Annotated in this window: 50 protein-coding genes and 1 pseudogene; 26 read left to right on the forward strand and 25 right to left on the reverse strand. The window is 53.2% G+C overall.

What is annotated here, in order from left to right:
- Positions 1-4: 4 nt before the first annotated feature.
- From ACR0C6_RS16665 to ACR0C6_RS16680, 4 genes are all read right to left on the reverse strand, one after another.
- Complete coding sequence (locus tag ACR0C6_RS16665) at positions 5-1942, reverse strand: DUF3604 domain-containing protein (RefSeq protein WP_480620274.1); 1938 nt, start codon at positions 1940-1942, stop codon at positions 5-7.
- Between the two features lie 165 nt (positions 1943-2107).
- Positions 2108-2785 carry a GntR family transcriptional regulator gene (locus ACR0C6_RS16670; RefSeq protein WP_480620276.1) on the reverse strand — a complete coding sequence of 226 codons (678 nt, stop codon included), beginning with the start codon at positions 2783-2785 and terminating at the stop codon, positions 2108-2110.
- Positions 2782-3813 (reverse strand): Gfo/Idh/MocA family protein, encoded by a 1032-nt coding sequence (locus ACR0C6_RS16675; protein WP_480620278.1) that lies wholly within the window; start codon positions 3811-3813, stop codon positions 2782-2784. The genes ACR0C6_RS16670 and ACR0C6_RS16675 overlap by 4 nt, the downstream gene beginning before the upstream one ends.
- Complete coding sequence (locus tag ACR0C6_RS16680; RefSeq protein WP_480447289.1) at positions 3810-4898, reverse strand: isocitrate/isopropylmalate dehydrogenase family protein; 1089 nt, start codon at positions 4896-4898, stop codon at positions 3810-3812. Before ACR0C6_RS16680 ends, ACR0C6_RS16675 begins: the two co-directional genes overlap by 4 nt.
- A 136-nt stretch (positions 4899-5034) precedes the next feature.
- Between ACR0C6_RS16680 and ACR0C6_RS16685 the strand changes: the two genes are divergently transcribed.
- The 8 genes from ACR0C6_RS16685 to ACR0C6_RS16720 all read left to right on the forward strand — a co-directional run bounded on the left by ACR0C6_RS16685 (position 5035) and on the right by ACR0C6_RS16720 (position 13058).
- Positions 5035-6042 (forward strand): Bug family tripartite tricarboxylate transporter substrate binding protein, encoded by a 1008-nt coding sequence (locus ACR0C6_RS16685; RefSeq protein WP_171364195.1) that lies wholly within the window; start codon positions 5035-5037, stop codon positions 6040-6042.
- A 57-nt stretch (positions 6043-6099) separates the two neighbouring features.
- Complete coding sequence (locus tag ACR0C6_RS16690; protein WP_480447290.1) at positions 6100-6849, forward strand: hypothetical protein; 750 nt, start codon at positions 6100-6102, stop codon at positions 6847-6849.
- Positions 6850-6853: 4 nt separating this feature from the next.
- Positions 6854-8365 carry a tripartite tricarboxylate transporter permease gene (locus ACR0C6_RS16695; RefSeq protein WP_480620280.1) on the forward strand — a complete coding sequence of 504 codons (1512 nt, stop codon included), beginning with the start codon at positions 6854-6856 and terminating at the stop codon, positions 8363-8365.
- Entirely contained in the window at positions 8365-8652 is a 288-nt protein-coding gene (locus ACR0C6_RS16700) for a putative quinol monooxygenase (RefSeq protein ID WP_152456632.1), read from the forward strand. Before ACR0C6_RS16695 ends, ACR0C6_RS16700 begins: the two co-directional genes overlap by 1 nt.
- Entirely contained in the window at positions 8649-9446 is a 798-nt protein-coding gene (locus ACR0C6_RS16705) for an N-acyl homoserine lactonase family protein (RefSeq protein ID WP_480620283.1), read from the forward strand. The genes ACR0C6_RS16700 and ACR0C6_RS16705 overlap by 4 nt, the downstream gene beginning before the upstream one ends.
- Positions 9443-10720 (forward strand): 3-oxo-tetronate kinase, encoded by a 1278-nt coding sequence (gene otnK, locus ACR0C6_RS16710; protein WP_480620285.1) that lies wholly within the window; start codon positions 9443-9445, stop codon positions 10718-10720. The genes ACR0C6_RS16705 and otnK overlap by 4 nt, the downstream gene beginning before the upstream one ends.
- Positions 10717-11358 carry a 3-oxo-tetronate 4-phosphate decarboxylase gene (gene otnC / locus ACR0C6_RS16715; RefSeq protein ID WP_480447296.1) on the forward strand — a complete coding sequence of 214 codons (642 nt, stop codon included), beginning with the start codon at positions 10717-10719 and terminating at the stop codon, positions 11356-11358. Before otnK ends, otnC begins: the two co-directional genes overlap by 4 nt.
- Positions 11359-12083: 725 nt before the next feature.
- The gene (locus tag ACR0C6_RS16720; protein WP_171641865.1) at positions 12084-13058 is read left to right on the forward strand and encodes an adenylate/guanylate cyclase domain-containing protein; all 975 of its coding nucleotides are present in this window, start codon (positions 12084-12086) and stop codon (positions 13056-13058) included.
- A 239-nt stretch (positions 13059-13297) separates the two neighbouring features.
- Here the strand turns inward: ACR0C6_RS16720 and ACR0C6_RS16725 are convergent, their stop codons facing one another.
- On the reverse strand, positions 13298-13468 hold the full coding sequence (locus tag ACR0C6_RS16725; RefSeq protein WP_170791963.1) for a hypothetical protein: 171 nt from the start codon (positions 13466-13468) through the stop codon (positions 13298-13300).
- Between the two features lie 259 nt (positions 13469-13727).
- On the opposite strand from ACR0C6_RS16725, the gene ACR0C6_RS16730 reads away from it, so the two are divergent.
- The 5 genes from ACR0C6_RS16730 (at position 13728) to ACR0C6_RS16750 (ending at position 16916) form a co-directional block, all read left to right on the forward strand.
- Positions 13728-14228 carry a Dps family protein gene (locus ACR0C6_RS16730; protein ID WP_171171700.1) on the forward strand — a complete coding sequence of 167 codons (501 nt, stop codon included), beginning with the start codon at positions 13728-13730 and terminating at the stop codon, positions 14226-14228.
- Positions 14229-14278: 50 nt separating this feature from the next.
- On the forward strand, positions 14279-14563 hold the full coding sequence (locus ACR0C6_RS16735) for a sll1863 family stress response protein (protein WP_152456639.1): 285 nt from the start codon (positions 14279-14281) through the stop codon (positions 14561-14563).
- 44 nt (positions 14564-14607) lie between these two features.
- The gene (locus tag ACR0C6_RS16740; RefSeq protein WP_480620288.1) at positions 14608-15873 is read left to right on the forward strand and encodes a DUF2254 domain-containing protein; all 1266 of its coding nucleotides are present in this window, start codon (positions 14608-14610) and stop codon (positions 15871-15873) included.
- A gap of 74 nt (positions 15874-15947) precedes the next feature.
- Positions 15948-16085 (forward strand): hypothetical protein, encoded by a 138-nt coding sequence (locus tag ACR0C6_RS16745; RefSeq protein ID WP_171364184.1) that lies wholly within the window; start codon positions 15948-15950, stop codon positions 16083-16085.
- Positions 16086-16187: 102 nt separating this feature from the next.
- A complete protein-coding gene (locus ACR0C6_RS16750) occupies positions 16188-16916 on the forward strand; it encodes an SDR family NAD(P)-dependent oxidoreductase (protein WP_480620290.1) in 729 nt (242 codons plus the stop codon).
- A gap of 49 nt (positions 16917-16965) precedes the next feature.
- Here the strand turns inward: ACR0C6_RS16750 and ACR0C6_RS16755 are convergent, their stop codons facing one another.
- A complete protein-coding gene (locus ACR0C6_RS16755; RefSeq protein WP_480620292.1) occupies positions 16966-17721 on the reverse strand; it encodes an N-acyl homoserine lactonase family protein in 756 nt (251 codons plus the stop codon).
- Between the two features lie 41 nt (positions 17722-17762).
- Here ACR0C6_RS16755 and ACR0C6_RS16760 point away from each other — a divergent pair, with 41 nt between their 5' ends.
- The 3 genes from ACR0C6_RS16760 (at position 17763) to ACR0C6_RS16770 (ending at position 20870) form a co-directional block, all read left to right on the forward strand.
- The gene (locus ACR0C6_RS16760; protein WP_480620294.1) at positions 17763-18887 is read left to right on the forward strand and encodes a pyridoxal phosphate-dependent aminotransferase; all 1125 of its coding nucleotides are present in this window, start codon (positions 17763-17765) and stop codon (positions 18885-18887) included.
- Positions 18888-19070: 183 nt separating this feature from the next.
- The gene (locus ACR0C6_RS16765; RefSeq protein WP_171641851.1) at positions 19071-19544 is read left to right on the forward strand and encodes a DUF427 domain-containing protein; all 474 of its coding nucleotides are present in this window, start codon (positions 19071-19073) and stop codon (positions 19542-19544) included.
- A gap of 297 nt (positions 19545-19841) precedes the next feature.
- Positions 19842-20870: an ABC1 kinase family protein gene (locus tag ACR0C6_RS16770; RefSeq protein WP_480620332.1), complete on the forward strand. Its 1029-nt coding sequence runs from the start codon at positions 19842-19844 to the stop codon at positions 20868-20870.
- Positions 20871-21045: 175 nt separating this feature from the next.
- On the opposite strand, the gene ACR0C6_RS16775 is transcribed toward ACR0C6_RS16770, so the two are convergent.
- Positions 21046-21585, reverse strand: coding sequence for a thiol-disulfide oxidoreductase DCC family protein (locus ACR0C6_RS16775; RefSeq protein ID WP_480447302.1), 540 nt, complete (start codon positions 21583-21585; stop codon positions 21046-21048).
- Positions 21586-22216: 631 nt separating this feature from the next.
- Here ACR0C6_RS16775 and ACR0C6_RS16780 point away from each other — a divergent pair.
- The 5 genes and pseudogenes from ACR0C6_RS16780 to ACR0C6_RS16800 form a co-directional block, all read left to right on the forward strand.
- Positions 22217-22573 (forward strand): annotated as a pseudogene (locus ACR0C6_RS16780) (deoxyribodipyrimidine photo-lyase); the annotation flags it as partial.
- Positions 22574-22945: 372 nt separating this feature from the next.
- Complete coding sequence (locus tag ACR0C6_RS16785; RefSeq protein WP_480620334.1) at positions 22946-23758, forward strand: FAD-binding domain-containing protein; 813 nt, start codon at positions 22946-22948, stop codon at positions 23756-23758.
- A gap of 5 nt (positions 23759-23763) precedes the next feature.
- Positions 23764-23895 carry a DUF2256 domain-containing protein gene (locus ACR0C6_RS16790; RefSeq protein ID WP_371419754.1) on the forward strand — a complete coding sequence of 44 codons (132 nt, stop codon included), beginning with the start codon at positions 23764-23766 and terminating at the stop codon, positions 23893-23895.
- Entirely contained in the window at positions 23877-25136 is a 1260-nt protein-coding gene (locus ACR0C6_RS16795; protein ID WP_480620296.1) for an FAD-binding domain-containing protein, read from the forward strand. Before ACR0C6_RS16790 ends, ACR0C6_RS16795 begins: the two co-directional genes overlap by 19 nt.
- Positions 25137-25139: 3 nt before the next feature.
- Positions 25140-26633, forward strand: a complete 1494-nt coding sequence (locus tag ACR0C6_RS16800) for a cryptochrome/photolyase family protein (protein WP_480620298.1) — start codon at positions 25140-25142, stop codon at positions 26631-26633.
- A 166-nt stretch (positions 26634-26799) separates the two neighbouring features.
- Here ACR0C6_RS16800 and ACR0C6_RS16805 read toward each other — a convergent pair whose 3' ends face one another.
- Positions 26800-27732, reverse strand: coding sequence for an SdiA-regulated domain-containing protein (locus ACR0C6_RS16805; RefSeq protein WP_480620300.1), 933 nt, complete (start codon positions 27730-27732; stop codon positions 26800-26802).
- A 217-nt stretch (positions 27733-27949) separates the two neighbouring features.
- Here ACR0C6_RS16805 and ACR0C6_RS16810 point away from each other — a divergent pair, with 217 nt between their 5' ends.
- Positions 27950-28672, forward strand: a complete 723-nt coding sequence (locus ACR0C6_RS16810; protein WP_480620302.1) for a DUF4956 domain-containing protein — start codon at positions 27950-27952, stop codon at positions 28670-28672.
- Here the strand turns inward: ACR0C6_RS16810 and ACR0C6_RS16815 are convergent, their stop codons facing one another.
- The 8 genes from ACR0C6_RS16815 to ACR0C6_RS16850 form a co-directional block, all read right to left on the reverse strand.
- Positions 28673-29614 (reverse strand): metallophosphoesterase family protein, encoded by a 942-nt coding sequence (locus ACR0C6_RS16815; RefSeq protein ID WP_480620304.1) that lies wholly within the window; start codon positions 29612-29614, stop codon positions 28673-28675. It abuts the gene before it with no gap.
- Positions 29604-31037, reverse strand: a complete 1434-nt coding sequence (locus ACR0C6_RS16820) for a hypothetical protein (RefSeq protein ID WP_480620306.1) — start codon at positions 31035-31037, stop codon at positions 29604-29606. Before ACR0C6_RS16820 ends, ACR0C6_RS16815 begins: the two co-directional genes overlap by 11 nt.
- 19 nt (positions 31038-31056) lie before the next feature.
- Positions 31057-31701: a protein-tyrosine phosphatase family protein gene (locus ACR0C6_RS16825; RefSeq protein WP_480620308.1), complete on the reverse strand. Its 645-nt coding sequence runs from the start codon at positions 31699-31701 to the stop codon at positions 31057-31059.
- Positions 31702-31818: 117 nt separating this feature from the next.
- Complete coding sequence (locus ACR0C6_RS16830) at positions 31819-31992, reverse strand: hypothetical protein (RefSeq protein WP_170755412.1); 174 nt, start codon at positions 31990-31992, stop codon at positions 31819-31821.
- Between the two features lie 41 nt (positions 31993-32033).
- Positions 32034-32339, reverse strand: coding sequence for a hypothetical protein (locus tag ACR0C6_RS16835; protein WP_480620310.1), 306 nt, complete (start codon positions 32337-32339; stop codon positions 32034-32036).
- 53 nt (positions 32340-32392) lie between these two features.
- Positions 32393-33007 (reverse strand): hypothetical protein, encoded by a 615-nt coding sequence (locus ACR0C6_RS16840; RefSeq protein ID WP_480620312.1) that lies wholly within the window; start codon positions 33005-33007, stop codon positions 32393-32395.
- A 55-nt stretch (positions 33008-33062) separates the two neighbouring features.
- Positions 33063-33362 (reverse strand): hypothetical protein, encoded by a 300-nt coding sequence (locus ACR0C6_RS16845; RefSeq protein WP_480620314.1) that lies wholly within the window; start codon positions 33360-33362, stop codon positions 33063-33065.
- 364 nt (positions 33363-33726) lie between these two features.
- Complete coding sequence (locus ACR0C6_RS16850; protein WP_152456658.1) at positions 33727-34026, reverse strand: hypothetical protein; 300 nt, start codon at positions 34024-34026, stop codon at positions 33727-33729.
- 556 nt (positions 34027-34582) lie between these two features.
- Between ACR0C6_RS16850 and ACR0C6_RS16855 the strand changes: the two genes are divergently transcribed.
- The 3 genes from ACR0C6_RS16855 to ACR0C6_RS16865 all read left to right on the forward strand — a co-directional run bounded on the left by ACR0C6_RS16855 (position 34583) and on the right by ACR0C6_RS16865 (position 36464).
- Positions 34583-35098: a DUF805 domain-containing protein gene (locus tag ACR0C6_RS16855; RefSeq protein WP_480620316.1), complete on the forward strand. Its 516-nt coding sequence runs from the start codon at positions 34583-34585 to the stop codon at positions 35096-35098.
- 75 nt (positions 35099-35173) lie between these two features.
- The gene (locus ACR0C6_RS16860; RefSeq protein WP_480447317.1) at positions 35174-35944 is read left to right on the forward strand and encodes a hypothetical protein; all 771 of its coding nucleotides are present in this window, start codon (positions 35174-35176) and stop codon (positions 35942-35944) included.
- Positions 35928-36464, forward strand: a complete 537-nt coding sequence (locus ACR0C6_RS16865) for a hypothetical protein (RefSeq protein ID WP_480447318.1) — start codon at positions 35928-35930, stop codon at positions 36462-36464. The genes ACR0C6_RS16860 and ACR0C6_RS16865 overlap by 17 nt, the downstream gene beginning before the upstream one ends.
- A gap of 804 nt (positions 36465-37268) precedes the next feature.
- On the opposite strand, the gene ACR0C6_RS16870 is transcribed toward ACR0C6_RS16865, so the two are convergent.
- The 5 genes from ACR0C6_RS16870 to ACR0C6_RS16890 all read right to left on the reverse strand — a co-directional run bounded on the left by ACR0C6_RS16870 (position 37269) and on the right by ACR0C6_RS16890 (position 41581).
- A complete protein-coding gene (locus ACR0C6_RS16870; RefSeq protein ID WP_480447319.1) occupies positions 37269-38228 on the reverse strand; it encodes an ion transporter in 960 nt (319 codons plus the stop codon).
- Positions 38221-39411, reverse strand: a complete 1191-nt coding sequence (locus tag ACR0C6_RS16875; protein WP_480620318.1) for a low temperature requirement protein A — start codon at positions 39409-39411, stop codon at positions 38221-38223. Before ACR0C6_RS16875 ends, ACR0C6_RS16870 begins: the two co-directional genes overlap by 8 nt.
- Before the next feature lie 198 nt (positions 39412-39609).
- A complete protein-coding gene (locus tag ACR0C6_RS16880; RefSeq protein WP_480620320.1) occupies positions 39610-40263 on the reverse strand; it encodes a DsbA family oxidoreductase in 654 nt (217 codons plus the stop codon).
- A 3-nt stretch (positions 40264-40266) separates the two neighbouring features.
- Complete coding sequence (locus tag ACR0C6_RS16885; protein WP_480620322.1) at positions 40267-40986, reverse strand: glutathione S-transferase family protein; 720 nt, start codon at positions 40984-40986, stop codon at positions 40267-40269.
- Positions 40973-41581 carry an NAD(P)H-dependent oxidoreductase gene (locus tag ACR0C6_RS16890; RefSeq protein ID WP_480620324.1) on the reverse strand — a complete coding sequence of 203 codons (609 nt, stop codon included), beginning with the start codon at positions 41579-41581 and terminating at the stop codon, positions 40973-40975. Before ACR0C6_RS16890 ends, ACR0C6_RS16885 begins: the two co-directional genes overlap by 14 nt.
- A 213-nt stretch (positions 41582-41794) precedes the next feature.
- Here ACR0C6_RS16890 and ACR0C6_RS16895 point away from each other — a divergent pair, with 213 nt between their 5' ends.
- The gene (locus ACR0C6_RS16895) at positions 41795-42073 is read left to right on the forward strand and encodes a winged helix-turn-helix transcriptional regulator (RefSeq protein ID WP_480620326.1); all 279 of its coding nucleotides are present in this window, start codon (positions 41795-41797) and stop codon (positions 42071-42073) included.
- Positions 42074-42713: 640 nt separating this feature from the next.
- Here the strand turns inward: ACR0C6_RS16895 and ACR0C6_RS16900 are convergent.
- The 4 genes from ACR0C6_RS16900 to ACR0C6_RS16915 all read right to left on the reverse strand — a co-directional run bounded on the left by ACR0C6_RS16900 (position 42714) and on the right by ACR0C6_RS16915 (position 48529).
- Positions 42714-44627: a DUF3604 domain-containing protein gene (locus tag ACR0C6_RS16900; protein WP_480447326.1), complete on the reverse strand. Its 1914-nt coding sequence runs from the start codon at positions 44625-44627 to the stop codon at positions 42714-42716.
- Between the two features lie 738 nt (positions 44628-45365).
- A complete protein-coding gene (locus tag ACR0C6_RS16905) occupies positions 45366-46025 on the reverse strand; it encodes an FMN-dependent NADH-azoreductase (protein ID WP_480620328.1) in 660 nt (219 codons plus the stop codon).
- Between the two features lie 286 nt (positions 46026-46311).
- Positions 46312-47238: a transcriptional regulator GcvA gene (gene gcvA / locus ACR0C6_RS16910; RefSeq protein WP_480447328.1), complete on the reverse strand. Its 927-nt coding sequence runs from the start codon at positions 47236-47238 to the stop codon at positions 46312-46314.
- Between the two features lie 391 nt (positions 47239-47629).
- Entirely contained in the window at positions 47630-48529 is a 900-nt protein-coding gene (locus tag ACR0C6_RS16915; protein WP_480620330.1) for an alpha/beta fold hydrolase, read from the reverse strand.
- Between the last annotated feature and the right edge of the window lie 308 nt (positions 48530-48837).

Raw genomic sequence — 48837 nt, forward strand, 5'->3', positions numbered from 1 at the left:
CGGACTATTGGTCAGGTGCGTACCAAATTGGCGAAGTGTATGCGCGTTCCTGCGCTGTCAATGGGACATTGTCTGGCATTTGAATTCCAAACTTAACGGCATCATACGCCGTCCAGCGGGGTGTCGGAATTTCGATAACTCGGGCGTAGTAAAATGCGCTTTCTGACGGATCAAAGTCGGGATCCTGCCACACGGTTCCTAACTCAGAAGCACCTATCGTGTTGGTCCACGAGGGGATTGAAAGGTTAACTGTGGTGCCTACGGATGGCAGCTTACCAGCGGCATCTGGTTCGCGGGAACCGGACCAGGCCACATCGTAGACTTTTTCCCGTTGCTCTCCATCTGCATCTAACCAACCCTTTATGATCTGGATTCGATCCAAGTTTGCTCCCATCGGATCACGAAGCGCGTATACCAGAAAAGTAGGAGAGCCTTCCCCAGGGCCAAGATCGCCACCCATCGGCACACCTTTGGTGTATCCCACAAGCGCCAAGTCCCGCCGCAAGGCATCCTCTTCGGTAAAAGTATATCCACCGAACATACGGACGCGCATTCGGGGACCTGTTGTTGCGTAAGTTTCACGCCGATGCATCGCATCCCAGATGGCTGTGCGGGAATTCTCCTCGGCCCATACTGCTGTCAGACCGCCGGTAATATATTGCGACGACCGCAGCGCAACAGTCCCGTCAGCATACGTCTTGCTGACATGTTGGCTCCGTTCTTCGCTGGGCTCGTAGCCGGTAAATTTTCCGAAGAAATTGTCGTTGTCAGGGGCGGTCAAACCTGTGTGCGTGTCACTGGCCCCACCCAAACCAAACTTGAAAGGGTTCACCCCAAGAAATTTTTGAAGCGACAGGCCGCGAAGCAACCCGGATCGGGCATATTCGCCGGGCAACATATCCGCCTCTTTTCGAACCGAAGCGTCAAGGTTACCGAAGTCCCACGTTTCGAAGTCAGCAAATTCATCGTCAGGTGAAAGGAACGGATGGGCCTCACCGTCCCCCTTTATCTGGGTTGATTCATATAGCCTTTCCCATTTGTTTCGCGCTTCTGCATATGCGGGATCTAACGGCACCCCGTCTGCGAAATCGTCAACGAGCGGGAACATCCAGCCGTTCGATAAGTTTCCATTGTGCGGAATAGCAAGCACACGCCCGCCGGTTGTTTGCTCATAGTTTTCCAACCACTTCCAAAGATCACGAGGGTTTGGTGAACCTACCGGGGGCGTCGTTGTATAAGGCAGTATCTGCCTTGTGAGCTCAGGGCCGTCGCGAAATATCACGTTTCGGTGCAAATTGTTCCCTGCAACCAGAGATGTCCATTCATAGGCTATGAAGGTGCTGAACACGCCGGGGTCATTGTACTCCTCCGCGGCATCAATAATGTCGTCCCAAACACGGGCGTAAGCGGGATTGCCGGGTTGATAGTTCAGCGCAGGGGAAACCTGTCCTTGAGCAAATGCCGCGGTAAGCTCAAGCGCAGCTGCCAAGGCGGCTTCCCCACCTTTGTTGAATTCCTCGTGGAAATATCTGCCTTGCTCATCCGCCAGGATGTTGGGTGCACCCCCAATGATGTCGGTGATTGCTCCCATCGCATCCGAATGGTCTGTAATCATGAAGAAATCGAGAGGTATCGAAAGTTTTACTGGTTGACCCGTGTTAGAAATCACCTCTTCGCCACGCGCAAACCGATAAGCATCTCGCGGCATGAGGCGTGTCCCGCCGCCGCCAGCGTCCCCGGAAAGTCCAGTATGAACGTGGGTGTCTCCAAAATAGACTTGAGTTGGATACGCGCGCTCAGCGTAAGGTGAATAAGGGCGACCAGAAGGTCCAGAAAGCCCAGACGGGTTTATTGCATCCTGAGCAAGGATTGGGTTCCCCAAAATGAGAGCGAGGGGTAAAACATAGCGAAACAACTTTTCCTCCATAATTGGAGGCATCATAACACAACTCCGGTACGGAGTATTTCCGGCCGAGAATAAATGTCTTCTGCACTTGAGGAGTAGACCCTCGGTGAACTTCACCAAATGGCTGCAACGAGCCGGGCGCAGCAAATTATCCCGTGGTCCTAGCGGTTTAATGAACTTTCGAAGAGCCGTCCAAGTGGTTCAAAGGCTGTTGAGCCGATGCTTCTCGAGTATCCCACAAAGCATAGTCTTGGCTTGGAGCCTGTGTTCTCGATGGCGTTCACGCGCCACATCCGGCCGACCTTCACTTATCGCTTGGAAAACAACACGATGATCCTCATTGGATTTGACTGGTAGCGGCCTGATAAACAGTGTCGTTGCGCGTGCGCGACGAACCTGGTCGCTCATCATGGCCACAATCGCTTCGACCCGCTTGTTGCCACCTAAACGCACGAGTTCCTGATGAAACAGCTCATCGGCCTCGGCCCAGGCTTCAAGGTCTTCGGCGTCGATGGCTTGGTCCATCTTTGCAATTGATCCGGCGAGTTCCGCCAATTCATCTTCCGAGTAACCCGCTTCGGCGGCGCGCTGTGCTGCGAGACTCTCGAGTTCCGTCAATATGTCGTAAATTTCACGCATATCATCTGACGAAACAGGCAGTATCCGCACGCCCTTCCGGGGCCGCATTTCCAGCAAACCCTTACTTTCCAACATCAGCGCAGCTTCCCGTATCGGGGTGCGGGACATGCCAAGGGTCTCGGCGAGTTCCGATTCCAGATGGTCAGTTCCGGCAGCAAGTTCGCCGGACAGGATCATCCGTCGCAAATCCCTTACAGCGCGTTGTGTATTGGAAAGAGTTTTTGCGTCCTGATCCTTCACGGCGTCTCCAGGTTGATCTTTCGTCCCTCCGCAGCCGAGAGATAGATTTTCTCTTCTATGCGGATCACATCCAAATATTCTCGGGCCGTGTTTTCCAGCGGCGTGCCCCGTAGAAGGCCCGAAATGACGTGACTTTGCAAGGCGTGGACGCAGTCTCCTCCAAATCCATCGTGATCGCTCGGAGGCAGAATCTGCTTTCGCTCCTGTCTTCCAAAAGCGCGGAGTTCAACTGAACCGTCGCCGTTAAGAACCAGCGATCCTTTCGTTCCTTCAATAAGCGCTTCGCCCATGGTTTGACGCAGGTTTTCGGCACTGTGATCAAGGCACCTGTTCCCGTCGAACAGAGCTTTCAAGCCGTTGGGGTGATCAAACAAGATGTAACCTGCGTCCTCGCCCGCGATAACGGGGTTCACTCGACGCAGGTCGGCATAAACCGCGCTGGGCGCCCCGAACAAAAAACGAAACGTGTCTACCCAGTGAACCGCTGTTTCATGAACGAGGAAACGCGGCATGTCCTGAAAGTAGGGCTGCCGGTCCAGATAGGCGCGTGGTCCCTGTCCGTCACCGGGCCGAAGCCGGAAAGTCGCTTGTAGAGGCGTTCCAATTCGACCTTCAGCCATCGCTTCCTTGATTGCGCGGTACCAAGGCTGGAAGCGGAAGTTCTCGTGTACAACAATAGTTGCGCCAACCTCTTCTGCTTCGGAAACAACCTCCTCCGCTTCACCCAGAGACAAGCAGAATGGCTTTTGGCAGATCAGCCACTTGATACCAAACCGCAGTGCCGTGCGGATGGCCTCGGCCTGCGCCACAGGTGGAAGGATGATGTCCACGAGGTCCGGTTCTTCTGCCTCCAACATTTTCGACAGATCATCATAAGCCGCCAGCCCTGTTTCCCTCGCTTTTTTGATATCACGGTTGCAGGATGCAACTGGAACAGCGCCGGGCATTCTTGACCAGCTTTCGTAGTGGAACTTGCTGAAGTATCCCGCACCTACACACGCGACCCGAATGGCTTCTTTAGTATTCATTCCGGCAATGCTTCCAATACTGCTGAGGCCGCTTCCTGAGTTCCAGCTTTGCCGCCCAAGTCTCGCGTCAGGTTTTGACCGTTCGCCACCACCTTTTCTACGGCCTCGCGCAATCGAGCGCCGTCGCTGGACAGTTCCGGGTGATCATGGGTCAAACCCAACCATTCAAGCATCATTGCCGCGGACAGGAACATTGCAAAAGGGTTGGCAACACCCTGTCCCGCAATGTCCGGAGCGGAGCCGTGACAGGGTTGGAACACGGCGTGGTTCAATCCGATATCTGCTGAAGGAGCCAGTCCAAGACCGCCCATAAGACCTGCACCAAGGTCAGAGAGGATATCTCCGAACATATTCTCAGTTACCAAAACATCGAATTCCCAAGGCTTCTGGACCATCCAGAGGGCGGTCGCATCAACATAAGCATGGTCTGCTTGTAAATCGGGATGGCGTGCAGCCTCGGCGTCAAAGATTGATCTGAAGAATGCAAAGGCGCGGAATACATTGGCTTTGTCGACACAGGTTACTCGTCCCGGGCCGCGACCGGACGCCTTGCGGTTGTTGGCGAGGTCAAACGCGAAACGGAATAGCTTTTCGGATACCTCGCGGGTGATCAGCAGGGTTTCACGCGCCTCATCTTCCGTGACTTCGCCCGTTCCTTGGGTGAAGAACAACCCTTCGGTGCTTTCACGAATCAAAACAAAGTCGATCTCTTTTCCGGGAGGCAACTCCAAGGGTGTCATTTGTCCGCTGCTTACCTTTACCGGACGCACGCCAGCAAAAAGGCCAAGCTGCTTTCGCAGGTCTATCTGTGGAGAAATCTCGGTTCCGTCAGGATATCGAACATCCGGTAAACCCATTGCTGACAGCAGAATCGCGTCGGCCATGCGTGCAGTTTCGAGTGATCCTGATGGGAAAGATTCTCCAGTTTTGGCGTAGTGGCCTGCGCCTGCTGGTGCGTCTGTAAACGCCAACTCGTAGGTCGGATTGCCGCGCGAGAGATGGCGCAAAATTTCAAGCGTAGGCGCCATAATTTCCGGGCCGATCCCGTCCCCGTGGAAAACCGCGATATCGTAAGTCTTTTTCATTTTGGCCCGCTTCCTTCCCGTTTTGCATTCATAGCGCGATAGCAGCTTCCACTACAGTCCGTTGACAATGCATTCTTTAATGTATACGCAAATAAATGCAACAATAAACGCGAAGTTGTTTTGGGAGGACTTGGAAATGAAACTAAAGCTAGGGCGGTTAGCGGCCGCAGCCGTGATGGCGACCGGGATCGCAGGGGCAACTGCCGCGCAGGATTATCCCTATCGTGATATCACCACAGCTGTGGTCTGGGGGGCCGGTGGCGGCACGGACACGATTAACCGAATGATCATGGCTGAGATGGAAAAACACCTTCCGGTCTCGATCAACGTGATCAATCAAACTGGCGGGGTCGCAGGCTCCAACGGCATGGTCTATGTTATGAACCAACCAGACGATGGTTATACATTGGTCGGGCTGTCAGAATCGAATGTCACGGCCGCTGTGCAGGGGGGGTGGGACAAGAAATTTGATTTTTGGTATCCGTTTATTGTCGGCGGATCGCCTGATCTGATCTCGGTTCCAGCGGACAGCCCTTACAATACGCTGGAAGAACTGGTCGACGCTGCCAAAGCTGCTCCGGGTACTATTCCAGCAGCGGCGTCCGGTGCAGGTTCGATCCACCACTTGAACCTTCTGGCCATCGAAAAAGGGTCCGGTGCAGAATTCAAATTTGTTCCATACAAAGGCTCAGCACCCGGGCAGGAAGCGGCGATAGCGGGTGAAGTTGCGTTGGTTGTGACTTCACTGGCTGAACAGGCTCCGTTGATTGAGGGCGGTCAACTTAAACCGCTCGCAATGTTGACGCCCGAAGATGCGCAGATTGCAGGCACAACAGTGCCATCTGCCTTTGGCATCTATGACGGGCTCGACCAGTATCTGCCGCTCAAACAGGCCATCGGGTTTGCAGTTCACAGTTCAGCCGGAGATGACGTAAAGGCCGCACTTGGTGATGCCTTCGAGCAGGCGATTGCGTCCGACACCGTCGCTGAATGGGCTGCGGCAAACAAATACGATGTCGGCGGTCAGCACGGCGAAGAAGCTCAAGAATTGTTTGCGAACCTTGAGGCTACCTTTGCCTATACCTTGCAGGACCTTGGTGCTGCCACTGTCGATCCGGCCTCGCTGGGTATCGAGAAGCCCTAATCCGATCAATTTTGAAAGGGCGCGTTCGATCGCGCCCCTTCCTGAAGGAGGCAGGCCATGGACAAACCTGACGAAACACTGATCCTGCGGACGCGCGATTTTTGGGCATCGATTGTTCTTATCACAGTGTCCCTCTTTTTCCTTTGGAAGACATTGGACATTCCACTTTGGGGTGAAAACCGCGCCGGTGTAAGTGGATCTGATTGGTACAACTCGGCTGCAATTGTACCGTTATTCATCTTCGGCGGGTTACTTGTCCTTTCCTTCGTTTTGCTGGCTATTTCGGTCCGTTCGGGCGGAGCTCAAAACGCGTTCAGTGCCTTGGGGATTGGATGGGATAAGTGCGAAGCCTACCGTGCTTCGACAATAGGCCTGATCCTTCTTGCATATGTCGTCGGACTGGTTCCCAGAGTGGACTTCATTTTGTGCTCTGGGTTGCTGATCACGGCTTTGACTTACGGCTATTACGGGGGTCATGCGCGGCGTGCTTTGGTGGCCTGTGTCGCAGTTGTCGCTGCCGGTTTGTTTGCGTTCGCCGTGTTTCCCGCGCAGGCGGATTGGAATGAACACGGTGATGATTGGTTTACATTGGCCGTTTGGGTCACGCTTACACTTGTGGTGTTGTCCAAAGCGGTTACTGAACGCGTTTTGCGGTTCGTTCCAGTGGTGGCGATACTTGCCCCGCTCATCCTTGTAAGCGCGATGGCCTTTGTTTTCCGGCAGAACGTGCCCGCGCGCGGCGGACTGATCTTCAAGCAAATCGAATACCACTATTACGTGACGCTTCGTCCGCTTTGGAAAGACTGACCGGATGGACTTTATCCTTTCGCAACTCGCTGGATTTGGGGCCGCTTTCGTGGGCCTGGCAGTGGACCCGCTGACCTATCTGTACTTGGTCGCATCCGTATTCCTGGGCATCGCATTTGGAGCATTGCCCGGACTTACGGCAACCCTGGCCGTGACGATCTTGACGGGCTTCTTCGGTAACAAAATCCCGCTCGACTATTCGCTCATTGCCTTGCTCGGGGCCTATGTCGGCGCGATTTATGGCGGCTCTTACCCCTCAATTCTATTGAATATACCGGGCACAGCAGCCAGCGCGGCGACGGCCATGGATGGCTACCCTCTGGCCAATGCGGGTCGAGGGGGCGAAGCATTAGGGCTCACCACGACGGCCAGTTTCATTGGCACAGTAATCGGGACCATCACGCTTTTGATTTTCGTCTGGGCGCTGCTTTTGGTTTCAAAGAACATCGCAAGCCCAGAGAAAGCATTGTTGGCCCTGTTCGGCATTCTGCTTTCTGGCACTTTGATGAGCGAAGACCTGGTGATCAAGGGATGGATCGCTGGTCTGATCGGGCTTGCGATGTCCATGGTGGGGCTCGACCCGCTGTTGTCTGAACCACGCTATACCTTCGGCTGGTCTTACCTGATGAGCGGATTTCAGGTTGTGCCAGTTTTGATGGGAGCCTTCGCCATCCCCCAAATTATCGACGGCTTGAGGCATGTTGAGACTGGGAAAGTCCTAGCCCTGAAAGGCCGTATTCTTCCAAACCTTCGCTCAATTCGACGCTACCTGCCCACCATTGGCCGGTCAGGTGTGATTGGAACCGGGGTAGGAGCTCTTCCCGGAGTTGGCGAAGATGTCGCCGGTTGGGTCAGCTACGGTGTTGGCAAGACCGTATCTGCCGAGGGCGACAAGTTTGGAAAAGGCTCTTTGGAGGGTCTGCTGTGTTCTGAGACTGCAAACAACGCCTGTATTGGTGGTGCTCTGATCCCTCTTTTGGTGTTGGGCATTCCCGGTTCGCCACCCGCCGCGGCTTTGATGGGGGCGTTCAAGATCAACAACGTGATCCCAGGACCCACGATAGACCCCGAGATCATTCTGCGCGTGGTTGCAATTTTAGTGCTGGCGTCACTGACGATGTTCCTTATGGGGCTTTTCACCGCTCGGGTCTTTATCAAAATACTCGCCATCCCGCAGACTATCTTCTTGCCCGTCGTTATGGTTTTGACAACAATTGGGTCTTTCAGCGTTGGTGGGGGCATCAATGATCTCTACCTGATGCTCGGTGTCGGCGCGGTTGCCTATTTCATGAAACTTATGAAGTACCCAATCGCCCCGTTGGTGATTGGTGTTATTCTGGGAAGCCTGTTTGACGAAACCTTCCGCCGGTCGCTGTTCTTGTCAGACGGGGATCTTTCGGTCTTCTTTTCACGACCCGGTGCGGCCATTCTTCTGGTACTAAATATTGGCCTGATCCTCAGCCAACTGCCTGTCGCAAAGCGCGCTTTCTCACGTCTGAAAGGAATTTCTGTCTGATGTTTGCGGTTACTGTCACCTTCACTCTCAAGCCCGGTACGAGAGACACCTTTTTGCCGCTGATGGTAGAAAACGCTTCAACCTCTTTGCGTGAAGAACCCGGATGCCATCAGTTTGACGTTTGCCTCGGTGACGATCCCGAGACGGTGTTCCTCTACGAGGTTTATGAGGACGCAGCCGCGTTCGGCGTTCACCTCGAAAGCCCGCATTTCAAGTCCTTCGATGCTGCGGTGGCTGATATGATAGAAGCCAAAGCTGTTCACCAGTATTCCGAGGTCATCCGATGAACAATTGGGAAATCCACGCCGTCAAATATGCGGATCGAAATGCCCGGACGCGAGCTGATAGTTTCATCATCGATGATAATCACGACGCGCCTCATGCGATGGACTACTTCGTTTGGGTGCTCAAACGCGGCGACAAAGTCATTCTGGTAGATACTGGTTACGATAGCGGCGAGGCCACTGCCCGGGGTCGTCCCATCGCGATGGACCCTCGCGAGGCTTTGCGGCCTTTAGGTATTTCGCCCGAAGCGGTGACCGATGTCATCGTGACCCATCTTCATTATGACCACGCGGGGGGGCTGCATATGTTCCCTAACGCGAAGTTGCATATGCAATCGGCGGAAATGGCCTTCGCCACCGGCCCCTGTATGTGCCACGATCATTTGCGTGCGCCTTTCTCGGCGGGCCATATCTGCGAGGTTGTAAAGCGCCTCTATTCAGGCAAGGTCGTTTTTTACGACGGAGAAGCCGAGATAGCTGATGGGGTCACGGTGCACTGCATCGGTGGGCATTCGCGCGGGTTGCAATGCGTTCGGGTAAGGACGTCAGGCGGGTGGATGGTACTCGCCTCAGATGCCTCGCATTACTACGAGAATTTTATGGCGCGCAAAGCTTTTCCCATCGTCGTCGACCTGCAGGACATGATGGATGGTTTTGAGACGCTGGAGAGGTTGGCTTCGCATCCTCGGCTCATAGTGCCCGGCCACGATCCACTTGTGCGCGAGATTTATCCCGTCGGAGCAGCACCGCATATCCATAGGTTGGATCCAGGGCCGACGAAGGACATCAAATTATGAAGATCGGCGTCATAGCGGACGACTTCACTGGTGCGAGTGATATTGCGAACACCTTGGCAAAGGGCCTTAAGCCGGAAGGTGGGTTACGCACGGCTCAGTATACAGGCATTCCAACTACCCCGGCGGATAAGGAGATCGAAGCAGGTGTGATCTCTCTCAAAAGCCGCACTGCACCCGTCGATGAAGCTGTTGCAGATAGCTTGCGCGCTTTGCGCTGGCTCGCGGACCAAGGATGCGGTCAGTTCATTTTCAAGTATTGCTCGACCTTTGATTCCACGATGGAGGGAAATATCGGCCCCGTTGCGGAAGCACTCGCCAACGAGTTGGATGAGCAAAAGGTGGTTTTCTGTCCGGCCTTTCCCACCCCGGGGCGTACCGTTTATCAGGGACATCTTTTTGTGCACGGCAAGCTGCTGCACGAGTCTGGGATGGAAAATCACCCTCTTACTCCCATGACGGATGCAAACATCCGGCGATGGTTGAAGCGTCAGACCGAAGAAGCGGTCGGGTTGGTGCCCATTGACGCCGTGAAGCAAGGATCCGAGGCGATTGCTGCTGCTTTGAAGAGCGCCGACGAACGATTTGTGATTGGCGATGCGATTTCGGATGAAGATTTGTTGGCCTGGGGCGAAACTCTAAAGGATGCCAAGCTCATTACTGGGGGATCGGGTATAGCACTGGGGTTACCAAGAAACATCTTGAGAGGGGCTTCACCCAATAGAGCTGGCGGTGTGTTCCCCGGTATCACGGGGCCCGAGGCGATCCTTGCGGGGTCTTGCTCAGGCGCTACTCGTGAGCAGATCGATGTTCATGCGAGTTCCCATCCGACCTTCGCAATCGATGTTCCGGGCGTCATTTCCGGGGATGTGACCACGCAAACGCTTTTGGAATTCTTTGAAACGCACTTGGGTCAGGCGCCGCTCGCATATTCGTCGGGAAACCCGGAAGATGTGCGCGCGATCCAAAACCAATTTGGTCAGGAAGAAGTAGCGGAAAAGCTGGACAATCTCTTTGCAGACACCGCGCGAGAACTTGTCCTGACGGGGTACAAGCGATTGGTGGTGGCAGGAGGGGAGACGTCGGGCGCTGTCGCCAAGGCTGTGTCTGCGGCACTGGGGTCTCCTGCCATGTCGGTTGGGCCAGAGATTGACCCGGGCGTGCCGGTCCTGAGCGTTGGAAAAACCGAACCCATCGCGCTGGCGTTGAAGTCTGGAAACTTTGGCGCTCCGAACTTCTTTTTGAAGGCTCTCAGAATGATGGAGGCAGGCACATGAAATCTGAAGAATTGGTATTGCGGCAGCAGATGTCGGAGTTATGTGCCTCGCTGTTTGAGCGTGGATTTTCCGTCGGCACTGCGGGCAATGTCTCCGCACGTCTACACGACGGTATCCTGATGACGCCAACCAACTCAACTTTAGGAGATATCTACCCCGAGCGCATCGCCAAGATTGATTTGGATGGAAACCACGTCTCTGGCGACAAGCCGACCAAAGAGGTTTTTCTGCATCAGGCCTTTTATGAGACTCGACCAGAAGCGGGCGCGGTGGTTCATTTGCATTCGACCTGGGCCACCGCCCTGTCGTGTCTGGAAGACACCAATCCAGATGATTGTATTCCTCCGCTGACGCCGTACGTGGTGATGCGCGTCGGCAAGGTCAAACTGGTTCCATACGTCAAGCCGGGTGATCCGAAATCTGGTGACCTGATCCGCGAACTGAGCGGTAAATACAGTGCTGTACTGTTGGCCAACCACGGACCCGTAGTCTCGGGAAAGGATCTGTTCTCAGCAGTTTGTGCAGCAGAAGAGTTGGAAGAAACGGCCAAATTGCTCGTGACACTGCGGGGTATGCCAACCCGAACGTTGGATGCAGAACAAGTCGCAGAACTCAAAGAGACATTCGGAGGGATTTAATCCAACGCAAAATACTGACTGTGCAGACTTTTGGGCAAATCGGGCAGGGCTATGGGCGTTAAACTTGAGTTTAATGAACGAAATCTATGGCAAGAAAGCCGCGTTTTGAGGCACCTAAACCCGGTGTGGCTTATCAATTGCGGGCGTTCTTTGCTGGCCGAATGCAAATACTGCACCGGACTCTGACAAACGCTTATGCTCTCAATGTCTCATTTCTCACGGGTGACCGGGACTTCAGTTTAGATGACAAAAATTAGATTTCCGCGGAGCGTGCGGTTCAAATACAGGGGTGTTTTTGATGAACTGTGAGCGGAACTTGCGGCCTAGCTGCTTCTTCAGCCGCCGGTTCTAAGAATCCAAAGCACGCAGCTTCTCGTCAGACAGTTCCATGCCGCCAAACTTCGATTTGTATTTGTAGAAGGTGCTCTGGCTGATCCCAAAGCGCTAGTAAACATTCCCGTATTCTCGCAAGCTTCCTGTTGCTTTATCATCTGAATGATCAGTTCGCGGGTGAATCTCACTTTCACTTGTCCGTCCTTTAGTTGACCAGACTCTACGCAAAACAGGAGAAGATTTGCGGGCTCAGGTCATGTCCTGAAGAAACACAAAAGTCTTGATCTGAACAAATCCCGGCGGCAGCATTGACCTGCGTTGTTCGAAAAATGGGGATACCGTTTGCAAGGCCTTCTTAGTTTCTTCCCATGTAGAGTCTCGGGTTGCTTGCGATGATACATTCCTCACCTGAACTGCTGGCAGTTTCCAGGCGTTGGTACGAGATTCTCAGAACCAAGAAGAATACTGAGGAATTGCGGAACTTTCTGTCGAAAGCAGAAGAACTTCGGTTCGTTGGAACCGGCGAAGGCGAGTATTGGAGCGGCCAAGCCGTTCGTGATGGGGTTAGCGGCTTTTTCGCGGAAATCCCGGCACCGGTCGTTTTCGAAGAAATTGAAGCGGAAGCCTTCGAAAACGGAGAAACGGGATGGTCATCCTTTGTCCATAAGATTCAGTTTGTCGGCTTTGATGAAGCCGTCTTCTATCGCACCGTCCTGATTTTTGTCCTGGAGGGAGCGGCCTGGAAGATCATCAATCGCCACGCTTCAGTACCCACTCCGAATATTGAACTTGTGGGTAAGGAACAGCTGGCCATCCAAAAACTGATTGATGCCGCACGCGATGAAGGGCCCGAGCTGACCCAAACCGAAGGTTTAGCTTCGGTACTTTTCACTGATGTGGAGGGCAGTACGGCATTGGCAGAGGCGTTGGGTGATCAGCGTTGGTCGGTGCTGATCGAAAACCATTTCCGGGTCTTGTCGGCGATCATTGAAAAGCATCATGGCCAGTTCGTAAAATCCCTTGGAGATGGAACGTTGTCTGTCTTTCCGTCTGCGAAAGAAGCATTAGCGGCTGCCGTCAAAATTCAGAAGGCCATTGCGTCGGTGTCCGAAGAGCCGTTTTTCGGTATTCGTATTGGAATTCACACTGGCGATGTCGTGCAATCACGTGGAGATTTTTTCGGTACCGTGGTCAACAAGGCGTCACGCATTACAACGGCTGGTGTGGCAGGTGAAATACTCGTTTCAGATGTGACCCGCGCCATGGTTGCCGGACAGACCGGTTTTTCGTTTTCCGGCCTAGAACCCAGACTGCTCAAAGGTCTACGTGGCCACCACGTACTATATCGGCTACAGTGGAATAATTGAGCGTTGACTTTAACTTAACCCGACAAGTCGAATAGCGCCCTCGCGGATCAGTTGGGTACAAAGCACTGTGTTGCACAGTACAGAAAATCGCTAAAATACTCCGGTGGATTGCGGCTATCGCCCTATTGTCACGTGTGCAGTATGCAACAAGATCAGCATACAATTTCTCGCGTGCCGGATGGTTCGGTTGGGTCAGTGTCACGTCCTTGCAAAGACGAGATGTGCTGTAGATGCTTCTGTCACTCGTCCACAACACGAAACTCACCGGAAGGCGCGTCAGTAGGTGGTTCTTCGAACTCATTGGAAATCAGACCGCGACGGATGAGTTCTCGAATGGCGGCCGCTCTGGATGGCAGTCTGTTCTCGAACCGCCAATCATCGATGGCCTTAAGCTCTTCGAGGTCGAGCATTAGTTGCAGTTTTTCAGTGCGCTTTGGTGGTCGATTTTGATCAGACACCGGCATGACCTCAGTAGCTTACGTCAGTTACTCCAAGCATGTATGGCAATGGGCCTGTGTGTCTACATCAATGTTGGCATGTTGGGCTGGATACCCATGATCATGAAGCGCCCCATTATGTGTTGGATACATATAATAAGTATATGATTTTAATTGAAATTTTTCATCTTCTCCCTAGTTTCTACTCTGTAAGAAACGAAATGGAGTGAAAATGATACAGCAAGTTTTAAAGTCTGAAGTTCAGGAAGAAACGAACGATACAGGCATCGACAAAAATGCGTGGATCGCCAACGCGGTGACAGAAATACTGGCCGATACAATGATCCTGATGGTGAAAACGCAAGGCACACATTGGAACGTCGTCGGCCCGCTTTTCCTGCCGATTCATGAGCTGACAGAGCGTCAGTATCGTGACCTGTTTGAGGCCGCTGATGAATTGGCCGAGCGCGTGCGCGCGTTGGGTCAGGTGGCACCGATTTCGTTCACTGACATGGTTAGCCAGGCAAAGTTGACCGAAGAAGAAACGGTCAAAGACGCAGAAGGTATGATCAAGCAGTTGGTTGCAGACCATGAAGCGATCGCCCGAAACCTGCGTGAGACTGCCGCGACCGCCGCCCGTTATGGCGATGGGGCTACAGAGGATCTGATGAACGCCAGGATGGCCAAGCATGAAGAAGCAGTCTGGATGCTCAAGGCGATTGTTGCGGCCTAGTGGGCGGCTCCCGTCGATCTGAACCACCGTTTGAGAAGAAAGGAAAACTCATGACACGTGTTGGGTACGAGAAAAAGGCACAGCTGCAACTGGATAGTTGGAATGCCCAGATTGATGTTCTTGAAGCCAAGCTGAAAGTGGCGGAAGCGGATGCCAAGATCGAGCTCGAGGAACAACTCAGCAAGCTCTACAAGGTAAGGTCTGACGCAGAAGCTCAGCTGAAAGAGTTGAAGTCGACCAGCGACGAGGCCTGGGAAGACGTCAAAGAGGGCTACGAGGCTGCATGGAATGACATGCAGAGTGCTTTGAAAAAAGCGGCCGACCGGTTCGCGTAAAGCAGGGTTCGTCAAGAAAGAGCGTGTTGTGAATGGGGACTGGAATGCAAACGCCCAGAGAATTAGTGAGATACTTTCGCGGGTTCCTAACCATCCCTGCCGCCATAAGTCTTTCAGGTCTTGTGGTGGCTGGGATTGTCTTCAAGACCGAGCAAGCGCTTGTGAAGTGGGGTTGGTCCGCTTCCGATTGGCTCAGCGTTTCGAATCGCACTGCGAGCGATGTACTGAGCGCAATCTCGGCAGCATCCATGTCCGCATTGGTCATGGTCTATTCCATTGTTCTTCTGGTCTACACCTTGGCAGCTGGATCTATTGGGCCCAGGCTCTTGCAGCGCTTCGGCGAAGACAGGGTAAATCAGATTGCAGTTGGTTCACTTGGAGCAACGTTTTTATACAGCTTGATGATCTTGTGGTTGGTACGCGATGACACATCAGTGAACCTAGCCGTGGTGGTTGGCATAATCTATTCAATCGTCTCGGTTCTATTGCTGCTGCTCTTCGTCCATACCGTATCGACGCGCGTAACCATTGATCAGGAGGCGGCGCGGATTTCTGAAGCCTTGGATCGCCAAGTGAGCACCGCGATCGAAAACAGTGCAGATATTCCATCTTCAGAGGCAATCCCCGAGAAGGGAGACAAGCGCCCGGTCCCGGCTTCGGGAACTGGTTATGTGAACTCGATCAACACCGAAGAACTGGTGCGTGCGGCCAAACAAGCAGGAGCAGTCGTCGTTTTTGATGTGCAGCCTGGTGACTTTATGGTTCCATCGGACATTTTGGCCAATGTTCATGGTGATATTGATGAGAGCCTCAATGATCTGGTGCAAGCGGCAGCTCGGTTGATCCCCGCGCGAGACCCTAACGGAGATATCCGTTTTTCTGTCCATCTTCTCGTTGAAATCGCACTTCGGGCATTATCGCCGGGTGTCAACGACACGTTCACCGCAATTGTCTGCATCGACCGTCTATCGGCCTCTCTGGCCCGTGCGTGGTCGTCCAAGCTCTGCACGGGTGTGTATCGAGATGACGACGGAGCCGTGCGGGTGGTTTACCCATCCATCACGGCAGAGTCATTGTTTCACGACTCGATGCCAGCTCTAAGACGCGCCGCTCGGGGCAATGGCCTCGTGACGGCCGCCCTTATTCGAGCTTTGGTTCGCATTGCTGAAGCGGCTCCAGAAAAGGAAGCGCGGGCTATTGTAGATGAACTAACCGCAGTCAGAGATGAGACCCGAGAAAGCGATATGCTGGAGCGCGATATTGATAAGTTTTGTGGTCAAATCGAAACTGCAATGCGAGGGCTTAGTTAAACTTCCCTTACGCGCGTAGTCCCGTTCTGCGGGGGAGAAGTGCGTGGGCCATCCGCAGTGATATCGAGAAGAACTTGAGTGCCGGGCTTGCCTTCAAGTTAAAAAAAGACGGCAAGCAGGTGATGAAAGCAGACGGCAGTTTTGACTGCCAAGCAGCTAAAAAGCAGACAGCAGGGAATGATCGCATAAAGCCCAAAACGGGCGGGCACTGAATTCAAGCAGAATTGACTTTCGCAGCTTTCAGATAAAAGGGTTGTGAGTTTCCTTCTTTAATTCGAAGTACCCCAATTCATGCCAAGGTGGGAGGAGTTGCTATGAAAACAGCGGTTGTGACTGGCGCCGCGGGAGGGATGGGGAAGGCCATCTGCCGCCAATTGCGGGCAGATGGGTTCCACGTCGTTGGACTGGACCTTAATGAAGAGGGTCTGGACGAACTGGCAACAGAATTAGGCCCAGATTTCACGCCGATCTCCGTCGACCTAACGGATTCCATGGCTATCGCTCAGACGTTTGATGGCATTAAGTCAGCGCACGGTGGTCTGGATGCTTTGGTAAACAACGCGGGCACCTGCTTCATGTCCGACTTCCCGCACATTCCGCCCGAGGAACTCGAAAAACAGATGGCAATCAACTTTAACTCTGCGTTCCATTGTTGCCAGCAGGCGGTTCAGTTGATGCTGGAACGCGAAGGTATCAAAAAGATTGTAAATATCTCTTCGAACGGAGCTTACAATTTCGATGTTTTCGACCCTCCGCACTACCGGGCGTCAAAGGCTGCTATGGATACCCTTACGAAAGACCTTGCCCGTCGATACGCAAACGAAAAAATCTGTGTGAATTCACTGGCACCTGCCATGACCGAGACACCCTTGTTCAAGGTCTTGACCGAGGAAGTCTTGGAGAAAGCCGTTAATGCCATGCCGCATGGTCGCGCGATGCTACCCGAGCAAATCGCCTCTTGGGTCAGTTTTCTCATTTCGCCGGCCGGTGATGTTTCCAGCGGGAACGTGATTATTCTGAATCAAGGGCGCGACGTCAGATAACTGGCAGGCGCGACATCACTTTTCGGGAAAAGTGAGCCACAGGTTGGGATCAACGGTAGACTTCTGGTGCTTTCTTCAGAGCGGGCCACTGCTTGGGACAATGCCCATAGATTACAAAGGCATCTCGTTCGGATGCTATACGCATCAACCTGTCTGCGCTGGCAATTGCGGCATCTTCGTCCCACGAGCCGGCAAACTTCTCGTCGATTTCTGCCGGTCGGGATATTGCATCACTCGTTAACAAAATTGCACCCGAAGGAAGATCGACCATTACTGCGATCTGGCCAGGCGCATGACCGGGTGAGGCCAAAACGAAGATGCCCGGCCCAATCTCTACGTCGCCATCAACCAAGAGATAATCCTGATCGGGCCATTCCAAAGGCCGTATATCGCCCCAATACAATGGGCGAGGCAAGGCTCGCTCCGCGGAAGAGATAAGAATTGGACTGCTTGGAAAGTCGGCCAATGCGCCGATATGGTCGATATGAGTGTGCGTACAAATCTGCAATGTGATGTCTGACGGAGTCAGTCCGAGTTTTGCCAGTTGTGCGCGTGGCAGATTGTCTGGTTCACACTTCAGGACCTCGCCGAACTCGTCCAATCGATCTTCTTTGACTGCGGCGTCGGTATCGGTCGCGTATTTTTCAGGAAACCCAGTGTCGATGAGTATTGCTTCTCCTAAGTCCGTCCGGATCAGAAACCCGCAGATCCCAATAATGCGGCCGGTGGAATGGACCTTGAACAGCCCGTAGTCCAAAACTGCCAAGTCACTCGGTCGCCCTTTGACAAATCCTTCTGCTTGCACAGACTCTCTCCCTGGTTGACTACAAGGATTTTGAGTTGAGCATGAAAGTCAAGATACACACACTTTTTCAGTACCTGCTGGATACCACCGAAGCGGATCCAGAAGCTTTCGTTGGGTTTTCCTTGTCTGCGTCGCCGTGTTTGGGTGAGTTTATGGATGCGCTGGACCCAGCACTGCCGCTGGATTGGAACCAAAAGAGCTTTCGGGGCCTGCCTGCTTTACGACGACATGTCTTGGACCGCGCCGGCTTGTCTGATGTTTGCAAACCAGACGATGTTCTGATCACCGCAGGCGCTGCGGAAGCCAATTATCTTGCATTCATGCAATTGGTCCAACCGGGCGACGAAGTCGTAACAGAACGCCCAGGCTGGCCGCAAGTGGGCGTCTTGGCAGAGGCTGTTGGCGCGACTCTCAAAGTTGTAGACCGAGAAGAGAGCGCTGGTTGGTTATTGCCGCTGGACGAAGTTGAAGCCGCAGTAACAGCGCGCACGCGGCTCATCTTTGTCACCAACCCCAATAACCCAACCGGCCGCCTGATGACCCGGGCAGAGCTGGAAAGGCTTGTACAAATTGCAGACCGTGTCGGCGCATGGCTGGTTGTTGATGAAGTTTACGCAGGATTGGAATGGGACGGGTCCCGTGCCCCTTCGATTGCCGGTTTGTATCCGAGGGGTATCACGACGGGCAGCGTTTCCAAAGCATTGGGGCTCCAGGGGCTGCGCACCGGCTGGATGATTTGCCGTGATCCCGATCTGATTTGGGATGCCATAATTCTGCGGGAAAACTCTAGCGAGATTATGAATATACTCGGCGAAGTCATTGCCGAAATCGCTTTGAGGCCTGACCGATACAATCAGTCAATGAAAACTGCGCGCGCAGCTGGGATGAAAACACTGGAACGCCTTGATCGGTTTGTTGCCGAACAACCCCGCCTCGATTGGGTCAAACCTCAGGCTGGATTGATTGGTTTGGCGCGGCTTGACGGGATTGATGGCGATGTGTTCGCCAAACTCTTGCTCGCCGATCCGTATCGGACATTTCTTTTACCGGGCTCGTCTTACGGGATGCAGAACCACGTCCGACTAGGCGTCGGAGGAGGTGCTGCTGCCAATCTCGACCTTGGCCTAGAGCGCATGGGTGAACTGTTGGCGAACTGGCAGACTTAGGACATTCATTTTGACGGTTCGGGCTGCAAAGTCGGTCTAACAGTGCAGCCCGATCAAAGCTGACACTAAGCCCAATTGTGGTTCAAGTTCGCCTACCTTGTGTTGAAAGTTCTTTCGCTAGAATAACGCTGTCGGCGCGCTATCTCGAAGAAGGAACAGCCTAATACACAACCCGGTTCCACAATGACAGCTTTGACAATTGAAGACGTGCAAGACTATCCGCGGCCACCTGCGCTGCGGGAGGTGCCCCATAACGTGCGGATAGAGTTTGGCGGTCGAACAATCGTAGAAACCGATCAGGCGTTTCAGGTACTCGAGACCCACCACGCCCCAACGTACTACATCCCACCGCATGACATTGATGCCGTTCTGACAAAAACCTCGGTCAGGTCATACTGCGAATGGAAGGGCGTTGCGAGTTACTGGGACGTTCAGAGCGGGGCGGCCAAGGCCACAAAAGCCGCATGGAGTTACGAGGAACCAACCACCAGGTTTGAACAGATAAAGGGCTATGTCGCCTTTTACGCCGGGCTTATGGACGGTTGTTTCGTTGGCAAGCATCGTGTGATCCCGCAACCCGGGGACTTTTATGGGGGTTGGGTCACCGAGAATTTGAAAGGTCGCATCAAAGGCTCTCCGGGCACGGAATTTTGGTGAGGATGTATGACTGACCCTAAATCCTCAACAACCTCTTTGGCAGTTCCTACAAGCCGTTTGGTCCGTGTTGCCGGTTTAAGCAGCATGACGGCAGGCATTGCAGGAAACGTGGCAGTGCGCGCCCTTCGAGAGATCGGTCGCGGTGCGCGACCCGATATGCGTGGTTTGTTGATGACCCCAGGTAACGTGACACGGATCGCGGATCAGCTTTCGCGCATGCGAGGGGCGGCGATGAAGGTGGGTCAGCTGATTTCGATGGATGCAGGCGAGGCCTTGCCACCTGAGCTGGCTGACATCATGGCACGTTTGCGGGATCAGGCGCATTTCATGCCACCGAAGCAATTGCGTGACGTCCTGAACCGAAACTGGGGTACAGATTGGCGCAAATCCTTCAAAACGTTCAATGTAAGGCCCATTGCGGCGGCGAGTATCGGGCAAGTACATCGTGCAACTTTGAAAGACGGGCGTGATATGGCGATCAAAGTGCAATATCCCGGTATCGCTCGCAGTATCGACAGCGATGTTGCCAATGTGGCCGCGCTGGTTCGAATGTCCGGTCTACTTCCCAAAAGCTTTGATCTGGGGCCGTATATCCAAGAGGCCCGCAGTCAATTACATGAAGAAACGGATTATCAACGCGAGGGGCGGCACATGCGCCACTTTGCTGACCTCTTGCAGGGTGATGATGCGTTCGAAATTCCGGAGTTCTTTCCGGATTGGAGCACTCCCGAAGTTCTAACGATGTCCTTTCTGGAAGGTCGCCCTATCGAGACCGTGAGTGATGCGACCAGAGAGGAACGCAATCGAGTCTCAGAAGCCTTGGTCGATCTCACGCTGCGCGAGGTTTTCGAGTTCGGTATCATGCAAAGCGATCCAAATTTTGCCAATTACCGATACAACCCGTCAAATGGGAAGATCAGCCTCTTGGATTTTGGCGCGGCCCGAGCCCTGCAACCATTGGCAATTGATGGGTATATGCATCTGCTGCGTGCTGGCCTGCGGGAAGATGAAGAAGAGCTTCGTAACGCTGCCATCCAATTGAAGCTTGTTGAAGGTGATGGCCCGTTCGACGACCGGATCCTCGGAATGATCCGCAGTGTCTTCGACGCAATCCTATCCGCGAATGAATTTGATTTTTCTGACCGAACGCTCTCCAACCACCTGAACAAGGAAGGCATGGCCTTGGCCCGGGCCGGGTATATCCCGCCCCCAATGCCAATGGATATTCTTTACCTTCAGCGAAAGATTGGGGGGATGTTCTTATTGGCCACGCGATTGAGTGCCTCGCTGCCTGTAAAGACGCTTCTTGCAAAGTATGTCATCTGAACGACCCCTATCCTCCCTAACCCAGCAAACCGAGCAATAGCAGAACCCGCGGCACCGATATGCGTGACCAACCCAAAACAAAGCGCGAGTATAATGCGAGTGTTGCCAAGTGCGGGTTCGAGCCCCCGTTTTACGAGCCAAACCAGTCCTTGAAAACGACCATCGTCCAGATTGATCATGTCGACGAACCTGTCCCGTTAGCCGACTTCGCTCCGACCCAAGACGCGATCCTCGAAAGCATCGGTCTTAGTGGCAGGAAGCACCGGTATGCAAGCTCTAGCAAAGGCGTTATCCCCGGCAAGCTTGCCGCCCGTGCCAGCCAATGCCATTTGGGTAAAGTGCCCCAGAGTTCCGTAAACGCGCGTGCACCGGATACTAGTTGTCCATCTGGTCGACGCACAGTGAAACGATCCATAGCTTCTTGCCGCGTTAGATCTTCATCAATTCGAACATTTGGTTTTGAAACGTCGACAAACCTCAAGCGTTCAGCGCCCTCGCAGGAGGCATAGTGCTCGATCTCAACGGAGCAAAGCGGGCAAGATCCGTCGTAATAAACCGTAGCAAACGAATGATCAGTTGCGGCGTCATCAGATGTGAGCGCAACCTCAGCTTTGTCCGTTTTGTCCATTTTGTTTGACCTCGTCTTGCGGGCTTCATCCGCCCCGTTGCTAGACTTAGCGCAGATACCGAAGAAACGAGGGTTCAGCCTTGACATACAGATGCGTTATGAGGCCGCAACTTGTGATGATGTTAGCAAAATTTTAGCGATTGCGTCGCCCGAATTGCAGGCGTGCGGGCAATTTTATCGAATAGGGTGAGGGGTTTGTAGGTACCTCGTTGTTTTCCGAAAGGCACTGAAAAGTTGCCCTACCAGAAGATGACTACGGCAATCTCACAAGCTCAGCGGTTGGCGCAGCTCATGATCCACGGGGCTTGATACCGCATAAGTCAAGCTTACTGCTTTCGATGCGCAAACAAGATGGTCCCGTTTGAATACCTCCCTCTTGCGTTTACACTGCTTTCGGGGCGGATGCTCTGAGGTCCGTTGCCAACCGTGCCTGATAGCGTTCAAATCGACGGGCTGGTTTCTTTATCCTTTACTCAGAAATCAGAAATTCAAATAAGACAGAGATGGGCTAACCCGCTCCTTTTTTGGTGGTTTAGGGCCCAGAGCGATCACTTGCCAATGTCACCTTTGTCGGGGTCTTTTTCTCTTGGCCACATGCCTTGGTTGGGTTCGCGAGCGCTTCCGACATTCATGTTCCGAAGGCCAATGGTTTCTCTGCAAAAACCACGTCACAGCGGAACGCGAGGAAGACTGGAACATAGATCCATTTCTAGTGGCCATGCGTACAATCCTTGAAAACGGAGGTATCGTGCAGGTCGTCTGGTTCAAACGGGATTTACGGGTAAATGATCATCCGGCACTGGCGCAAGCGTCTGAGGTCGGGCCAGTTCTGCCACTCTATGTGGTTGAACCTGAGCTTTGGCAGCAACCTGACGCGTCAACACGGCAGTGGAACTTTGTTGCTGAGACAATCGCTGAGTTGCGTGATGACCTTGGGAAACTGGGACAACCACTCATTTTGCGCAAGGGACAAATTGTGGCGGTCCTTTCCGAGTTAAAAGATCGTGGTCTGATAGACGTACTTTGGTCACATGAAGAAACAGGAAACAATTGGACGTATCAGCGGGACCGTCAGGTTGCTGCATGGTGCAGGGACCACGGCGTGCGGTGGCACGAAGTACAAAACCATGGCGTTCTTCGCAGGCTCAGGTCTCGCGATGGCTGGGCGGAACGTTGGGACCGGTTTATGGCTTTGCCCGTTGCTTCACCAGTTGCGCTTAAGCATATCGACATAGAACCAGGCTATATTCCCACGGGGCGCGACCTTGGCTTGCGGGATGATACATGTGTTGGTCGTCAAGCCGGTGGACGAGCTGTGGGTTTGGAACGTCTGAGCAGTTTTCTGACCCACCGTGGCAAAAGATACCAACGCGAAATGTCCAGCCCCTTGGAGGGGGCCGTTGCGTGTTCGCGGCTGTCGCCCTATCTGGCTTGGGGTGCGCTTTCGATGCGCGAGGTGTCGCAAGCTACTGAAATTCAGAGACGCCGGTTGCCGCCGCAGGCAAAGGATTGGCGTAAATCGCTTCGCTCGTTTTCGGGCCGTTTGCATTGGCATTGCCATTTTATTCAGAAACTTGAGGATGAACCCCGGATTGAATTTGAAAATCTGCATCGGCTCTACGATGGTCTTCGACCGAAAGCGCCAGATGCCCAGCTCTTGACCGCATGGTCCAACGGAGAAACGGGATATCCATTTCTGGACGCATGCATGCGGTCACTGCAGGCAACGGGCTGGCTTAACTTTCGGATGCGCGCAATGGTGATGGCCACTGCAAGTTATCATCTTTGGCTGGATTGGCGGGCCCCGGGTGAGCATTTGGCGCGCATGTTTACCGACTATGAGCCGGGCATTCACTGGAGTCAGGTGCAGATGCAATCAGGCACCACTGGCATCAATACCGTGCGCATCTATAATCCGGTTAAGCAGGGCTATGATCAGGATCCAGAAGGGTTGTTCATTCGGACATGGTTGCCGGAATTGTCCCAAATTGCGGATCAGCATATCCATGAACCCTGGAAAGCTCACAACGCGAAAGACATCCTTGGAACGCTTTATCCAGAGCGTGTTTTTGACCATCTAGCGGCAGCCAAGGCCGCGCGCGAGCGGGTTTGGGGAGTCCGCCGAAGTGCGGAGTTTCGTTCCGAAGCACACGCCATCGTGACAAAACACGCCAGCCGAAAGAATCGGCGGAATCCTCGCAAAGTCGCGCGGGCGTCTCAAAATCAAAAGCAACTCAGCCTGCCTCTGGAGGATCAGTGATGAAGATGCGCAAGAAAGCCGACTTACCCCAGAAGGTTTGCCCGGTCTGCCAGCGCCCGTTCACGTGGCGGAAGAAATGGGGAAACGTTTGGGATGAGGTGAAATACTGCTCAAAAAAATGCAGATCGGCTGCATGATCGAGATGTTTTCAGAACTTGATGAAGCGAAAGAGACGTTCGATTTCAAACCCACACGGACTAGCGGTCTTATAAGGCTGAAGCAGTTCGTGGGACGCACCGGGCGCCATTACGCAAGTGCGCGAAACTACGATTTTGGGACTGAGCGTCGCAGCAATGTTTCGGGTTTGTCACCTTGGCTGCGCCACCGTTTGATAACGGAGAAAGAAGTACTGGCAACGGTTTTAGCGTCGCATAATTTCAACGCGGCGGAGAAATTCGTGCAAGAAGTTTTTTGGCGCACGTACTTCAAGGGTTGGCTGGAACAAAGGCCCAGCGTCTGGTCACTGTATCAGCGGGATTTGCTGAGCGCTTGTGAGCGATTAAGGGATGATGAGGGCCTTAAGGCCCGTATCAATGATGCAGTGAACGGCAATACCGGCATCGACTGTTTCGACCATTGGGCGCGGGAACTGGTGGCGACAGGCTACCTTCATAACCATGCGCGCATGTGGTTTGCATCAATCTGGATTTTTTCACTTCGCTTACCCTGGCAGCTTGGTGCAGATTTCTTTTTGCGACATTTGCTGGATGGCGATCCCGCATCGAACACGCTGAGCTGGCGCTGGGTTGGTGGATTGCACACGAAAGGCAAAACTTACCTCGCGCGCCCTGACAATATTGCCAAATACACTGAAGGACGGTTTCAACCTAAAGGCCTGGCCAAATTTGCAGAACCGCTGACCGAGCCGGTAGATCACCCGCTCGTTCCTCTTTCAAGTCCGCACATGCCCTCAGACAGCCCTTATCTGTTGCTGTTGACAGAAGATGATCTGTCAGCTCATCAATTGATGCCGACATCGCCTGTTGCCAAGATCGGACTTTTGGCGACGCATGGTCGATCCCCAAACCAGATGGGAGATGTTGTACAGGATTTTGCCAAGGGCGCGATGAGCAACGCTTTGGAACCCCACGGAAAACTCGGGCAATCGACCGAGGACTGGTGTGGTACGTTGATCGAGGCAGCACGGAATGCAGGTGTTACGACCATTGCAACAGCCTATGCGCCTGTCGGTCCCACTCGGTCACGGCTGGATCGTGCGGAACCTGTATTGAGAGACGCAGGCCTTTCTTTGAACAGGATAATTCGGCCGTACGACGCTATAACATGGCCTCATGCGAAGGCCGGGTTCTTCGGCCTTCGAAAGAAGATCCCGTCGCTTCTACGCCAATTGAACTTGGCCACCCAACAAAGACCATAGCCCATGTCCACTGCCGCCCTTTTACTTCCCAACCAATTGTTTGCCCAACACCCGGGCCTGGCCGCCCGGCCCGATACTGTTGTGCTTTTCGAAGACCCGCTGTTCTTTGGCGACGCGTATTATCCCGCCACGATGCACAAGCAAAAGCTTTGGCTGCACCGCGCCTCAATGGCGCGCTATCGCGATGGCTTGGTCGCCAAGGGCTTTGATGCTGCGATCTGGCCCTTTGAGCGGCAGGCGGGTGCATGTCTGCGACTTTTTCAAAACTTGCGTGATCGTGGTGTCAGCCGAGTGATCATGGCTGATCCAGTAGACTTCATTGCAGAAAGACGTTTTCGGGCAGCGGCTGGCAATACCGACATCACGCTCGATATCCAGCCATCCCCCGGCTTTATGAATACGCGGGCCGACAATCTGGATTGGTCTGCCGGTCGAAAACGCTGGTTCATGGCGGAGTTCTACAAGGGCCAACGCCGCCGTTTGAACGTGTTGATGGACAGCGGCCAACCGGCCGGGGGACAATGGAGTTTTGACGAGGAAAACCGCAAAAAAGTGCCCAAGGCGCTGTTGGGCAGCCTGCCTTGGATCGACTGGCCTGCCCATGACGCAGTTGATGAAGCTGCAAAAGCGAGCGTTATCGCTGAATTTCCAGATGCATTGGGCGGCCTGGGTACGCTATTTTATCCGACGTCACACAAAGCCGCATCCGACTGGCTGGCGCAGTTTCTGGAACGGCGGTTCGAACACTTTGGCGACTATGAAGATGCTATTGTCGAGGGGGAAAACTGGCTGTGGCATGCCGTTCTTACGCCTGCTTTGAACATTGGCTTGTTGACGCCGAAGCAAGTTTTGGACGCTGCCCTGGCGCATGCTGATCGCAAGGGAATTCCCCTGAACTCGGTAGAAGGATTCATCCGCCAGATCATTGGCTGGCGCGAGTTTATGCGTGCTACCTATGAGAACCTTGGTGTGCAGATGCGCACTACAAACCATTGGGGCCATCATCGCCCTATGCATCGCTCTTTCTACAACGGAACCACTGGTATTGATCCGCTGGACGACACGATCAAAAGGGTGCTCGAAACCGGGTATTGCCACCACATTGAACGCCTTATGGTACTGGGAGGATTTATGTTTCTGTGTGAGATTGATCCAGACCATGTCTATCGCTGGTTCATGGAAATGTTCGTCGACAGCTATGATTGGGTGATGGTTCCCAATGCCTACGCGATGAGCCAGCATGCCGATGGCGGGTTGATCACCACCAAACCGTATTTTTCCGGCTCAAACTACATTCGAAAAATGAGCCATTGGGGCAATGGGCCCTGGGCAGATATCTGGGACGGGCTTTATTGGCGCTTTATCCTGAAACACACCGATAGACTTGCTGGCAATCCCCGTTGGGCGATGATGTGCCGTACGGCTGGGCGCATGTCGCCAGAGGTCAAAAACAAGCATGTCACGACGGCTGAAGCCTTTTTGCGACGTATGACGTGAGCATGAAATTTACCCGCGCAATGTCCTGCGCTGGATCAAGGTCGCCTAGTCCCAGCCACACTACAACGGAGGTTCTGATTGAGGCGGACCAAGGTAGATGCTTACAAAGCAAGCTGCAACAACTTGCGGAAGCCATTATGGCGGTGTGAGCTTCGTTTTCTAGCTATCAAAATTCGGGAATATCAAAAACATACAGTCGCGATTTCGCGGCATCATCTGTCAGGATGTAGAGAAGTCCATTGGGCTCATCCAGGGCGATCCCTTCTGGATGCTTTACAACCTTACGGTCGCCGTCTTTCATATAAGATAGTTCTATTATCTCTGCCGTTCTCGTCTCGGGATTGTACAAAAAGATCTGGCGCCCTTTGTCGCTCAGAATCCACAGTACACCTGAGGACGCAGACCAAGCCAATCCGCTTACATCCAGCTCATCGTCATTTACGCGATCGGACATAAAACCAGATTCGCGATCCAGTGGGGTGATTTCCTCAATCTCCGTCAGCTCTGGTGACAATACCAGCAACAACCGCGGTTTCCCTTCGATGACCACGAATACTCGCCCAGTGTCCGGATCGACTGTGATGCCCTCAGGCCCTTTGTTCAATGGATTACCGACGAGCATTTCAGCTGCATCCGAATAACCCTTGAGAGTAGCAAGTGGAACCGTTGTAAGTTGAATGGGGTCGGTTGGGTGAACGACTAGAATTGACCGGTCAGTTTCCTGAAGCACCAAAACAGATCCATCTTTTCGCGAAGCGACACCCTCGAGGTCTGATCCCTTCAGTGATGGCAACTTGAAAGAGTTTCCCAATGCCCCGTCGATTCCAAGGAGATGCAGTATAGGTTCGGCATCGCTGACAGACCACAAGAAGCCTTCAGCGCTGGAAAGCGACAGACCTGAAGGCTCTGAAAATCCTTCTGATTTGTCTGCGACCTTGAACCTATCGACCAGAACCAAACCAGCACTTTCGGCGCGGGCAAGACCAGCCCATAACAGGAAGGCCGCCGCCAATAACCCGGGCGCAAAAGCGAGCCGTCTAAGTAAAAAGAAGCTCCGTGAAATTTCAGGTTTTGACGGAAACAGTTTGTTTTCTGCCATTCAGTTTTCTCGCCCGTGGAACACATCCCTTTATCGCGTTCTTATCACAACTCAGATGCGATGTCGGAAGAATGCTCATTGAACTCTTTACCTGATCCCGCTTGTTGCGATTGAATTGAATGGGGCACGATGTGCCTGTGGTGAAGCCTAAGCCCTTGGCCTGAGCAGGAAGGAAGAAAAGCTGAATACGACATTCCCGTTTAAAACCGTGTTGTTGATGCTGCTGTTGCCAGGCGCTGCGGTGTCGCAAATCGATCCTGCAACGATGCTGGCCGGAGCTTCGGAGTCAGAAATTCTGATCGAACGCCAATGGACTCAGTTTCGCGGCAAACAGGAACTGTATTTCTTTACTCTCGATGTGGTGGTCACGATCATTCTGGCTGGCTTGATCGTCTATCATCCGGTGAGACGCAAAGCCCGTAGAAGCATCGGCGACTTGGTCATGCCGAGGCTGTTCTTCCTTTATGCTCTTATTGGCATGGCTGTTGGATTCCTGGTGGTTCAGCACGGATCAATGATTGGTTTTGTCATATTTGGCATCGGCGCGTTGCTCAGGTTCCGATCCAATCTTGATGATCCGGTAGACACTGTCGAAATGATAATCGTAACGGTTCTTGGTCTTGCGGTCGGTTTGGGCTTGCCGCTGATGGCCACACTGGTGGCGGTTGTATGTTGGTGTTTCATTTGGCTCGGTGGACGTAACAAGGGCGTGGAAATTTCGCTCAAAGCTTCAGACGAAGAACACTCATTGAACGTCAGCGGCGCCATTGAAGCCATGGCCGCAGACGCTGGCTGGAAGCTGGTCAGAAAACACCACGTCCCTGGCAAGTCTCGCGTTTCATTGCTTTTCATTACTTCGGGTGGACTTTCAGAAGCCCGGATCGAAGAGATGATAAACGATCTGGTCCCCGAAAAAGTTGAGTTGAAACTCAACCTCTAGTTATTTCACAAGGTCCAATCGTTTCAACACCGCATTCGGGGATCTGATCTCTTTCGGGAGCGACTTGAAGTTTACCGACCTTTCGAAATCGGGCCCTCGATATACTGCTATCCCAAACTCTCCGTTCGGCTGGAACGTAACATGAGTGAAGCTGTGAGGTGATCTGGCATTATCACCAATCAGCCGTCGTGGACCACCGCCCAAACAAGCTTGGGAAACATAGGCCACACCGTCTTTCCAGCCTGGGTAGAAGGCATGATGGTGGCCGGACAGATGCAGAACGACCCCGCTTTGCAGGTAGATTTTCTCAAGTGCCGGGTCACCGATGATTTCGCGTTCGCGCTGGATCGCGAAGGGCCAAAGCGGCAGGTGACTGAAAGTGACAATCGGGTTTCCATTCGCCCCCAGTTCCTCAAGTTGGTCCTGCTGATCGCCGGATAGCGGCCCAAGGGTCGTGGCATCCAAAGACGCAAACGTGACGCCTTGCATCTCAAACGCGTAGAAGAACGGATAGTCCTTCGAAACCAGGAAAGCGACGTCTGGTTTTCTCGGTGTCCATTCCTCGGCGTATATTTTTCTTTCACGTTCGAACCCGCGATAGGCAGAGGCATCATGGTTTCCCGGCGTGACCGCAAATGGAATTCCGGCAGCCTCCAGCGGGTCTGACACCGCCTTGTGAAACGCCTTCCACATCTCTCTGACCTGTTTGTCTGACAAGTTGGGAATGCGCTGACCCGCAACCATATCTCCGGTCGAAACCACCAGATCGGGATCAATCTCGATTATGCGCTCAATCGCCTTGTCGACGCGGGCATCGTATCTTACCGAACCATAGCTTCCATTCAGATCCGATATGACGATGACATCCAATGCCGCCGCTTTGCAGGTGAGCAGAGCGGACCAAATCAACACCGCCGCGGTGACGGAGCGCTTACGGGTCATTACAGTCCACAGCCTTTACCTCGGTGTCGTTTTTCAAAAAGAATGCGACGGGGTCCAAGTCGAACATCAAAACACCTTTTGAACAATTGCTCTGGAGAATGGACGTTGCCAGCGCTGTATTTTTAACGGCTTGCGCAATCTGCCTATCTGACAGGCCAAAGCTTTGCGACAACCAGTCATAAATCGGGCCTTGCGTTTGAAGGTCGTTATTCAAAGCAAACAAGCGCTGGTAAGTGCGTGGAGAAAAGTGTCGCATTTTCTCCAGCATCTGAGTGGATTTCGCAAAGTTGGCATATTCGACACGCCCACCAGCATCGTTGTCGTTTAGATTGCTGCGACGGATCAATAATGCGTCGGCTGGAACATCTCCATGGTTTGGCTTATGGTGCTTGGCCTTCTTGTGCTTCAGGTCTCCGTCTTCGACCCAATACCAATAGGGTGTGAAGTCTATGTTTCCTACGCGGTCCTGCTGGCTGAAGATGAAGTCGAGCAGAACAATCTCGGTAAGTTCTTGCATCCAAAATGCCATCTGTTGGTCGCTGACATCGGGGCCGAGATCCTTGTTGATCTGCCGATCCTTTCGACCTTCCCTGACACCTTCTGCAATGGCCTCGGGCAAGGGTTTTGAAGACCGCAAGGCCAAGAAGGCGGGTGTTTCCTGAAAATCGCGGTTTTGGCCTTTGCCCCAACCGGATTTACGGGTGCCGTTGATTTCCGAGCCATAGCGATGACCGGGGCTGTCAAGCAGGACACCGTATATCTGCGTTCGATCCGCGGTGAACAGATCATCGGTTGGCTGGTACGAGTTCGGATCGGCATCCGCAGCCAAGAATACCCGCCAGCCTTCATGGTTCATACGCCCGCCATGAGAGCCACCAGAAATCGCAAGGCCGGGCTCTGCGACCTCGGTGAGATGCGCCTGAGCGTCCATGCTACGCCAGACCGCCACCGGAACGTTCACCGTCGCGTCGAAATACCTGGAGAAATGGTAGTAGAGCAGCGAAGAGGTTGAAAACGTTCCGCTTGTACCCTTCTGGTTCATGGTGGATTTGAATTTAGCCACCCTGTCCTTTGCCAGATCTTTTGCCGCCTTCCCCTCTTTGCAAGCGTTTCTCTCGAATTCGGAACGGTTCCCGGCGTAGGGTCCTTCCGAAATATCGTAGACGGCCATTCCTGGGCTGGTGCTCCAGGTTTTTGGGCAAACAGCAATTTCGGAGGCATAGAAATCAATCTCGCAATAGGTTGTTTCTTCCTCAAGATCGCTTTTCTTATACCCGCCCGTTGGAACTTTTTCGATCCGAATACAGCGTTCAGTAACGCCGTTGGGACTATCAAATGTCGTGGCTTCACCCTGAACATCGTCGCTTGCCCACAAGATGGTGGGTGCAATGAAAGCAAGAGACCCCAGAAGATGGAACTTCATTTGAATAGTCCTCCGGAGATCATCTAGGGCAAATCGCAGCCCGTTGTTCGGCGGATATCTTCAGATTGGGGTCGACACTGAACTTGGAGAATTTTGAGTCAATCCACTGGTCACACCTGCCTGAACAAGGTGCCCCGTTTCGGGCATCATTCCAATAATCTTTGGCCCTTTCTTCCGTCCAACCGCAAAACTGAACAAGCGCCATTGCCGACAGTGCGCCAGAGGAATGAACACCCCACATGCAGTGCACCAGAACAGGGCCCTTACCCGGGTTTTCAATTACTTCGTGTATGGATGCCATGACGGCGCCGGGTCGGGAGGATCTGGCGCTCTGATAGTCAAAGGATCCGTTCCCACAACCTGTGCGGCCGTACTGAGTGTTTTTGCCGAAGTCGGCATAAAATCCGGTTGAAAACCCTTTTTCGCACAAGGTTTCGCGTTGAACGTCACTCAGACCTGTTCGATCCTTGTCGCCGCCCTTGAAACCGGATCGATACAACACACCGCTTAAGACTGGGCGGAAGAAAGCGACGCCATCGACGCCTCCGTCGCCACTTTTTGAAAGCATTTGGCTGTTGCTAGGGCCACCGTTTCGGCTGGTGACGTCAGAAGTCGCAGCGGTTGCCAGAACACCAATGAATATAAGTGACGTCAAAAACCGCATGCGTATTCCTTTCTGTGTTCAGCCCGTGATGCTCACACTTTTCCTGCCGGCAATCTCTCGGAGAGACACATTCACCGTAAACATCTTTGGTGGCGGTTAGCGTCCCGCCGTGAAGCTTCAAATTGGCCACACCAGATTGATGATAACGACGACCACGAAGTAGGCCAGAACAACTTTCCAATTCCACTGGTGTTTGTTTTCTTCGTTGATCACGCCGGCCGATTTCAATGCCAGGTTTGTGATAATCAAAGCGACAACGATGACCGCCGCATGTGCCAGATCGAAATGCAAACTAGAGCTCCTTTTTTCAGATTTGGGATTGTTGAAAATTGTCAGCAGTCGCCTGAAGGCAGCATAGTTACATCTGAATACCTTCCTTCAGATGTCGTGATCCGCGCACATGCGCCGGTATCTTTGTTAAACCAGTAAGAGGTCAGCCCTTCGCTTCGGATAAGTTCAAACCCGAGACTTTGAATGCCCATTTCAGCCTGACCCGCTCTGGCCCCTTCAAATGACGAAAGATCGCTAGAGCTGCCCACAGTTGCTGCACTCGCATCCACTGACCCGCCACTCTCGTCGCATGCTGAGAGTACAGAAATACACACTGTACCGATCACCAAAAAGACTTTGGATTTCATCTGTTTTTTCCTAGCTGATTTGAGTTGCCGTTCCAGGGTTTTCCGTCGATCACCTATTCAATTCCGAATATAACGTTGTAGCCGACGGAAGAGTTGCCGCGGTTGATAACCTCGACAACATGATCACCGGATTGCCAAAGCTGCCCTCGATACTCCTTTTCCGCCGACATCAATCCCAACAGTTCAGAACCATCGGGGTTTCGAATAACGTAGTCCAAGGTGCCATTTCGCGGAGCAACGCGAACGTAAAGGAACTGTTCGTTTTTGGCGCCAAGGACGTATTGCTGGGACGCTCCGGGCGCGAGTTGGCCAACGAGTTCGGCGCCAGTTGAACCAGCATCAAATTTGACGCGTCGGCTTTCAGTAGATCCTTCGGCACCGGCCATAGCTCCACCACCATCATCCATCGCCTCGACAACCGACATCTCTCCGATGCTTCCATCCTTGTACGCGATGCATCGCCAAAGTGTCCCACCTGCGTCACGTAACATGACCAGCGTGCCAGCTTCGGAAAACTCTGAGCTCTCAATCGTACCGGATTGACCGTCTGGCCCACCAACTTGCCGTAAATGATCGATACACGCGTCATCGGCTTCCGACATTGCAAGAGCAGCTGTGCCCGAAATTGCAAACATGGGTGTGAGGAGGTTCAGTAAACGGAGTTTCATCAGATTGTCCCCTGTTGGCTAATCCTTACAGTGTTCTTCTGTACAAAGCGGAACTTCACTTCGCTTCCCGCAACTTGGACAGAAAGTCATCGCATGCCTGTGCGCTTCCGACGATCTCGTCCGTCGTTTCAATTCCTTGCAGTGATGCCATCTCGGAATTCACGCGATTGAGGATCTGATCCGCTTGCTCGGCGGTGATCAGGTTCTCGGCTTGTGCGCCTTTCAATGTAGAGCAGACACCGGCGGACAAGCCTGTCGCAACGCCAACACCCATCGCGGCACCTCCACCCAAGGTCATCGCCCCAACCACGCCGAGGACGAGCCCGATCACGATTCCCAAGATCACTTTTCCCATGTTTTCCTCCCTTTTGGTGAGAATGCGTTCAGCGTTCACTACTGCCGCAAACTGCGTACCCATTTGCAAATCAAGACCAGCGCTAAAAGGTTGAAAACCGGTGCGAGCGCCGCGAACCAAGGTTTGGTCGCCTCCGAGAGCAAGTCCGCTACGAGTATCCAGGGCAAACCCAACGGCAAAAGGAACACCCCGGACAAAGGGTCTTTTTCTTGCCCCAACCAACCAAATGTACCCGTCAAGAACGCAATCAACGCCAACAGGTAAAGGATCGCGAATACGATGGTGGCTATTCTACAAACCAAGTCGAGCTTTCCGATGAGCGAGCCAGTGCTGCGCGGCGGTGTTCAGCCACGCACCAAACAGGTCACAATGCGCCTTCGTCGCCCAGGAACTCGATACCGGCTGTGGCGCCATCACTGTAAGCAATACAGTTCCATGGGGCACGATCCTCGCCAACGCCGACAGTGACCTGGGTTCCCGCCTCGCTAAACGCAGACGACAGCACAACGACTTGCGAATTGTTCGTTGTATTGGCTACGTCTCGCAAACACGCTTGCTGAGCGGGCGTGAGCTCGGCAGACGCGCTTGATGTACCCGTATCGTCGCAGGCCGCAAGCAGTGCGAAACATGTCGTGCCTGCAACCATCACCATCTTGTTGGTCATTTTCTTCTCCCTCTGGGTTCTTTGATCTCAATTGAATTGGTGGCTACGTTTTGAAGCTCCAGCGTCTATGCGGACAATCGTGCATTCCTCGAACTGGTGACTACCGTTCTCAAACGACTCGCCATTCAAGGTTTGGCCGGCAGAACAATATTGCGTTGATCGCATCCACTGCCAACAACGCGTGACCGCACTGGAAAAAGCTGGAGCGAACGTTGGAAGAAGAGCTAGTGCTTTGAGTCTTGGCATCGCTTTCTCCCAACGCTCGATCATTGAAAACGCCTTCCGACTGCCAGCACTCACTCCAGCAGTCGGAAGGGCCCGGTAAAACGGGCGACAGCGACAACAACGGAGGTAAAATAAAGTTGCGTCGAATTCTCATATTTGAATCTAATTTTTCATAAATCAATATTTTTTCCGCGCGTAAATTTCTCTAGGCTTTCGTGCGAAAGGCTTTTGCTTTCAAACAAAAAGAATGTGGGGATTTTCAGAAAAGCGAGTGTTCCCTACGCAGCCAAGCGTTTTTGACGCCGCCAAGAAAGGACGAAGGGACAAAAACATGGGATTCTTTGAAGCAGTAAAAACGTGTTTTTCGAAATACTTCCAGTTCTCTGGTCGGGCTTTACGATCAGAATACTGGTGGTTCTTCTTGTTCGTGGTTCTCGTGAGTGCCGTATTAGCTGTGCTGGATACGATCATATTCGGGACCAATCCCGAAACGGGGCAGGGATCTCGGGTTCTGTCCTCTGTTTTCCAACTGGCCGTTCTTATTCCCATGCTGGCCGCCGGTTGGCGGAGGCTGCATGATACAGGGCGACCTGGCTGGTACTTGCTGCTGCCGATGGCGCTTAGCATTACAACGCTTTTTGTTATGCTGGGCGGGGTGGCGTTCTTTTCGGTATTGGAGCAAGGAACGGAAAACCCCGATACATTGCGTGGACCCGCGGCAGTTTTGGGCGCAACCGGCATTGTTGTGTTCTCAATTCTTCAACTGGTTCTGTCCATCCTGATGATCTGGTGGCTGACACGACCTTCTCAAGAAGGCGCAAACGAATACGGCGCACCTGTTTCCTGATCTGGTTGCCCGGGCGGTGGGCCCGAAGCTCTGCTGAAAGAAAGAGCCAAATGCAACACCGTGGAGAGAGAAAGAATGAATTTCAAGCCGATTTCCGTTGGAGCGCTGATGATGGCAATGGCAACCACAGCATCGGCGGAGTGGTCGTTCAGTTCCGGGCCCAACCCCAATGCGTTTATTCAGACCGGAAACACGACGCTGGAACTTCAGTGTAACCATATCCGCTTTGCTCCGGCCGGATTTGAGGACAGCCAGGACATTGTGCAGAAGCAGGGGCTTTCCATTCGTTTCTTTAAGGACGGCACCACCGAAGTTGGGGCATTTCAGGTTGGCGTAGAAAACGCTGCCGTGCAGATCGTCGACAACTATCCCGTCAAGGTCAGTTTTAATAGTCAGCAGGATTATGGTTTTGTACTGGACCAGCTTGCGGCCAATGCATCGGTTAATCTGTCGATGATTGATCAAGATGTCAGCTACGGAATCTTTGACTTGAAGGGTTCCGGCACGGCAATTCGGTCCCTTCGTTCCGCCTGCGATTCAGGTGCTCGCCAGGGGGGTTCCTACGAAGCGCCCAAAGGCATTGTCTATTGTGGTGGCGGAGCGATAAAACGCCAGATCGAATATGTAATTCTGGACAATCCAGAGGGGGAGTGGGACGCGCGAGTAACGGTCAACGGCGAGTCGATCAGAGCCATGACAGCCTACAGTTACTTCGGAAACTCTGTACCGCCCGCCGGATTTGTCGTCGCCCTGCTTGGGGAAGACAGGTCCGAATTTCTGATTTTTAACGAAGGCGCGGAAAACTGGCTGGAATACGGGGACTTCAGATATGATCAATGCAATTGACGCCGCCTTCCAACCAGCTTCCCCAATAGTGCACCAGCTGAAGTATTTGGTTTCCGGGATCGTACTTGTTTCGGGTCTAGTTTGGATCTCACCAGCTGTCGCGGCTGATGTATCGCAACTTCCGCCCGGTTTGCAGGCGAAGGTTGATCTGGCGGCACGAGCCTGCGCGGAGTTCAACGACGGTCAGTTTGACATAGCCTGGGGCGCGGTTGAACGGGTCGATCTCGACGGAGATCTACAACGCGACTGGGTTCTGAATGAGTCCGGTTTCGCGTGTTCAAGCGCCGCATCTCTTTACTGCGGAACTGGCGGATGCATGTCGCACTTTTGGGTTAGCGAAGAGGTGCATTCCTTGCTCAACCAAGGCTGGACGGTCGTTGATTTTGGGAGCCAACGCATTGTCATCGCGGACGTGCATGGATCCGATTGCGAGGGAATAAATCCGACGCCATGCGTCAGCGCAAGTGTTTGGGATGCCGAAGCCAAGACTTGGCGCTCGTCTGCTGGAAGCTGGGAGTAAACTGTTTTTTGTGTTTAGCAACTGTGCCAGAGGACCCTTTTTGTTCGTGGGGTTCTCTGTGGCATGCAAATCTGTGGGATAGCTGTGCAAAGCTGTGACCAAACACCGCGCAGATTTATGGGTAAGGTTCTGCGGTTTTTATTAAGTCACGGCGCGGCCTATACCCTTTAACCGCAGGTAAATCCCCACGAACTCAGACAAAAGAACAGATGACAAAGAGGCAACAAGCGGCAGATCAGAGTGGTCGGCTCCTGCTGCATTTTGAAGCCTCAGCATGTGCTTCCCCGCAAGTTCTTCGTCAAGACACCTCAGGTGGTACCAGTATTAATCGAGCTGATCGGCAGCTCTTCTGGCTTTCATTTCAGCGAGCTTGGGCGACTTTGTGCGAAGGGAAGGCACGCGAGCAGCAACCAGACCACAGCCATTGGCAACTTGCCGATTTTGGGAAGGACGGGAATGGATGTAGGCATCACAATGTTCAAAAACCAAGTTCCCGTTTTCGCAACACGTCGCGCCCCTGGAACAAGGAACGGCCGTTGGTACAGAAGCGGCCATTGCAGCCAAAGCAGGCTAGGGCCATTCACCCCCGGCTTGAACTCGCAAAAACCTGAGAAAGCTTGCTCTGTTCCATCGTGCTATCGACAGCAAGTTGCGTGGATGCCGTCGACAACACAGATCTCGAAGGACAGCGGCGAAACACCCAAGCACGCGAAATACTCTATTCGAAATCCCACATTTTCACAGATTTGCTGTGATCCAGTTGGGAGCTCGGCACCTGATCAGTGGCAGGCCAATTGCTCAAGCTTAGGGCTTGGCCTTTTGCACAGTTTGCCCGCAGGTAGGGCAGTGATCGGCCTGTGACACGGTCTCAGCATGCACGCGGTTTCGGATATGATCGGCAGCGCGACGCGAGAGACCCAATTGCTTGCGAACGGCTTCAATAACGGCCTCGTCGGCGTCGCAGATATCGCCGTCTTCCAAGGCCTTTCGAAATTCACGTTCCAGGCTGGCCCGTCGGCGGTGCAACTGGTCGTTCAGGCCGCTGGCAATGATCCCTGCGGGCAATGCGGCCATCCCAATGCCAATCACTGTGATCGCAGCGCCGAAGATCTTACCGGCAACTGTCACGGGCGTTACGTCGCCATAACCAACGGTCGTAAGCGTTGCCATCGCCCACCACATCGCCGCTGGGATCGATCCAAATGCCTCCGGTTGCGCCTCGTGCTCTGCTAGCCATGCACCGCTGGCAGCAAAGATCAGCATCACCATCAGGATGAAAAAACCTGCAAAAAAGGCGCCGGCCTCTTCCTCAAACACAGCGAGCAGCATTCCGAGTGCAGGCGAGTACCGAGTGAGTTTGAGGAGCCGCAACATGCGGAAGGTCCGCAACAGACGCAGATCAACCGGGAAGATCAAATAGAGCAGCGCAGGTAATATCGCTAGTAAATCGATGATGGCGATCGGGGAGACGGCCCAGGCAGCGCGCGTTTTGTAACTTGGATTTTCGGTGGCGACCCACAGTCTTGCCGCGTATTCGACAACGAATACGAATAGAGAAAAACCCTCAAAGAGGTTCAGCGCCAGGCCCCAACGAGTATATATGGAGTCGACCGTTTCCAGGATAACGGCGGCCACGTTCAGTGTGATGAGGGCAATTAGAGCTATCTCAAGCAACCATGGACCGGTGGCCGCCCTGTCCGGGCGCTCGAGCCACCAATAGACTTTCCTTTTTAGATAGCCCGAATTTGTAACTGCCTCACTCATGTCGAAACTGCGTCCAGGCGCGCGTCAGGGGAATCGCGATTTGCGATAGCAAGGCTGTGCCCCAGATCAGATTGCCAACCAACGAGGGAACATGGGGGACGATAAAGAAACAGGCAATAGCCAGTACGATCCCAAATACCCGCACATCCCAGCGCCCAAAGTCCGATGCAAGACGGTGTTCAATAACGTTCTGGAGCACCCAAAGCATGGCGATATATCCTGCAAGGCCGAAACAGCCAATGGCGGCATATTCGGTCGGGTATGGCTCCCAAAAACCGACTTTGACCTCGGCAGCTAGGGCCACGCCTACCATGACGCCGCATAACATCAAGATCAGATGCGCAAGCCACCAGATGACCAATGTCGACACCTTCTTGTCGTTGGGCTTGGCGTTGCCGACAAAGTCAAAATAAATCCAGCACATGACGAACATCGAAACGCCGCCGATGACGAAGTTAACAAGCACATCAAGTGAGACTTTGTAGATGCCTTTCTCGGACAAAGTAACGACGAGTTTGAAGAACCCTTCGCCCAGAACGATCAGTGTCAGCAGAGCAAACCGTTCCGCCATATGGCCAAGGCGCGGGACGAAACGTTCGAAGCGCAATACAGTGAGGCCCGGGATCATGTACATCGCCTGCGTGGCCACCATTGCGGCAGCAAACACCCAATAGGCCAAGGGTGTTGGCAGAAATGCCGTGATGGCAAAGATCACCGCAAAAACCGAAAAATTCCGGATCTGAGCCGTCGACATGGACTCGCCAGATGAATTGGCCCGCCGGACGCGATAGTACAGCGCCGCGAGCATGGCCCTGTTCGCTGCAAATCCTAACGCGAAGAAAACCCAACCCTTGCCGTCAATAGCCGGGGTCGCCGCTGCCATGAACATCACCGTGCAGATCATCACGGCCATAATCAGCCGGTGCCAGAAATCGGTGCTGACGAAGATCGAGTTGAATATGCTGAGTTCGCCCCACGCGTACCAGAGCGTGATGAAGATACCAGCGAACACAAGAAACCCATGCAGATCGAGATGATGCGACAAGTAATTGCCCAGCAGAAAGATTGTCACGACATGGATCAGGTCGTAGAACAGCTCGGCCCAGTGGACATGATCATGTGCATGGTCAAGGTCCTGGTGATGTTGGGGCTTTCGCCACATGGGGTGGTCATGCAATGCCATAAATTGGGAACTCTTCAAGGTTGAAAGGCTGTAGTGGCCGACAAGCGGCCACCCAGATTGAGTTTCACTATAAGATGAAGGTTGTCGCGGAGACTTTCGTCATGCAACCCCCACAATGGTTGTTCAGCGATTGCATGCCAGGCAATACCTGTTCGATCGTGGGTTTATTGCGCTGGCAGTGCCCGGTATCCACGGATGTCACGCGGCCCTGTCGTCTCGTAGATGCAGCAGGATGCGTGCGTAGTTTTCCTCGCCCTGCGCGCCGGTCACAAGGTGACGTTTGTCGAACACCATTGCGGGCACACCCTGAACTCCTCGGCTGATCCAGAATTGCTCTTTCTGGCGCACGTGATTGGCCCGATCTTGGCTTTGCAACATGTCCAACGCATCCGCGCGGTTCAGCCCGATGCCAGCAGCCGCATTTGCCAGAACCTGTATGTCCGAGACGTGTTCGCGGCGTGTAAAGAACGCCGAAAAAAGGGCCTGCTTCATTTCATGGCCTTTGCCTTGTTCGGCGGACCAGTCAATCAATTGATGCGCACGGAAGGTGTTATACATCCGCATGTCATCGGCGTAATTGAACGTGAACCCCAGTGCCGCGCCCATCTCTGTCAGGCGGGCTCGTGCCTTGATCGACCCTTCCAACGTCGTCCCGTATTTCGATGCCAAGTGTTCGCGCAGGTTCTCACCACCCTCGGCCATCTGCGGATTCAACTCGAATGGATGCCAATGGATATCCAGTTCGGTCTGAGTGTCGCGCGCGGCTTTGGCAAGTTGGTGATAGCCGATCACACACCACGGGCAAACGACGTCTGACACGATATCGACGCGAATAGGCAGAGCAGCTTGCACGGCTCAGGATCCTTTCACGTCGCTGGAAAAACGCGCCGCGTTTTCCTTGGCAAAGGCGCTGGCATCTGCGTCAGCATCCCAGAACTGTGGGTTAGCCTTGGGGATGGTCAGCGCTCGCTGGACGGCAGGTCGCGCATCCATACGGTCGAACCAGGCGTTCAGATGCGGTAGGTCCGAAACATCCACCCGTGCCCAGACATAAGCACGCGCCCACGGGTACAGCATCATGTCGGCGATGGTGTATTCGTCCGCTGCGATCCAGTCCCGCCCGTCCAGACGCGTATTCATCACCTCCATCAACCGGCGGCTTTCGTCCACGTAGCGACGGATTGAAAAGGGCTCTTCATGGCCATTAGGCGCAGCGATGTGCTGGAAATACATCGCTTGACCCATCATCGGCCCGACGTGACCGACCTGAAACAGCATCCACTGCATTACCTCGGACCGCTTGGCCGGGTCCGAAGGCAGGAATTTTCCGTATTTCTCGGCCAGATGCCACAGGATCGCGCCGGATTCGAAGATCGCGCGGCCTTCCGAACGGTCCTCAATCGTTGGGATCTTTCCGTTCGGATTAAGCGCTAAATAGTCCGGCGCCTTCTGCTCGTGTTTGGAAAAGTTGATATGGGTCAGGTCGTAGGCGATACCTGCCTCTTCCAGAAAAATGACTGGTTTGTAGCCGTTCATCGTGCCTGCGGTATACAGGTGAATATCAGGCTGGGACATGTTCAACCTCGGCAAACGTGGTTTTCAGATGTGCGTCAAATCGAGCAAAATCGGCCTCGATTTCCGGGTTCTTCATAACATCGAATGCAGCAAAAGTCGTAAGGGGCTGCATGGCAAAGAACTTTGCGTTCAGGTGCATTGGCGCTAGCAGGTCGTCGACGCTGGCACCCGCAAAGAAAGGCTCGGACTCTTCATCGAATGCTTCTTTCGGGGCGTTGAAGGTAACTGACAGCATGTATTTCTTACCGTTTAGCGTGCCGCCGGTACCGTAATTGGCTTTGGGCGCGTCGGTCGTTCGGCCGTCACCTGCACACAACCGGCCGTCCATACCGGCCGTGTACACCTCATCGATGTATTTCTTGAAAATCCACGGAACGCCCATCCAGTTCACCGGGAACTGCATGATGACTGTATCGGCCCACAGGTGCGCGTCGACCTCTGCATTCGCGTCATATCCATCAGCGACAGTGGTCACGCGCACGTCGTGCCCCATTGCTGTCAGCGTATTCCGTGCACGTTCAACGAGGCTTGCATTCAACTGTCCGGGGGCGAATTCGTAGGGCTGGGTGCCGTTCACGATCAGGATTTTGCTCATGTCCATATCCATATGTGCAGTTTCTGAACCCTTGACTTTCGCCGGGTTCAGAGAGCATTTGAGAGTATAGGTATGAGAAATCAACCAGTATACTTTTGGTAACCTAGTTATCTGAGCGGAAGGATGACAATGCGAGCGCGGATTGAAGAGGACGCCAAAGGCCGTCGACAGGTCTCGGAGGCCTGTCTGGAGCCATGCGCAATCGAAAGAGGTATGCGGATCATTGGCGGAAAATGGACCGGATCGATTTTGTGGCACCTCAAAGATGGTCCCGTGCGTTTTAACGATCTATCGCGTATGATCGGTGGGGCTAGTAAGAAGATGATCGCTGAGAGATTACGCCAACTTGAGGAGCAGGGTTTGGTTGCAAGACAAGTGATGGATACTTCCCCTGTTTCGGTTCAATATTCCATCACCGAGTTTGGCAGCACAGCCCTTGGATTTCTCGATGAGCTAAGAAAGTGGAGTGAAGAGCTGCCTACCGATTTTTAGCGATGACTTTTATATGCTTGCTCTTAGCTTATAGCCTAATTTTTTTATGACCCCGCAACAAACTTGTAATTTCTTCAACACTGCAGATGAAGGGGCTTGGCGACGCAGAACAGAATTCCGCTAGACTGTTGTTTAAGAAAGCTATTTGCGCCAGTTTTGACAAAAAATGATCGAAATATACCAAAGCGAAGCTTTGGTGCAGCAGTGTGTTTTGGAACGACTTTCTACGGGGCCGTTCAATGACATTTGAACTGACAAGTACCGTAACAGCCGTGCCGCAGACTGCTAGTTCTGCCAAATCAAGTTCTCGCATCCGCAGCGAACGGCTACTTTGTTCGCAATCTGTCATTCGAGGTATTGTGTCAAACGTCCAATTCGAGCCCGAAGTAAACGGATGCTGCGGTCCGCACTAACGACGGCAATGCGCAGAAAGTTGACTCTGCAAAGTACAGCGTGTGGCCACTGCCGGCGTTACCAGCGAGAAGACGCGGTGGCATCAGAACGGGTTTGATTTGTCCTGCAACAGAGCCAGAAGGCGATCTTACGCTTTAGAGATTTTCGAGCCATTGGAACTGGTTGCCAACGTGTTCCGTGGGAATCGAAATTGATCAAGACCAGCTTTGTCGCAATACTAGCTTCACTATTCAGCGCTGAACCAGATCGGCGATGTGTAAGCACGGTCTTGGACTTCTGCGGGAACCGCCTCGGGCAGCGGTATATCGTAGAAAGCTGCGTCTATGGTCGTCCATCGCGGCTTTGGAATTTCGATCACTCTCACATAGTAAAACGCGTTGTTGTTCGGGTCAAAATCTGGGTCTTGCCAATAACCGGCGAGTTCCACGGAACCGATTGAGTTGCTGTATGTCGCGCTTCCAATATCTACCGTCGAGCCTACTGGTTCGTGTGCACGGCCATCCTCTCCAATCTCTCGGCCATCGGAGACGGCCACGTCGAAGATCCGCTCATGAGTTTCGCCACTCTCGTCGATCCAGCCTTTGATAATTTGGACTCGGTCGAGGTTCGCGCCGTCTGGGTCGCGCAGCGCCCGGATCAGGAATCTGGGAGAAACCCCATCCGGCGCGTTCCTAAGGTCTCCGCCCATCGGCACACCGTTCTTATACCCGTTGGAAACAAAATCCGAGGCGTACAGATCATCGGCATCAAAATTCCAACCGCCAAAGACCCGGACTCGCATTCGCGGCCCGGTCGTAGCGTAGGCCTCTTTGCGCTTGATTGCTCCGTGGACTTCCTCGCGGGTGTTTTCGCGCGCCCAAACAGCGGTGAGGCCTGCAGCCGATTCTTGCGCCGTAATGATACGCAATGCCGGGTCTTCGGCCGGGATTACATCAAAGTTGTGACGGTTCGCTGAAGGCTCTGTGTGTTGGTACTTACCAAAGTAGTTGTCTTCTCGCGTGGTTGGGAGCGCGGTGTGCGTGTCCGTCGTGCCGTAGAAGCCGAACTTGAATGGGTTAACGCCTGTCTCTCGCTGAACTTCGAGCCCGACCTTCAAGGCGGAGCGCCCATACTCGTAGCGCAACATTTCAGGGGTCTTTGCGACGGTGCCCGAGATATTCGCAACGTCCCAGGTTTCGAAATCCGCAAACTCATCATCAGGTGACAGGAGTGGGTGCGTTTCCTCGTCCCCCTTGATCTGGGTTACCTCATGCATCGGTTCCCAACGAATGCGTTTGGCGGCGTATTCCGCGTCCATAGGTGTGCCGTCGAATTTCGTAGGCGCGAACATTATTCCATTGGATATATTTCCGTTATGGGGAACAGATACCGCGCTTCCACCCGTCTCTTCTTCGTACGCAGCCAGATAGTCCCACAACGGCTCAGGGTCTTCGCTTTCAAAATAGGTAAATGGGCGGGTTCGACCGGTCTTATCGGCGCCGTCTCCGAAGATCACCACCCGATGGAGATTGTTACCTCTCGGAGTTGATGTCCACTCGTACCCAGCCAATGATGTGAAGACTCCAGGTTCGTAGTATTCGTCGACCGTTTCCACGATTTGTTGCCAAAGGTCACCGTCTAAATCCAATCCAGCGGTCGGGTCTCGCCCTTCGATTGATGCGATTTCGATGATATCAGCGAACGCCTCCATCCGACCTTCTTGCCCGGAATTGAACCTTTCGTAAGTCAAACGACCCCACTCGTCAGCCAAAAGCCGAGGGTCAGCTGCTCGAACGGCGGTCGCAAGTCCCAACATTTCCGCGTGTTCAGTAATCGCGAGGAAATCGAGGGGCCTAATGAGTTGAACAGGTTGTCCGGTATTTGAGGTTATCCTCTCACCGCGGGCCACGCGGAAGGCGTCGTGGATGTTCAAAGAAGTCCCAACAAGCCCTGCGTCGAATGAGATTTCAGTATGGAAGTGAAGATCACCAAATAGAACCTGATCGGGATAAGATCGGTCGACAAACGGAGAGTAAGTCTGTGCAGGAACCACCTTATCAGGAGGTACTTCGCCTTCAAAGCCAACTGCTTGCGTTCCTAATGAAAGCGCTAAGACGGTTGCAGCATGCAAAATATTCGTGGGTTCAAAATGAGTTCTCATGACTGCCCCCCAGACAAAAAAACTAAAGCAAAAGTGTACGAGAAAGCATGCATAAAATCAAATATTCAAGTGAGTGGGGTCCGCCGCCCCCCATCCGCACGCGTGAACCTGTCCAAGACTCGTTTTTGAAGGTCTGCTTTAGGCTGATTGCGGCCCTGAGGAGCAAGAATGCAGATGGATGCAAAGTCCAGAAAGTAGACATTTAACAAATTTGGTCGAACGGCTGTTTCGAGCCAAAAGCGGACCCTAATTTGACAATAGTGCGCCGCTCTGCAGCGAACGACCGCTCTGAGCCCCATTGAAACTCTCGATCCGCTAACCAAGACCAAGATTGATCCGCTCAAGCAGTCGTTCACTTAAACCAAACGTGCTGCAATGTAGCCAACGACGGCTTTCGCCCACTTTCGGGACATTCGCTGCGAAAGCAAAATACACGCAGATCGAATTGGCAAAACGCGAACAAATCTGCCGTAAAAACGCAGCATGGCAAAGTCCGCTTTTGAACCTGGAGTTCGAATACGGAGATGTTGTTTCAAGATATTAGATTAAACAGTCTGCCAATCCGAAATGAAGGTTTACAACTGCATTCGCTGCCGTTTCGTATTTTTAGCGACTTGAACCACTCAAGTAAGGGCGCAGAACATAACCACCTGCTTCACACAACTTGAGCCGTGATCAGTTGGAAATGTAGAAACTGTTCATTTCGTCAGGTTCTACTTTCCATAAACTGACCCTTGACTAGGCTAGCTCACGAGCAATGTGACGTGCCTGAGCCTGAGCTGAGGCGACCGAAGCTTCGTGACGCTCATCAGCGAATTCCTGGTACTCGGCCGCAGCTTCGAACATCCGTTCTGCTCCCAGGTACTGGCGCAATGTTCTGATGTGCGCAGAAAGGTGACCCGAGTCATTGCGAATCCCACCGTCCTCAAAACCGAATTCACCAGACGAGGTCAGCAACACCAGGGTTTTGCCTGACATGATCGGTTCCAGAGGGAAGTCGCCGCGCGCCAAATCAAACGTAAATGTCTTGTTGACCCTGATGATCTGATCGAACCAAGCCTTCAGGGCTGCGGGCATACCGTAGTTGTACATGGGCGTCGAAATCAGAAGGATGTCGGAGCGGTCGAGCTCGTCAACCAGCGTATCAGACAAGCTGACCAAAGCGCTCTGTTCAGGAGTGCGTTCCTCTTCTGCTGTAAATACAGACGCGATCCAGTCGTTGGAAATGAAATCCGGCGGGGTCATTCCGACGTCACGCACAACAATTTCGACGTCCGGATCAACGGTTTTCCATTCTTCCACGAAACTGTCCGCCAAAGCGCGGGAAATGGAATTATAGGCCGCAACAGGGTTGTCGGTGCGCCGCACGCTGGCGTCAATTCTCAGGATTGTGGTCATCTCGTCACCTAGTCAGTTTGCAAAGAACTATTCAAAGGTGAAGCCAGAGACGCGCAGGTACAAATGAAGAAAATTCTGAATAGAGTGAACTGACCTCAGCCATCTCTATTCGCAAAGAATTCCTTCTCCAGATGAGACGCCGTCGCAAGTACATCCGCGTCCCTGTTGGGAAGGGTTAAAGTTCTACATGCGCAAGAACTCCTGCCTAGTGGTTCAGAAACGTATGCTTCTCGGCGATATAGAAATAACAAAAATTCAAGCGACGGATTAGATCGTTGCGGACGCACTAATCTTCAAAAAACCTTTGACCGACGGCGCTGTCGCGAAACTCATCTGCTTGGTCCAATAGCCATTCCCGGAACACACGAACGCGTGCACGATTGGCGTAAGTTTCCGGACAGACGAGAAAATAGCTCCTGTTCTTCAATGCCGTATCAAAGGGGGCGACCAGCATATTGCGTTCCAGAAAACGCGCGGCGGCCAAAAGGCTGACCAGGGCCACACCATGACCATCGCTTGCCGTCAGCAAGCAGATGTGTTCCTCGGAATAGGTGACATAGGGCTCGGCATCACCCGTCTGCAAGCCAGCCGCGTCCATCCAGCGTTCCCAACTCGGATCCACATCAGAAAACCCGCTCCATTGGTATTCGATCAGACGAGACTTCAGAAGAAATTCGGGGGAGCTCAGTGACTTCGCTTTTTCCACGCTGCAGACAGGGGCTACCCAGTCATTCAAGACCCATGCCACATTGCTGTCAGGATAGTCGCCAAAGCCATACCGAATGGCCACATCCACATCGCTAGATTTGAAATCCACCAGTTGATCGCTAGACAGAACCCTTACCGAGATCTCCGGGTATTTCTCGTAAAAGCCTCGCAGCCGCGGGCTAAGCCAATTGGCGGCAAAAGACCCGGTTGTTGAGATTGTCAATGTGCCCGCAAGGTCGTCTTCCTCCAGCGCAAGAGAAGCGGCTTCGATGTTCTTGAAGGCCTCAATGATGTGGGGCGCGTAGTTGGCCCCATCCTCCGTCAACTTCAAGGCGCGGGTCAGCCGGTGAAACAGGGGCACCCCAAGTTGATCCTCCAGCGATTTGATCTGATGGGAAATGGCAGTCGGAGTGACGCATAGTTCATCGGCGGCATCCTTGAAACTCAGATGCCGGCAGGCCGCTTCGAAGGCCTGAATGCTTTTCAACGACGGTATCTTCGCCATGACGCGCGGCTTTTACTCTCCTGATGCGATGCTAATTCGTCGCTCTACTCTAGCCCGATTTGGATATGTCGCAAACTTTTGGGACGGCCAGAGTAAGCGACTTACTGGATATACTTATCCTGCTATCTTGGCAAATAGCTGAAAGCCGCAAGACTGCTCGGCTGTCAATTCGCCTCCCTCTAAAAGGATACCATATCTGCAAAACCCGCCAATCCCATGATCCGCATTCGAACCATGAACAAAGACCACAGGCTCACCTTCGGCGTATTGTGCGTAGGATAGCCTGACTGCACTTATCGCAACTCTGTGTTCCATTACTCTGGCGAGGTACTCTTGTAGCATTTGTTTAGAGAGATATAGCGCCAAACCCGAAGGCACTTGGAGCAATAAGTCAGCTGTGTTCAGCCAAGAAAGCCAGAGCATCCCTCTCAAAACGTGGCCATTCCGGGTCGTTGTCCGGGATGGTATGGTTCGAGCTTTCGTAGGCGATGAATTTCGCGTTGGGTAATCCCTTTGCAAACAATCGTCCTTGTTCGACCGGTTGCATCCTGTCACTGTTCCCGTGACAAACAAGGCACGGCACCTCGACCTTGGACAATATCGGTGAGATATCAATGTTATCAATCACGCCGCGATACCGCCCCATGTTTTCGGGTGAAATCATCTTTCGCATATCTTCGGCATATTGCCGCCGTTCTTCTTGGCTTGCGCCCGGCACGATGATTTGCGCCATTAAGTCACGCAGAGACGGATAATCATCGTCCCACCCGGCAGTCATCATTTGCTTAATTGCGTTGGCGCGTTCCACATCTTTTTGCGATGTTCTTTTTGCCCGACCAACGGGGAACCCACCTATCATTACGATCGCAGACACGCGGTCAGGTCGGCGCGCTGCGAAGGCGGCTGCCACTGCGGACCCCTGCGATATCGCAAGGATCGGCGCGCGCCTTATATCCGCTGCGTCGAAAACAGTTTCCAAGTCATCAACGAACCGTTCGAACGTACAAGTTTCGGCGTCCCAGTCGGATAGACCGTTGAGCCTGGCGTCAAAACGGACCAAGCGATGTCTTTGAGCGATGGAAGTGTAAATTGGAGCTTTCCCGGGATTGCGCCAGTCAAGTTCCAAGTGTCCAATCCAACTTGGCGCCTTTACGACCGGAGGACCGTCTCCAACTGAGCTCCAGGCCAGACTAATGTTGTCGTCAGTTTTGCAGTAACGAATTTCCTGTGTTTTGGCGAAGTTAGCGCGCGATTTGGACACATGTTCATCGGTGAAGTTGAACGACAGCACTTCGATCGGCTGTTCAATGCCTTTGAACGTATGCAGCCCTTCTCGGCGCAATCGTTTGGCGTAATCCGCTCCGGCAAGATCACAAAGTACCTTTGAGGCCAGAATGCCCCCGGGTTCAGCTGCCGATTGGAGCCGCGCAGCGATGTTAACGCCGTCTCCGAAGATATCTTCGCCATCGACGGTAACGTCGCCGACATGCAAACCCGCTCTAAGCTGAATACGTTCCGGAACCAGATAGGGATGGTCTGGCTCTCTTAACTCGGTTTGAATCGCAATTGCCGCTTCTAGAGCGTTTCCTGCTGACGGAA

This window comes from Ruegeria sp. AL12 (assembly GCF_056540885.1).

Coding starts and splice junctions, on each gene's coding strand:
- ACR0C6_RS16665 (WP_480620274.1), bottom strand. CDS start 1,942: ATGATGCCTCCAATTATGGAGGAAAAGTTGTTTCGCTATGTTTTACCC.
- ACR0C6_RS16675 (WP_480620278.1), bottom strand. CDS start 3,813: ATGAATACTAAAGAAGCCATTCGGGTCGCGTGTGTAGGTGCGGGATAC.
- ACR0C6_RS16680 (WP_480447289.1), bottom strand. CDS start 4,898: ATGAAAAAGACTTACGATATCGCGGTTTTCCACGGGGACGGGATCGGC.
- ACR0C6_RS16685 (WP_171364195.1), top strand. CDS start 5,035: ATGAAACTAAAGCTAGGGCGGTTAGCGGCCGCAGCCGTGATGGCGACC.
- ACR0C6_RS16690 (WP_480447290.1), top strand. CDS start 6,100: ATGGACAAACCTGACGAAACACTGATCCTGCGGACGCGCGATTTTTGG.
- ACR0C6_RS16695 (WP_480620280.1), top strand. CDS start 6,854: ATGGACTTTATCCTTTCGCAACTCGCTGGATTTGGGGCCGCTTTCGTG.
- ACR0C6_RS16700 (WP_152456632.1), top strand. CDS start 8,365: ATGTTTGCGGTTACTGTCACCTTCACTCTCAAGCCCGGTACGAGAGAC.
- ACR0C6_RS16705 (WP_480620283.1), top strand. CDS start 8,649: ATGAACAATTGGGAAATCCACGCCGTCAAATATGCGGATCGAAATGCC.
- otnK (WP_480620285.1), top strand. CDS start 9,443: ATGAAGATCGGCGTCATAGCGGACGACTTCACTGGTGCGAGTGATATT.
- otnC (WP_480447296.1), top strand. CDS start 10,717: ATGAAATCTGAAGAATTGGTATTGCGGCAGCAGATGTCGGAGTTATGT.
- ACR0C6_RS16720 (WP_171641865.1), top strand. CDS start 12,084: ATGATACATTCCTCACCTGAACTGCTGGCAGTTTCCAGGCGTTGGTAC.
- ACR0C6_RS16725 (WP_170791963.1), bottom strand. CDS start 13,468: ATGCTCGACCTCGAAGAGCTTAAGGCCATCGATGATTGGCGGTTCGAG.
- ACR0C6_RS16730 (WP_171171700.1), top strand. CDS start 13,728: ATGATACAGCAAGTTTTAAAGTCTGAAGTTCAGGAAGAAACGAACGAT.
- ACR0C6_RS16735 (WP_152456639.1), top strand. CDS start 14,279: ATGACACGTGTTGGGTACGAGAAAAAGGCACAGCTGCAACTGGATAGT.
- ACR0C6_RS16740 (WP_480620288.1), top strand. CDS start 14,608: ATGCAAACGCCCAGAGAATTAGTGAGATACTTTCGCGGGTTCCTAACC.
- ACR0C6_RS16750 (WP_480620290.1), top strand. CDS start 16,188: ATGAAAACAGCGGTTGTGACTGGCGCCGCGGGAGGGATGGGGAAGGCC.
- ACR0C6_RS16760 (WP_480620294.1), top strand. CDS start 17,763: ATGAAAGTCAAGATACACACACTTTTTCAGTACCTGCTGGATACCACC.
- ACR0C6_RS16765 (WP_171641851.1), top strand. CDS start 19,071: ATGACAGCTTTGACAATTGAAGACGTGCAAGACTATCCGCGGCCACCT.
- ACR0C6_RS16770 (WP_480620332.1), top strand. CDS start 19,842: ATGGCACGTTTGCGGGATCAGGCGCATTTCATGCCACCGAAGCAATTG.
- ACR0C6_RS16775 (WP_480447302.1), bottom strand. CDS start 21,585: ATGTCAAGGCTGAACCCTCGTTTCTTCGGTATCTGCGCTAAGTCTAGC.
- ACR0C6_RS16785 (WP_480620334.1), top strand. CDS start 22,946: ATGCGCGAGGTGTCGCAAGCTACTGAAATTCAGAGACGCCGGTTGCCG.
- ACR0C6_RS16790 (WP_371419754.1), top strand. CDS start 23,764: ATGCGCAAGAAAGCCGACTTACCCCAGAAGGTTTGCCCGGTCTGCCAG.
- ACR0C6_RS16795 (WP_480620296.1), top strand. CDS start 23,877: ATGCAGATCGGCTGCATGATCGAGATGTTTTCAGAACTTGATGAAGCG.
- ACR0C6_RS16800 (WP_480620298.1), top strand. CDS start 25,140: ATGTCCACTGCCGCCCTTTTACTTCCCAACCAATTGTTTGCCCAACAC.
- ACR0C6_RS16805 (WP_480620300.1), bottom strand. CDS start 27,732: ATGGCAGAAAACAAACTGTTTCCGTCAAAACCTGAAATTTCACGGAGC.
- ACR0C6_RS16810 (WP_480620302.1), top strand. CDS start 27,950: ATGCTGCTGTTGCCAGGCGCTGCGGTGTCGCAAATCGATCCTGCAACG.
- ACR0C6_RS16815 (WP_480620304.1), bottom strand. CDS start 29,614: ATGACCCGTAAGCGCTCCGTCACCGCGGCGGTGTTGATTTGGTCCGCT.
- ACR0C6_RS16820 (WP_480620306.1), bottom strand. CDS start 31,037: ATGAAGTTCCATCTTCTGGGGTCTCTTGCTTTCATTGCACCCACCATC.
- ACR0C6_RS16825 (WP_480620308.1), bottom strand. CDS start 31,701: ATGCGGTTTTTGACGTCACTTATATTCATTGGTGTTCTGGCAACCGCT.
- ACR0C6_RS16835 (WP_480620310.1), bottom strand. CDS start 32,339: ATGAAATCCAAAGTCTTTTTGGTGATCGGTACAGTGTGTATTTCTGTA.
- ACR0C6_RS16840 (WP_480620312.1), bottom strand. CDS start 33,007: ATGAAACTCCGTTTACTGAACCTCCTCACACCCATGTTTGCAATTTCG.
- ACR0C6_RS16845 (WP_480620314.1), bottom strand. CDS start 33,362: ATGGGAAAAGTGATCTTGGGAATCGTGATCGGGCTCGTCCTCGGCGTG.
- ACR0C6_RS16850 (WP_152456658.1), bottom strand. CDS start 34,026: ATGACCAACAAGATGGTGATGGTTGCAGGCACGACATGTTTCGCACTG.
- ACR0C6_RS16855 (WP_480620316.1), top strand. CDS start 34,583: ATGGGATTCTTTGAAGCAGTAAAAACGTGTTTTTCGAAATACTTCCAG.
- ACR0C6_RS16860 (WP_480447317.1), top strand. CDS start 35,174: ATGAATTTCAAGCCGATTTCCGTTGGAGCGCTGATGATGGCAATGGCA.
- ACR0C6_RS16865 (WP_480447318.1), top strand. CDS start 35,928: ATGATCAATGCAATTGACGCCGCCTTCCAACCAGCTTCCCCAATAGTG.
- ACR0C6_RS16870 (WP_480447319.1), bottom strand. CDS start 38,228: ATGAGTGAGGCAGTTACAAATTCGGGCTATCTAAAAAGGAAAGTCTAT.
- ACR0C6_RS16875 (WP_480620318.1), bottom strand. CDS start 39,411: ATGGCATTGCATGACCACCCCATGTGGCGAAAGCCCCAACATCACCAG.
- ACR0C6_RS16885 (WP_480620322.1), bottom strand. CDS start 40,986: ATGTCCCAGCCTGATATTCACCTGTATACCGCAGGCACGATGAACGGC.
- ACR0C6_RS16890 (WP_480620324.1), bottom strand. CDS start 41,581: ATGAGCAAAATCCTGATCGTGAACGGCACCCAGCCCTACGAATTCGCC.
- ACR0C6_RS16895 (WP_480620326.1), top strand. CDS start 41,795: ATGCGGATCATTGGCGGAAAATGGACCGGATCGATTTTGTGGCACCTC.
- ACR0C6_RS16900 (WP_480447326.1), bottom strand. CDS start 44,627: ATGAGAACTCATTTTGAACCCACGAATATTTTGCATGCTGCAACCGTC.
- ACR0C6_RS16905 (WP_480620328.1), bottom strand. CDS start 46,025: ATGACCACAATCCTGAGAATTGACGCCAGCGTGCGGCGCACCGACAAC.
- gcvA (WP_480447328.1), bottom strand. CDS start 47,238: ATGGCGAAGATACCGTCGTTGAAAAGCATTCAGGCCTTCGAAGCGGCC.